General features: G+C 50.7%; 42 protein-coding genes, 3 tRNA genes and 1 other RNA gene. 36 read left to right on the plus strand and 10 right to left on the minus strand.

The window, feature by feature from the left end; translation table 11 throughout:
• The first annotated feature begins 269 nt into the window (after positions 1-269).
• Both ssrA and GPK83_RS11185 read left to right on the plus strand, forming a co-directional pair.
• Positions 270-613, plus strand: a transfer-messenger RNA (tmRNA) gene (gene ssrA / locus GPK83_RS11180).
• Between the two features lie 271 nt (positions 614-884).
• Positions 885-1,157, plus strand: a complete 273-nt coding sequence (locus GPK83_RS11185; protein WP_015554709.1) for a hypothetical protein — start codon at positions 885-887, stop codon at positions 1,155-1,157.
• Between the two features lie 146 nt (positions 1,158-1,303).
• Here the strand turns inward: GPK83_RS11185 and GPK83_RS11190 are convergent, their stop codons facing one another.
• The 3 genes from GPK83_RS11190 to GPK83_RS11200 all read right to left on the minus strand — a co-directional run bounded on the left by GPK83_RS11190 (position 1,304) and on the right by GPK83_RS11200 (position 2,092).
• Positions 1,304-1,549, minus strand: coding sequence for a hypothetical protein (locus GPK83_RS11190; protein ID WP_215704795.1), 246 nt, complete (start codon positions 1,547-1,549; stop codon positions 1,304-1,306).
• Positions 1,550-1,620: 71 nt separating this feature from the next.
• Positions 1,621-1,935 (minus strand): DUF3837 domain-containing protein, encoded by a 315-nt coding sequence (locus GPK83_RS11195; RefSeq protein WP_215704796.1) that lies wholly within the window; start codon positions 1,933-1,935, stop codon positions 1,621-1,623.
• Entirely contained in the window at positions 1,898-2,092 is a 195-nt protein-coding gene (locus GPK83_RS11200; protein WP_015554706.1) for a hypothetical protein, read from the minus strand. The genes GPK83_RS11195 and GPK83_RS11200 overlap by 38 nt, the downstream gene beginning before the upstream one ends.
• Positions 2,093-2,416: 324 nt before the next feature.
• Between GPK83_RS11200 and GPK83_RS11205 the strand changes: the two genes are divergently transcribed.
• The 8 genes from GPK83_RS11205 (at position 2,417) to rplT (ending at position 7,229) form a co-directional block, all read left to right on the plus strand.
• Positions 2,417-3,334, plus strand: a complete 918-nt coding sequence (locus tag GPK83_RS11205) for an AEC family transporter (RefSeq protein ID WP_117469802.1) — start codon at positions 2,417-2,419, stop codon at positions 3,332-3,334.
• Between the two features lie 85 nt (positions 3,335-3,419).
• Positions 3,420-3,989, plus strand: coding sequence for a hypothetical protein (locus GPK83_RS11210; RefSeq protein ID WP_117513358.1), 570 nt, complete (start codon positions 3,420-3,422; stop codon positions 3,987-3,989).
• Positions 3,990-3,999: 10 nt separating this feature from the next.
• Positions 4,000-4,614 (plus strand): YcxB family protein, encoded by a 615-nt coding sequence (locus GPK83_RS11215; RefSeq protein WP_117484113.1) that lies wholly within the window; start codon positions 4,000-4,002, stop codon positions 4,612-4,614.
• Positions 4,615-4,699: 85 nt separating this feature from the next.
• The gene (locus GPK83_RS11220) at positions 4,700-5,158 is read left to right on the plus strand and encodes a DUF6560 family protein (RefSeq protein ID WP_345941804.1); all 459 of its coding nucleotides are present in this window, start codon (positions 4,700-4,702) and stop codon (positions 5,156-5,158) included.
• A gap of 165 nt (positions 5,159-5,323) precedes the next feature.
• Positions 5,324-5,638 (plus strand): DUF1540 domain-containing protein, encoded by a 315-nt coding sequence (locus tag GPK83_RS11225; protein ID WP_144365680.1) that lies wholly within the window; start codon positions 5,324-5,326, stop codon positions 5,636-5,638.
• A 477-nt stretch (positions 5,639-6,115) separates the two neighbouring features.
• Positions 6,116-6,610 carry a translation initiation factor IF-3 gene (gene infC / locus GPK83_RS11230; protein ID WP_015554700.1) on the plus strand — a complete coding sequence of 165 codons (495 nt, stop codon included), beginning with the start codon at positions 6,116-6,118 and terminating at the stop codon, positions 6,608-6,610.
• Positions 6,611-6,637: 27 nt separating this feature from the next.
• Positions 6,638-6,835 carry a 50S ribosomal protein L35 gene (gene rpmI / locus GPK83_RS11235; RefSeq protein ID WP_015554699.1) on the plus strand — a complete coding sequence of 66 codons (198 nt, stop codon included), beginning with the start codon at positions 6,638-6,640 and terminating at the stop codon, positions 6,833-6,835.
• A gap of 37 nt (positions 6,836-6,872) precedes the next feature.
• A complete protein-coding gene (rplT, locus tag GPK83_RS11240) occupies positions 6,873-7,229 on the plus strand; it encodes a 50S ribosomal protein L20 (RefSeq protein ID WP_015554698.1) in 357 nt (118 codons plus the stop codon).
• Between the two features lie 255 nt (positions 7,230-7,484).
• Here rplT and GPK83_RS11245 read toward each other — a convergent pair.
• Positions 7,485-7,568, minus strand: a tRNA-Leu gene (locus GPK83_RS11245).
• Between the two features lie 192 nt (positions 7,569-7,760).
• Between GPK83_RS11245 and GPK83_RS11250 the strand changes: the two genes are divergently transcribed.
• The 3 genes from GPK83_RS11250 (at position 7,761) to GPK83_RS11260 (ending at position 9,647) form a co-directional block, all read left to right on the plus strand.
• A tRNA-Leu gene (locus GPK83_RS11250) sits at positions 7,761-7,844 on the plus strand.
• A gap of 232 nt (positions 7,845-8,076) precedes the next feature.
• Positions 8,077-8,232 (plus strand): hypothetical protein, encoded by a 156-nt coding sequence (locus tag GPK83_RS11255; protein ID WP_165859971.1) that lies wholly within the window; start codon positions 8,077-8,079, stop codon positions 8,230-8,232.
• A gap of 227 nt (positions 8,233-8,459) precedes the next feature.
• Entirely contained in the window at positions 8,460-9,647 is a 1,188-nt protein-coding gene (locus GPK83_RS11260) for a pyridoxal phosphate-dependent aminotransferase (protein WP_215704798.1), read from the plus strand.
• Here GPK83_RS11260 and GPK83_RS11265 read toward each other — a convergent pair.
• Positions 9,644-9,841 (minus strand): hypothetical protein, encoded by a 198-nt coding sequence (locus tag GPK83_RS11265; protein ID WP_117513362.1) that lies wholly within the window; start codon positions 9,839-9,841, stop codon positions 9,644-9,646. The two genes, GPK83_RS11260 and GPK83_RS11265, sit on opposite strands and share 4 nt — an antisense overlap.
• Before the next feature lie 216 nt (positions 9,842-10,057).
• On the opposite strand from GPK83_RS11265, the gene GPK83_RS11270 reads away from it, so the two are divergent.
• The 13 genes from GPK83_RS11270 (at position 10,058) to GPK83_RS11330 (ending at position 26,035) form a co-directional block, all read left to right on the plus strand.
• Entirely contained in the window at positions 10,058-11,116 is a 1,059-nt protein-coding gene (locus GPK83_RS11270) for a hypothetical protein (protein ID WP_117503950.1), read from the plus strand.
• A 198-nt stretch (positions 11,117-11,314) separates the two neighbouring features.
• The gene (locus GPK83_RS11275) at positions 11,315-11,692 is read left to right on the plus strand and encodes a GntR family transcriptional regulator (protein ID WP_015554694.1); all 378 of its coding nucleotides are present in this window, start codon (positions 11,315-11,317) and stop codon (positions 11,690-11,692) included.
• Positions 11,693-11,704: 12 nt separating this feature from the next.
• The gene (locus tag GPK83_RS11280) at positions 11,705-12,280 is read left to right on the plus strand and encodes a UvrB/UvrC motif-containing protein (protein ID WP_021906104.1); all 576 of its coding nucleotides are present in this window, start codon (positions 11,705-11,707) and stop codon (positions 12,278-12,280) included.
• Positions 12,273-13,319, plus strand: coding sequence for an ATP--guanido phosphotransferase (locus tag GPK83_RS11285; RefSeq protein ID WP_215704799.1), 1,047 nt, complete (start codon positions 12,273-12,275; stop codon positions 13,317-13,319). Before GPK83_RS11280 ends, GPK83_RS11285 begins: the two co-directional genes overlap by 8 nt.
• A 170-nt stretch (positions 13,320-13,489) precedes the next feature.
• Positions 13,490-15,979: an ATP-dependent Clp protease ATP-binding subunit gene (locus GPK83_RS11290; protein ID WP_117513371.1), complete on the plus strand. Its 2,490-nt coding sequence runs from the start codon at positions 13,490-13,492 to the stop codon at positions 15,977-15,979.
• A 114-nt stretch (positions 15,980-16,093) separates the two neighbouring features.
• Positions 16,094-16,507 carry a hypothetical protein gene (locus GPK83_RS11295; RefSeq protein WP_015554690.1) on the plus strand — a complete coding sequence of 138 codons (414 nt, stop codon included), beginning with the start codon at positions 16,094-16,096 and terminating at the stop codon, positions 16,505-16,507.
• Positions 16,508-16,733: 226 nt separating this feature from the next.
• A complete protein-coding gene (gene radA, locus GPK83_RS11300) occupies positions 16,734-18,107 on the plus strand; it encodes a DNA repair protein RadA (protein ID WP_215704800.1) in 1,374 nt (457 codons plus the stop codon).
• A gap of 240 nt (positions 18,108-18,347) precedes the next feature.
• A tRNA-Trp gene (locus tag GPK83_RS11305) sits at positions 18,348-18,418 on the plus strand.
• A gap of 67 nt (positions 18,419-18,485) precedes the next feature.
• Positions 18,486-20,363 (plus strand): DUF6320 domain-containing protein, encoded by a 1,878-nt coding sequence (locus GPK83_RS11310; RefSeq protein WP_252196326.1) that lies wholly within the window; start codon positions 18,486-18,488, stop codon positions 20,361-20,363.
• A gap of 61 nt (positions 20,364-20,424) precedes the next feature.
• Positions 20,425-21,456: an alpha/beta hydrolase gene (locus GPK83_RS11315; protein ID WP_215704801.1), complete on the plus strand. Its 1,032-nt coding sequence runs from the start codon at positions 20,425-20,427 to the stop codon at positions 21,454-21,456.
• Positions 21,457-21,586: 130 nt separating this feature from the next.
• Complete coding sequence (locus GPK83_RS11320; RefSeq protein ID WP_117553013.1) at positions 21,587-22,387, plus strand: hypothetical protein; 801 nt, start codon at positions 21,587-21,589, stop codon at positions 22,385-22,387.
• A gap of 187 nt (positions 22,388-22,574) precedes the next feature.
• Complete coding sequence (locus GPK83_RS11325) at positions 22,575-24,284, plus strand: S8 family peptidase (RefSeq protein WP_215704802.1); 1,710 nt, start codon at positions 22,575-22,577, stop codon at positions 24,282-24,284.
• Positions 24,285-24,496: 212 nt separating this feature from the next.
• The gene (locus GPK83_RS11330) at positions 24,497-26,035 is read left to right on the plus strand and encodes an amino acid carrier protein (protein WP_215704803.1); all 1,539 of its coding nucleotides are present in this window, start codon (positions 24,497-24,499) and stop codon (positions 26,033-26,035) included.
• 172 nt (positions 26,036-26,207) lie between these two features.
• Here the strand turns inward: GPK83_RS11330 and GPK83_RS11335 are convergent, their stop codons facing one another.
• Complete coding sequence (locus tag GPK83_RS11335; RefSeq protein WP_117484129.1) at positions 26,208-26,801, minus strand: TetR family transcriptional regulator; 594 nt, start codon at positions 26,799-26,801, stop codon at positions 26,208-26,210.
• A 153-nt stretch (positions 26,802-26,954) separates the two neighbouring features.
• Here GPK83_RS11335 and GPK83_RS11340 point away from each other — a divergent pair, with 153 nt between their 5' ends.
• The 4 genes from GPK83_RS11340 (at position 26,955) to GPK83_RS11355 (ending at position 33,270) form a co-directional block, all read left to right on the plus strand.
• A complete protein-coding gene (locus GPK83_RS11340) occupies positions 26,955-27,707 on the plus strand; it encodes a hypothetical protein (protein WP_215704804.1) in 753 nt (250 codons plus the stop codon).
• Positions 27,708-27,782: 75 nt separating this feature from the next.
• Positions 27,783-30,113 (plus strand): efflux RND transporter permease subunit, encoded by a 2,331-nt coding sequence (locus tag GPK83_RS11345; protein ID WP_015554682.1) that lies wholly within the window; start codon positions 27,783-27,785, stop codon positions 30,111-30,113.
• Complete coding sequence (locus GPK83_RS11350) at positions 30,097-32,136, plus strand: hypothetical protein (protein ID WP_215704805.1); 2,040 nt, start codon at positions 30,097-30,099, stop codon at positions 32,134-32,136. The genes GPK83_RS11345 and GPK83_RS11350 overlap by 17 nt, the downstream gene beginning before the upstream one ends.
• A gap of 135 nt (positions 32,137-32,271) precedes the next feature.
• Positions 32,272-33,270 (plus strand): hypothetical protein, encoded by a 999-nt coding sequence (locus GPK83_RS11355; RefSeq protein WP_215704806.1) that lies wholly within the window; start codon positions 32,272-32,274, stop codon positions 33,268-33,270.
• 102 nt (positions 33,271-33,372) lie between these two features.
• On the opposite strand, the gene GPK83_RS11360 is transcribed toward GPK83_RS11355, so the two are convergent.
• Positions 33,373-34,671 carry an ATP-binding protein gene (locus GPK83_RS11360; protein ID WP_181968076.1) on the minus strand — a complete coding sequence of 433 codons (1,299 nt, stop codon included), beginning with the start codon at positions 34,669-34,671 and terminating at the stop codon, positions 33,373-33,375.
• The gene (locus GPK83_RS11365; RefSeq protein ID WP_015554680.1) at positions 34,652-35,398 is read right to left on the minus strand and encodes a LytTR family DNA-binding domain-containing protein; all 747 of its coding nucleotides are present in this window, start codon (positions 35,396-35,398) and stop codon (positions 34,652-34,654) included. Before GPK83_RS11365 ends, GPK83_RS11360 begins: the two co-directional genes overlap by 20 nt.
• A 217-nt stretch (positions 35,399-35,615) precedes the next feature.
• Here GPK83_RS11365 and asnA point away from each other — a divergent pair, with 217 nt between their 5' ends.
• The 3 genes from asnA to GPK83_RS11380 all read left to right on the plus strand — a co-directional run bounded on the left by asnA (position 35,616) and on the right by GPK83_RS11380 (position 39,543).
• Complete coding sequence (asnA, locus tag GPK83_RS11370; protein WP_215704807.1) at positions 35,616-36,620, plus strand: aspartate--ammonia ligase; 1,005 nt, start codon at positions 35,616-35,618, stop codon at positions 36,618-36,620.
• Between the two features lie 143 nt (positions 36,621-36,763).
• Complete coding sequence (locus GPK83_RS11375) at positions 36,764-38,575, plus strand: aminopeptidase P family protein (protein WP_215704808.1); 1,812 nt, start codon at positions 36,764-36,766, stop codon at positions 38,573-38,575.
• Positions 38,563-39,543 (plus strand): D-2-hydroxyacid dehydrogenase, encoded by a 981-nt coding sequence (locus tag GPK83_RS11380; protein ID WP_215704809.1) that lies wholly within the window; start codon positions 38,563-38,565, stop codon positions 39,541-39,543. The genes GPK83_RS11375 and GPK83_RS11380 overlap by 13 nt, the downstream gene beginning before the upstream one ends.
• 194 nt (positions 39,544-39,737) lie before the next feature.
• On the opposite strand, the gene GPK83_RS11385 is transcribed toward GPK83_RS11380, so the two are convergent.
• Positions 39,738-40,385: a phosphatase PAP2 family protein gene (locus GPK83_RS11385; protein WP_345941803.1), complete on the minus strand. Its 648-nt coding sequence runs from the start codon at positions 40,383-40,385 to the stop codon at positions 39,738-39,740.
• Between the two features lie 261 nt (positions 40,386-40,646).
• On the opposite strand from GPK83_RS11385, the gene cdd reads away from it, so the two are divergent.
• Genes cdd through GPK83_RS11400 form a run of 3 tightly spaced genes read left to right on the plus strand, consistent with a single transcriptional unit; the run spans position 40,647 to position 42,951 of the window.
• Positions 40,647-41,063, plus strand: coding sequence for a cytidine deaminase (gene cdd / locus GPK83_RS11390; RefSeq protein WP_215704810.1), 417 nt, complete (start codon positions 40,647-40,649; stop codon positions 41,061-41,063).
• A gap of 33 nt (positions 41,064-41,096) precedes the next feature.
• Positions 41,097-41,771 carry a deoxyribose-phosphate aldolase gene (gene deoC, locus GPK83_RS11395; RefSeq protein ID WP_215704811.1) on the plus strand — a complete coding sequence of 225 codons (675 nt, stop codon included), beginning with the start codon at positions 41,097-41,099 and terminating at the stop codon, positions 41,769-41,771.
• Positions 41,758-42,951, plus strand: a complete 1,194-nt coding sequence (locus GPK83_RS11400) for a phosphopentomutase (protein WP_215704812.1) — start codon at positions 41,758-41,760, stop codon at positions 42,949-42,951. Before deoC ends, GPK83_RS11400 begins: the two co-directional genes overlap by 14 nt.
• 132 nt (positions 42,952-43,083) lie before the next feature.
• Here the strand turns inward: GPK83_RS11400 and GPK83_RS11405 are convergent, their stop codons facing one another.
• Entirely contained in the window at positions 43,084-43,305 is a 222-nt protein-coding gene (locus tag GPK83_RS11405) for a hypothetical protein (protein WP_015554672.1), read from the minus strand.
• Positions 43,306-43,623 lie beyond the last annotated feature (318 nt).

Genomic DNA, 43,623 nt, shown 5'->3' on the forward strand with positions numbered 1-43,623 from the left:
TATCTGGAAGAACTTTTAGAAGCTTAAAAATAGCTGAAAACAGAATTGGTGGTAGACAATCATTCATGCGTTTGTCGTGGGATCTATACTGCGGACCCTTGACAATTTGGGCGAGTGATGGTAAGATTTGTGTTACGCGAGAACAGTACCAGTATAGAATTCGGGGTCGCCTGGATTTTGAACACTGTCAAAAGCGAACGCATCGGAAGAATGTCTGCGACCCATTGCGGATCGGGCGATGCGAAAAACTCCGAAGAGAGTGCCAGTAAGGGCTTGTACTGGTTTCGACGGGGGCTTTGAAGCTGGTGAAGCTATCCGCATGCAATGCGTTAAATGGCAAACCTAAATATAAACGCTAACGACGAATTAGCATACGCAGCCTAATTTAGGCAGCTGTCGGCCTTAGAATACCTGCATTTTAAGTAACCGGCATCATTTAAAGCAGGAAACGACACGTGCAAAGCTTTGCGCACGCGGGCGTATGATGAAGCTACCAAACGGATCAGGATGTCTGCTTTCGGGTTCGGGCGGGAATTCTAAATAACAGACTATGATAGTAGAAGAACAGGGGATAGGTTTTCGGACAGGGGTTCGATTCCCCTCAGGTCCACTATAAGGGAAGTCTTGAAAAGTCAGGACTTCCCTTATTTTATGTCTGTTTGTATGTTTTTTGCAAAATGCTATCCTTGCGGATAAAAGTTTGAAAGTGCATATCAATGGGGAAAGTATCACACGAAATATTACATGAAAAGCTATTTATACTGGAAAGAGAACAGCACAGATTGACAAAATTATTTTCATGCTTTACACTTTAAATTACAGAACACTTCCCGGAACCAAGAACTGCCGGGAGAAATATGAAACGAAAGTAAAGGAGAACTCTAATGAAAAAACGGGGCGACTATTTAAAGAAAGCATATTATCACTTAATGAAGATCGAGCAGAAGAAAAACAAGATCCTTCAGGTGGAGAACTATGGCGAGATCAACGCGGAGTTAAACCGCAAGTTCGCGAAGGGCGAGTATTTCGATTCCAGCGAAGTTTATGTTGAGGACGGTTACCTCTGCGTGGGCGAAGGTTTCTTCCGCCTTTCCGGAAAAGAGCAGGACGCTCTGATTGAGTATCTCTGCCCGGAAGAGGACAGCACTGAAGAATAAATGAAGATAAAAAAGAATGTGTCTTCCTGTTAAACAAAAAAGATACCGGTATGAGCTGTGCGTTTCGCGGTCATACCGGTATCTTTTTATATGAGCACGGCATAGAAAAAATAGTCAGCCTCTGCACTGCGCGGACGTGCGAATTCTTATAAAATGCAAGTCAGACTTTTGATAAATGTGTCTTTCTCTGCAATCTCAGCCGCATTTGCGAGGAACTCAGCGATACCGCTGGTGGTCTCCTCGTCAGCCTCGTAAAAAACAGCCCATGTGTAGAATATGCATTTTAAATGCTCCATCTCGTCTTCGCCGGCCTTTGCCAGAGCGATCATCTTATCAATGAATTCTTTTTCAGAAACTCCAGTGGTTGGAAATTCTGCTGGTGTAAAATCCATAGCTGCAAACTCCTTTCCTGTGATCCGGACTTGGATCGTAGTGCGTGATGATTCGGGATCCTCACGATCACTTAAGTGTTTTCATATCCGAGCTTCAGGGTGACCAGAGAATCATCATCCAGAACCTCGCCCTTTTTGTAGATATAATCGCGGATCAGCACTTTCAGCTTTTCGTCAACGGCAGGACTCGAATAGATCGTGTCCGGAACCGACTTTACGAATTCCTTGAGATCTGTTCCGACAGTTCCCTCCGGACACGGAAGCGAAGCCTGACGGCACGCCATGCCGACTGCGCAGGATAATTCCATATGGTTGATCAGTCTCGCCGGTGTCTCAAAATTTTTGATCTTAATTTTCACGGACATCGGGACAAGCGTATGTACCATCGGACGGATCTCCTTTCTGTCCCTCGCGTTCACGGACCATCTTCCAGATCAGGTCGTGCATCCACTGGACGGTCTCCTGAAGCTTTGAATTTTCGTCCTTTAAACGGGCAATTTCGGCTTCCAGTTCCTGGATTTTTGCATCTTTTTCTTCGGACATGGTAAAAACCTCCCTGAAAACTGTATGAGAACAGAACAAGTATAACATCAGAATGGAAACATGTCCAGTGGAGGAGCGGGCAAAACAGGCGGAAAAAGAATGATTGATTCAAGTGTGACTTTGAGATATAATAAATTTTGGTAACTGTTCAGTACCTTCACAGTTACATGCAAAAATCCATTCCAAATCGGCTACGCCGATGGATTTTTGCCTTTTAGCCTAGGTTTTCTTACGGTCAGCGCAGCAAGTGCGCAGACCTACTGAACAGTTACAAATTTTGTTTCTATTTCTGCGAGAAAATACATAAAAAGAGGAACATGAAATATGAGTTCAGTTTTACTAAAAGCGGGCTGCTTTTTCCTGATCATCCTGATGGGATATGGTCTGAAAAAAATTGGTCTTTTAAGCCAGTCGGATCTTCCGGTCTTCTCGAAGCTCGTCACGAAGATCACACTCCCGGCAGCGATCATCCATAACTTCAGCCAGGCGACCATGGATGTCTCCATGCTGGTGATCGTGCTGATCGGTTTCCTGTGCAGCGGTGCGTATGCGGTGATCGGATACGGACTTTTTGCGAAAGGGACGAGGGACCAGAAGGCGTTTGGCCTCGTAAACGCGTCGGGATACAATATCGGCTGCTTTACGATGCCTTTCGTCCAGGGATTCTTAGGAGCGCCGGGCGTGGCCTGTACCAGCCTTTTTGATACGGGAAACGCGGTGGTCTGTACCGGTGGTTCCTATGCGGTGGCTGCGTCAGTGGCAGGAAAAGGCGGTGCCGGAGATAAGCATCAGATCCGCAGGATCGTGATCCAGCTCTTAAAATCCATCCCGTTTGACTGCTATGTAATTATGACAGCACTGACGATGGCGGGACTCCGTATTCCGGTCTTCATGGACCAGGTAGCTGAGACTGTGGGGAACGCCAACACCTTCCTCTCCATGACTATGATCGGCCTCGGACTGGAGTTACATATGACAAGAGAGCAGACGGGCAGTGTCGCGAAGATCCTGGGAACAAGATTTGCGGTTTCCGCAGTCCTGGCAGTTTTATTTTATCAGTTTCTGCCGTTTTCCCTGGAGATCCGCAGAACCCTGGCGATCCTGATGTTCGGCCCGGTATCGGCCCTTGGCGTTCCGTACACCTCCATGCTTGAGGGAGATGTGAACCTTGCCAGCGCGGTGAACTCGGCATCAATCATTCTCGGAATCGTGAGCCTGACAGCGGCGATCATCATCTTCTAAGAAATTTATAGTCGTGCATAGGGCGGTATCAGGTATACCGCGGAGGCTCTGCATAGCTGTATCGCACAAAATAAGGAGGAACACAATGGAATTACGGAACGAAAAGGACGCGCAGTTTATCATCCGGCATCATGTGACGGAAGAAAAGCTGCTTCATCTGGAAAAGGGAGTCCGGAAACTCGGTTTCCAGTCCGGCGGAAAGAGGATCATGTCGATCTTTCTTGGGCTTTTCCTGCTCTGCATGGCAGCAAAAGTCGTAATCGGCGGAACGATCGGGGACGCACTCATGATGATCGGCATTCTCTGTGCCATGGGATTCGTGTTTGGAACCTATGCCCTTTTGAAAGGCTGGCTGGACGCGAAAAAGCAGATCCATCTCCAGTTCGAGGCGGGGAGGATGGAAGACAACTATCAATGGGAATACCGCTTCTACGAGGACGGATATGAGGTCATCGGAAAGAATGAGAAATCCCGTGTGCAGTATAAGAACGTGGGACGCCTTATTGATATGTCCGGTATGTATGTGCTGGTGGAGCGCGGAAATGTGGTGCGTTACTTCATGAAAGATGACGCGGTTCAGGGAAATTCCGCGGAGCTTGCGGGATTTCTGACAGAGAAATGTCATCTTCCGATGGAACAGATCACAGTACGATAGGAGGTGCGGGATGGAACCGATATACGCAGTAAAATCTACATATGACGAAGATATGTTTTATCACCAGGTCGTGGCTTCCAAGCCGCGGATGATGCCGAAGGAGGGGGATGGGAAGAAGATCAAGTTCCAGCTTCCTGATTTCGGGCTGAAAGATACATTGATGGCGCTTCTTGTGGGCGCAGCTGTTTACATGGCGTTCGGACAGCTTGAGCAGTCCACGAGGATCCTGCAGGCGGTGCTCTGCGGACTTGTGGCGGCTGTGGTGCTGCGGCGAATGAATGAGAGACAAAACGGGGAGACTTCCGGGAAGAAGGCGAATTCCGTATCGGCTGATAAAAATCAGGCCCTGCAGCTTCTGGAGAGTTCCGGATTAAAGGGTGACCGCTGCACCATGAATTTCTACGAGGACACCTTTACGATGGAGCGGCCGGGCATCATTACGGAGTACCAGTACGAGGGAATCGCATGGATCAAGGAGACCAGCAAGTATTACATGGTCTTTTGGAACAAATCCCTTGCGATCCCTGTGGAGAAGGCGGGATTCTACCGCGGAAAGAAGGAGACATTCGGATCTTTCCTTGAAAAACGGTGCAATAAGGTGATCGAGAAGGTAAGAAACGTATAGAGGGACGAAGGACCATTTCTATATGGAAGTGCATAGCTCCGGACGGCGGAGCGGTGTAAAATAAAATGGAGAGGATCTTTTGGGAATGAAAATTAAAAAAGAAGAGAAAATGCAGATCGAAAAGCTGCCGACACTGAAGTTGAAGTATACACTGGTCGTGCCGTTCATGGGAATCGTGGATGCGCTGACTATGGGAAGCTTCTTTATGAATCCGGCGGCAGATGGAAAACTGCTCATCAAGGCGTTCTATGTGATCTGCGGGATTGCGGGGATTTTATTTGCACTGTGGGGACTTTTGTGGAAGACTACGATTGATGGCAAGACGATCAAGGTAAACCCGGTAATTGGAAAGAAAAAAGTGATCCCGTTTTCAGATCTGAAAAAAGCGGTTGTTTATAAGAAGAAAAAGACGGGGTCTATCGTGAGCTATGAACTGATCGATAAGAACAACCAGTCCATCGTTACGATCTATCCGCTTATGAAGGACAGCAGTACATTGATGGAGAGATTGAAACGCCTGAAATATCCGGTGGAGGAAGCGTAAGGCAAAAATCCCATCAGGGAAGCTGAACTGGAATGGATTTTTGCGCGTAACTATGAAGGTACTGAATAATTATGCTGGTTTTAGGAAAAATCCCGGGAGAGTGAATACTTCGGGATCTTTCTGCGCATAATGACCTCTGATGAAACAGGAAAAGGAGGCCATTTTATGACGAAACTGGATTGTACCGTGACGACATGTATCCATAACGCGGAGAAGTGCTGCTGCAAGAGCGGCATCCTCGTGGAGGGAGCACAGGCGAAGAACTGCTGTGATACCTGCTGCGGAAGCTTTGAGGAGAACAGGGGCGGACTTTTTAAGAATCTTTTTAAGACGCCGGAATCAAAGCTTGAGGTGGAATGTGATGTGGCGAACTGTCTCTATAATGATGACCATCAGTGCAGGGCAGAGCGGATCACGATCGCGGGGGACGGCGCCATGGCTGTCGGTCAGACGGAATGTGCAAGCTTTAGGGAGAAGTAGGAATAGAGAAGGGACTGGCTGCAGAGAAAGCTGATGATAGCAAACTGACCGTCGCCGGTTCCTTTTTACTTAGCAGAAAAGTCGTTGTTTTGCCTGAAAGAAAGGCATTGTGGATTTTTGATATGCGTCTGTGAGAAGACAGATCCAAGGGAGAAGTATGAAAGGGCTGTGGAAAATACCGGGCAGAATCGTGGAGGGCTTGAGCCGAAAAAGTATTGGAAATTCCGGGAAAAGTGATTGACAAAACGGAAACGATATAGTAGAATAACATAAGTTGTGAGAGCAACTGACAGGAAAGCAGGTATCCGCCTCACCCTGGCACGAGTAAGTGACCCGGGTTCATAGACATCGGTTTTTATCATGCAGCAGCATGCCAAACCAATGCAGTTACGAGCGGATAGTTACCTATCTGCTTTTTCTTTTCTATCGACATATGTAGAGTATGAGAGTTGGAGGTGTACGGCTATTAGCGAGTTAATGATTAACGAGCAGATCCGTGATAAGGAAGTTCGTTTAATTGGAGAAAATGGTGAGCAGCTTGGAATCATGTCTGCAAAAGACGCTTACAAAATGGCGAGAGATGCAGAACTGGATCTTGTAAAGATTGCTCCGGCAGCGAAGCCGCCGGTATGTAAGATCATTGATTACGGTAAATACAAGTATGAGATGATCCGTAAGGAGAAGGAAGCGAAAAAGAAGCAGAAAACGATCGAGGTGAAAGAAGTGCGTCTTTCCCCGAATATCGATACAAACGATCTTAACACAAAGATCGGATCTGCGAGAAAGTTCATCGAAAAAGGCAACAAGGTAAAAGTAACGCTTCGTTTCCGCGGTCGTGAGATGGCTCATATGAACCAGACAAAGTATATTCTGGATGATTTCGCTGAGAAACTTTCCGATATCGCTGTTGTCGATAAGCCTTCCAAGGTGGAGGGAAGAAGCCTGGTAATGTTTTTAACTGCAAAACGATAAGGGAACAATTTTAAGGAGGAAACAACAATGCCTAAAATGAAAACAAGCAGAGCAGCTGCAAAACGTTTCAAAAAGACCGGAACTGGTCAGTTAGTGAGAAATAAAGCTTATAAGTCCCATATCTTAACTAAGAAATCCACAAAGCGTAAGAGAAATCTTAGAAAAGACATTGTTACTGATGCTACAAACAGCAAGGTAATGAAGAAGATTTTACCGTATTTATAATTTGTTTCGGAATTAAGATTAAGGAGGAAATTAAGCAATGGCAAGAATTAAAGGTGGCTTAAATGCCAAGAAGAGACATAACAGAGTGCTCAAGTTAGCCAAAGGTTACAGAGGGGCTCGTTCCAAACAGTATAGAGTAGCAAAGCAGTCCGTAATGAGAGCTTTAACAAGCTCCTACGCTGGCAGAAAAGAGAGAAAGAGACAGTTCAGACAGCTCTGGATTGCTCGTATCAACGCTGCAGCTAGAATCAACGGCCTTTCTTACAGCAAGTTCATGTACGGCTTAAAGCAGGCTGGTGTTGTTATGAACCGTAAGGTATTATCCGATATGGCTATCAACGACGCAGAGGGCTTTGCAAAGCTTGCTGAGTTAGCAAAAACAAAACTGGCTTAATTAGTCGATGAGAATAGAAAAAACCTTTCCGGTGGAGTGATCTGCCGGGGAGGTTTTTTTGCGTTTTTTGGGGAGAGGTTCATAGTGGTCGGCGCTGTGTATTGGCGGGATGAGGGAAGGAAAAGGAAGGGTGTGGAGGGAGAGATGGGATTGGCGAAAGCCAGACGATGCGCGGGGCCCTTTGGGCGCCGCGGCATCGCGAGATTGTTGGTGTGAAACTAAAAAAAGGCTTAAGTCTTTCGACTTAAGCCTTCGTGCAGAAGAAGGGACTTGAACCCTCATGATATTGCTATCACACGGACCTGAACCGTGCGCGTCTGCCAATTCCGCCACTTCTGCATCTCGTCAGATGACGTATCTCATTGACAAAACATATTATAGTATAAGGCGTGGGATTTGTCAAGAGTTTTTTAAATATTGCTAAAAAAACATTTTTTTTAAAAAATTCAAAAAAGTACTTGTCAAACAGAAAGAACTATGGTATATTAATATGCGTCGGTGAGAGATACAAAATCTTGAAACACCCGATACGCGGAAGTGTCGGAACTGGCAGACGAGCAAGACTAAGGATCTTGTGGTGGTTACATCGTGTGGGTTCAAGTCCCATCTTCCGCACGAAAGACTCAAGTCGAGAGACTTGAGTCTTTTTGCGTTATAAAAGCTACTTTTTTCAGGGGTTATGACAAAAGAGTAAGGGACCAATCATTAAATAAAAGTGCGAATATGCTTTGCACAGAAAATTTCAACACGCCGCTGTCAGACAGAGAGCGGAAGAGTGCACTGGAGACATGGATCGAGCTGATACAGCCGGGGGAGACCATGAAATCGGTAGGCTGCGAATGGACCGATGATGGAAAAATATCAGCCGAGAGGGAAGGAGAGAGGCTGGTATGAGGATCAGGGAGAAGAATACCTCTTCATCAAAGCCCCGGCAGTGAGTTGCGGAGAGTCCGAGAGGAAGAGGGAGAAAAACTCTGTAAACAGGTCCGACTGTGATCATTAAGGGCGATGAGCTTATGAATTAGGCTTGTCGCTTTTGGTTTTGACAACACAAATGATCCGGGGGAAGTTTTATAGAAATGTAAAGAAAAATCAATAGGTCTGTCATGAAAGTTGTGATAAGATATTAGAACAGAGGGACGATTCGGAACGTAATACTGAGATGTGCGCGCGGAAGGATCGGAATACCGGAAAGACATCATACATGACAATAGAAGAGAGGTTTTACATATGCCGGAATTAAGCAGAAGAGTACAGACATTTACAGACTCCGTCATCCGCAGGATGACAAGGATCAACAATATGACACCGGGAAGCATTAACTTAAGTCAGGGATTCCCGGATTTTGATCCGCCGCAGGAGATCCTGGACGCGTTAAAGGAAGCGGCGGAGTATGGCCCGCACCAGTATTCCATCACCTTTGGGGCGAAGAATTTCCGGGACGCGCTGGCAGAAATGTATACAAAGAAATTTGCCCGTGAGATCGATCCGGAAAAGGAGATCGTTGTGACCTGCGGGGGAACGGAAGCGATGATGGCGGCGATGATGACCGTGTGCAATCCGGGAGATAAGGTCGCGGTGTTCAGCCCGTTCTATGAGAACTATGGGGCGGACGCGATCCTCTCCGGGGCAGATCCGGTCTATGTGCCGCTTGTGCCGCCGGATTTCCATTATGACAGCGAAGCTCTGGAACGGGCGTTTCAGGCCGGTGCGAAGGCACTGATCCTCTGTAATCCGTCGAATCCCTGTGGAAAAGTATTTACGATGGAAGAGATGGAGGAGATCGCGGAGCTCGCAAAGCGGTATGACGCCTTTGTGATCACGGATGAGGTGTACGAGTACATTATCTACGGTGAGAACCGCCATATCTCCATGGCTGCTTTGCCCGGAATGTATGAGCGGACGATCACCTGCAGCTCCCTCTCAAAGACATACTCCATGACCGGATGGAGACTCGGCTATCTGATCGGACCGGAACATGTGATCGAGGCGGCGAAGAAGGTCCATGATTTCCTGACCGTAGGCGCTGCGGCACCGCTTCAGGAAGCGGCAGTTACTGGTCTGAAATTTGGACCAGAGTACTATCAATGGTTAAAGGATCTCTACACAGAAAAGAGAGATTATCTCTGTGGAAGGTTGGAGCAGATGGGACTTTCCCACACGACACCTCAGGGCAGCTATTTTGTTCTCGTGGATATCTCGGGATTTCTTGAGAAGCCGGAGTTTACCGGCTGGACAGATTTGGAATTCTGTGAATGGATGATAAAGAATTACGGTGTGGCAGCTGTGCCGGGTTCCAGCTTCTTTAAGGAGTCGATAAACAATTACATCCGCCTGCATTTTTCCAGAGGGAAAGAGACGCTTGAGGCGGCTGCTGACCGTCTGGAAAAGATGGCGAAAGATTACGGATTTTGTTAGTTATCCCTTTTGTTTTTATTTCGGACGTACTTTAAGATCAGCGCGTAGCCGTAGAGCATCACCGGGATGACGATGACGCAGAACAGGAGCGCCAGGATGACATTCTCCGGGCCACCGGTGAAGGTCAGGACGATGAGGGCGAGGAAGACCGCGGCGATGATGAGGATCCCGGCCCAGGCGAAAAATCGTTTCATATATTTAGGTTCCTTTCATGTACATACTTTGAGTTCCTGTTTAGTATAAGGTATTTTAAAGCGGGATTCAAGATAATGAGGCATAAAGAACGTAATTCCGGTTCCGGAAGGCAAAAACCCCATCAGCAAAGCTGATCTGGAATGAATTTTTGCGCGTAACTATGAAGGTACTGAATAGTTACCAGCATTTGATAAAAACGGAAAGGAGGAGTGACCATGAAGAAAAAACGAACACTTATCCTGATCGGCGCTGTCGGCATCCTGCTTGCTGTGCAGACTATAACATCTTTCGCTGCGGATGGAAAATGGACGCTCACGGATGCCGGTTACACCTTCACATACTCGGATGGGCGCAAAGCCCGGGGTACCTGGGAGGATATCGACGGCGAGTGGTACCATTTTGACAGAAACGGGATCATGGAGACCGGATGGAAGACGGTGGGAAACATCCGTTACCATTTCAACCAGGACGGTTCCCTCTCCGAGGGCTGGCAGTACGACGGTCCGGGCGGCGGAAACTGGTACTACTATGATTCCGCGGGGAACGCGAAGATCCAGTGGTTTCAGGATAAGGGAAACTGGTACTGGTTTGACTCGGACGGAAAGATGAACAAGGAAGCTGTCCGCACAATAAAAGGAAAGACATACGCGTTCCGCCCGGATGGAAGCATGCGGGTAAATGAGTACGCGGGCTTTTCCTACACCGACTACGACGGACAGCCGGATCCGGCGGGGGATATTCTGGCGGTCAACGCGGATGGAACGGCGAAGACGGTGAGCGAGGCCGAGAAAAATGAGATCGCCGTGTATATCAACGCCTTCCCGGATGGTTGGAGAAAGAAGTTCCGGGATGACGGATGGAGGTTTGTGTACTGTCCGTCGGGCGGGGCATATAGAACCTTCAAAGATAAGAGGGGAAACGTACTCTATTCCTGCAATTATTCTCTGGATGAGGAGAAGAAAGAACTCCGGTTTTCGAAAACGGATGCCGTGAAGGGCGGATTCGGGGCGTATGTCTATGAAAATTCCGGGGATGAGATGAAGAAAGACCAGTTCCCAAAGGCGGCGAGGTACCGGTTTGCGGAGATCGCCCAGGCGACGGGCCTGCCGGAAGGCGCGAAGAGAGAGTATGACGTGATCTTTGGAGCGCTGTTTCATATATATCAGGACCCGGATGTCTGGAACGCGCTGAAAGCAAAAGCTTCAGATATTACTTGGACTATCGAGCGGATCGCGGATAACCGGTCGGCGGATGGACGTCTGGACTTAGAGTAGGAAAATATAATACTTTGAGGCGAAACTGCAAAGCAGGCAAAAATGAAAGTAGAACATACGTACGAATAAACTTTGGTTTCACTTGACGAACACCACACAATCTGTTACTATACACATATAACAAATGGAATACTATGATACCGGAAACGCATAAACGGTCCCGGCATCAAAAATATTAAGAAAAAAGATGGTGATCAAATGGTACTGAAGATCGATTTTGACAGTGAAGAAGCACTCTATACCCAGCTCTGCAACCAGATCATCTGCGGCATCGCAATGGATGTGCTTCACGATGGGGATAGTCTCCCGTCGGTGAGACAGCTTGCAGATGAGATCGGAATTAACATGCATACAGTCAACAAGGCATATGCTGTATTGAAACAGGAAGGATTTCTGCGCCTGGACCGCAGACGCGGGGCCGTGATCGCCCTGGATATGGATAAACTGCGGACGATGGAAGAGATGAAGAACGACCTCGCGCTGATCGTTGCCCGGGGAATCTGTAAAAATGTCGGCAGAGATGAGATCCACAGCCTTGTAGACCAGATCTATGATGAGTTTGGCGGACAGGCATAAAGGAGGGGCAGTATGCTTTGTGAACATTGCAAAAAGCGGGAAGCAACCGTAAAATATGTGGAAGTGATCAACGGCGTGAAGACAGAGCACAACCTCTGTACCCAGTGTGCCGCCCATGCGGACCTTGGACAGTTCTCAGCTCTCTTTGAGGGAGAATTCCCGTTAGGAAAACTTCTCTCCGGACTTCTTGGAACCCAGGAGACGGAGGAAGAAGATGAAAAGTACTCCGGCGTCGTGTGCCCGACCTGCGGAACGACTTATGAGGAATTTGTAAAGGACAGCCGGTTCGGATGCCCGGACTGCTACAGCGTGTTTGATCCTCTGATCAGCGACAATATCCGTCATCTTCAGGGCAGCGAAAAGCACGTCGGAAAGCGTCCGGCGGGATACCGGTCCGAGATGGAAGAAATGAACGGGGTGGGAACTACTGGAGAGGATCCGGTGAATATTCCGGAACTCTCAAAGGAAGAGAAGATCCGCCTGATGGAGACGAGATTAAAAGACGCGGTGCGCCGGGAAGAGTACGAGGAGGCCGCGAAGCTCCGGGATGAGATCCGGGCGTTGAAAGAGGAGAGACAGAATGGATAAATGGTATGAAGTACCGGGAAAAGCAGGCACAAATGTGATCTACAGCCGTGTCCGTCTGGTTCGAAATCTGAAAGAGTATCCGTTTCCTGGCTGCCTCACCAAGGAGCAGAGCGCGGAGCTTTCGGAGAAGCTTCTCGGCGGACTCACCGGCATCGCGTCCATGGACCGGATGCAGTATCAGTTTACACACTTAGAGCGGATGGGCGACCTGGAAAAAACAGCGCTTTTAGAGCGCCGGGCGATCAACCGCAGTGTAATGAAGAAGAAAGACCCGACGGGAATGATCCTGTCGGAGGACGAATCAACGGCGATCCTCCTAAATGGGGATGATCATGTGCGGATCCAGACGCTGCAGACGGGGCTGACTCTGGAGCAGCTTTACGAGAGAGCAGATAAGATCGATGACTATATCAGCGAGCGTTTTGATTACGCCTTCGATGAAAAATACGGCTATCTGACCTCGTTCCCCACAAACGTGGGCACAGGACTTCGGGCAGCGGTGGTCCTGCACCTGCCGATGCTGTCCAAGAATAAAAATTTCAACAGTCTCGTTGCGGATATGGGCCGGTTCGGGACCCAGGTCCGGGGCGTGTACGGTGAGGGCGCGGAGAACTTCGGCTCCCTGTACCAGATCTCAAACCAGAAAACCTTAGGACAGACGGAGCGGGAGATCATCGATATCGTCAGGAAGGCAGCCCTGGAGCTGGATGTCCAGGAACGGCGGGTACGCCGGGAATACCGTCAGAGAAAGCCGGTGCAGGCGGCCGATGAATGCTATAAATCCTACGGCGTCTTAAAGTACGCGAGACGGCTGACGAGAAAAGACGGAATGGAATTCCTGTCCCAGATCATGACAGGAATCACGGATGGGATCTTAAAAGTGAAGGAACCGTACTCTGTATACGGTCTGATGCTGGGGATCCAGCCTGCGAACCTTTTGAGTCTGGCGGACCGCCCGCTTGACAAGGATGAGCTGGATGCCGCCCGGGCAGAGTTCCTGAGAAGGCGGCTGCCGGAGATCATAGAGATAGAAAATTAGTTGACGGTTCAGCAGATCTGCGCTTTTGCTGCACCGACCGAAAGAAAACATAGGCAGGGAGGCAAAATTTTAATCGGCGCAGTTGATTTGGAATGGAGTTATGTTCGTAACTATGAATGGATTGAATGGTTACGCAGTTGACGGAAAAGTTCAGGAGGAAATTAGAACAGATGGCACAATATACAGAAAAAGCCCAGGAGGCACTGGTTCTCGCCAGTGAAGCGGCGGAGGATATGGGTTCCCCTGTGATCGGAACGGAGCACATCCTGGTCGGGCTGATCGAGGAGGGAAGCGGTACCGCTGCCATGGTCCTCGAGGCCAACGAGGTGAAGCTTGACAGACTGCTGGCTCTTGTGGAGCAGCTTGTCTCTTCCTATCAGAATACAGCCACCAAAGAGCGGGACGGCTACACTCCAAGCGCGAGACATGTGCTGGAAAACGGCTATAAAGAGGCTGTCCGGTTCCATGCGCCGTTAATCGGTACCGAGCATATTCTGATGGCATTATTAAAGGAATCGGACTGTGTGGCAGTCCGCCTGTTAAACACCTTAAATATCAACATTCAGAAGGTCTACATCGACCTTTTATCCGCCATGGGTGAGGACGGAAACGCAGGAAAAGAGGACCTGGCCCAGGGACGCCAGCAGCGGGGCGGACAGAGCGCCACACCGACACTTGATGCCTACAGCCGCGACCTTACAGTCCTCGCAAAAGAAGGAAAACTGGATCCGGTCATCGGCAGGGAGAAGGAGATCCGCCGCGTGATCCAGATCTTAAGCAGAAGAACAAAAAACAACCCGTGCCTTATCGGAGAACCAGGTGTCGGAAAGACGGCTGTGATCGAAGGTCTCGCGCAGCTCATCGCTTCCGGCGACGTCCCGGATACGATCCGCGGAAAACGCGTGGTGATCCTTGACCTCTCCGGCATGGTAGCGGGATCCAAGTACCGCGGTGAGTTCGAGGAGCGCATTAAAAATGTGATCAACGAGGTGACAGAGGCGGAGAACGTCCTCTTATTTATCGACGAGATCCACACGATCATTGGCGCAGGCGGAGCGGAGGGCGCGTTAGACGCGTCTAACATCTTGAAACCATCCCTGGCCCGCGGTGAGATCCAGCTCATCGGTGCTACGACGATTGAAGAGTACCGGAAATATATTGAAAAGGACGCGGCATTAGAGCGCCGGTTCCAGCCGGTGACCGTGGAGGAGCCGACGGAGGACGAGGCGTTCCAGATCTTAAAGGGACTCCGCCCGAAATATGAGGAACATCACCATGTGACGATCACCGACGCGGCCTTAAAGGCGGCAGTGCGCCTCTCCGCCCGCTATATCAACGACCGGTTCCTGCCGGACAAGGCCATCGATGTGGTGGACGAGGCGGCCTCCAAGACGAGACTGACCGTCTATGTGGAGCCGAAGGGAATCAAGACTCTCGAGGAGGAGATCAAGAAGCTCGAGAAAGAGAAAGAGGACGCGATCCGTGACGAGGCATATGAGCTCGCCGGTGAGATCAAGAAGAAACAGGCCTCAAAGCGGGAGAAGATCCACAAGCTGAAGGAGAAATGGGAGAGTGAGAAGGAGAGCCGGGAGCTGACCGTCGACGAGAATGACATTGCAGACGTGATCTCCGGCTGGACAAAGATCCCGGTGAGCAAGCTGGCGGAAGGCGAGACGGAGCGTCTCTTAAGGCTGGAATCCATTCTCCATGAACGCGTGGTCGGGCAGGACGAGGCGGTGGTTGCCGTCGCGAAGGCGATCCGCCGCGGAAGAGTCGGCTTAAAAGACCCGAAGCGCCCGATCGGTTCCTTCTTATTTTTAGGACCCACAGGTGTCGGAAAGACGGAGCTCTGCAAAGCCCTTGCGGAGGCCATGTTCGGAACGGAAAACGCCCTGATCCGCGTTGATATGTCAGAGTACATGGAGAAGCACAGCGTCTCCAAGATGATCGGATCCCCGCCAGGATATGTGGGATACGAGGGCGGCGGACAGCTGAGTGAAAAAGTCCGCAGAAACCCGTATTCTGTGATCCTCTTTGATGAGGTGGAGAAAGCCCATCCGGATGTTTTCAATATTCTTTTACAGGTGCTGGACGACGGTCACATCACGGACTCCCAGGGCCATAAGATCGACTTTAAGAATACCGTTATCATCATGACCTCCAATGCGGGCGCCGAGAACATCATCGCGCCGAAGCAGCTTGGATTCATGTCCCAGGACGATGAGAAGGTCCGCTACCAGAGAATGAAGACCGGCGTCATGGACGAAGTGAAACGGATGTTCAAGCCAGAGTTCTTAAACCGTATCGATGACACCATCGTGTTCCATCCGCTGACGAAGGATCACATGAAGGAAATCGTGACGATCCTCTTGAATGTCCTCGCAAAGCGGACAAAGAATCAGATGTCCATCCGCTTAAATGCCGGGGATGACGTGAAGGAATACCTTGTGGAAAAGGGATACGACGAGAAATACGGCGCGCGACCGCTTAAGCGCACGATCCAGAACCTCATCGAGGATAAGCTCGCGGAGCTGGTCCTGGAAGGAAAAGTGCGGGAAGGCGATTCCGTGAAGATCACCTGCAAGGACGGAGAACTGAAATTTTCAGCAAGACATCCACAAACTGCTGGAAAAACTTCCGCCAGTGTGGTAAAATCATAGGCACGACGTAACGGTTAGAAGGGACGGATGCCTGTGACCGTTACCTATTACAATAGCAATAGCAATAGGGAAAATTTAGTCCTTGTTGAAACACACAAAAGGAGAGTAAGCATTATGTCAGTAATCAACGAACTGATCCGCACAGAGGCAAATGGAACCTTAAGCTTCGGAAACTACAGCCTCGCGGCAAAATCCAAGGTAGAAGACTTCGAGCACGAAGGTGATCTTTATAAAGTTAAGACATTTAAGGAAATCACAAAGTTAGAAAGAAACGGAATGTTCGTTTACGAGTCCGTTCCAGGAACTGCAGTAACAGAATTTGCAGTGACCGATACAACCGTTACCTTCAAGGTTGAGGGCTTTGAGGATGCCCAGATCACCGTACAGTTAGAGGACGACTGCGAGTACGAGATTTACGAGGACGGCGTTGGCGTCGGCGGAATGAAGACAAATATGAGCGGCAAGCTGAGTCTTTCTGTTGAGCTCAATGAGGGCAAGGAAGTAGAAGTTAAGATTGTTCGCAAGTAATCAGGAAATTGAAGATTGCTGCTGGCCGGGGTATGGACGGTAGTATTTTATGGCGCTCCGAGGGATGAACTTCGGAGCGTTTCCTGTTTTATGAAATATTTCTGTTCACCAAGAAAGCATTGCAGAAAGGTCGTGCGAATTCACGCAGGAATATCGATTGGTGCAGGCAGTCAGGTAAGGCAGCTAAACGTATCATGGCATTTTGGCTATAAAAAGGGAGAATATTGTGGCAAAAGCAAAAAACACAGCTTTTTTCTGTAAAGAGTGCGGCTATGAGTCCGCAAAGTGGCTCGGACAGTGTCCGGTGTGCAAGGAATGGAATACATTTGTTGAGGAGCCGGTGGCCCAGGCGAAAAAGGCACCGTCGGGGCAGATCGCCGCGGTGGGAGCCGGAAAGACGGCGGTCCCGGTCCATATCTCGGAGATCTCTCTCGATGAGCAGGACAGGACGCCCACAGGATTCGGGGAGCTTGACAGAGTCCTCGGAAGCGGGATCGTGAAGGGAAGTCTCGTGCTTGTCGGCGGTGATCCGGGAATCGGGAAGTCGACGCTGCTTTTACAGGTCTGTAGAAACCTCGCCGGGGCGGGAAAACGTGTCCTCTATATCTCCGGTGAGGAATCCTTAAAGCAGATCAAGATGCGCGCAAACCGCATCGGGATGATCACAGGAGACCTTTTATTCCTCTGCGAGACGAACCTTGATACGATCCATGGCGCCATCGAGAGGTCGAAGCCGGACATTGTGATCATCGACTCGATCCAGACCATGTTCCGGGAAGATATTTCTTCTGCACCGGGCAGCGTGAGCCAGGTCCGGGAGTCCACGAACCTTCTGATGCAGATCGCGAAGGGATACGGGGTGACGATCTTTATTGTCGGACATGTGACGAAAGAGGGCGTGGTGGCAGGTCCCCGGGTGCTGGAACATATGGTGGACACGGTGCTCTACTTTGAGGGGGACAGAAACGACGCCTACCGGGTCCTCCGGGCGGTGAAGAACCGTTTTGGTTCCACGAACGAGATCGGCGTGTTTGAGATGGAGGAGAAGGGGCTTTCGGAGGTGCTGAATCCGTCGGAGATGCTGATCTCCGGGCGGCCGAAGGAGGCGTCGGGGGCGGTTGTTGCCTGCTCCTTAGAGGGAACGAGGCCGATCCTTCTGGAGGTCCAGGCGCTCGTGACCGCAACAAATTTTGGTATGGCGAGACGGACGGCGAACGGAGTGGATTACAACCGGATCAATATTCTGCTTGCAATCCTGGAGAAACGCTGCGGCTTCGCCATGAGCCGGTATGATGCCTACGTGAATATTGCGGGTGGAATGAAGATGAATGAACCGGCCCTGGACCTGGCGGTGGTGATGGCACTCGTGTCGAGCTTCAAAAACCGGGAAGTGGATCCTGGAATGCTGATCTTCGGAGAGGTAGGTCTCTCCGGCGAAGTAAGAGGCGTCTCCCAGGCAGCCCAGAGAGTGTCCGAGGCTATCAAGATGGGCTTTACAAGCTGCCTGCTGCCAAAATCGAATCTGGAGAAGCTGAAGGATGAGAAACGGATCAGGCTGATCGGGGTGGAGAATGTGAGAGAGGCGATACAGTTGATCTGATGTTGGCTGGGTGGTGCGATCTTCTTGTTTTCATTTGCAATGAAAACAAGAAGCATATGGCGTTCGCCATATGTCATTTAGAATGGAGAAACAGCCGCTTGCAAGCAAGCTTGCAGCATCTGTTTTTCCATCCCAAATGCCGCATGCTCAAACTGGTGAAAGAAATTTTCAAATTAGTGTTGACAATTAAAACATTTCATGCTATTATAATGAAGCATTAAGTGATGAGCAACAAAATATAGGGGAATAGTTCAATGGTAGAGCAGCGGTCTCCAAAACCGTAGATGGGGGTTCGAGCCCCTCTTCCCCTGCTTCTGATGTACCGGAAAATTTCGATTTTCCGGTTATTTTTTTATACCGGAAAAGAGGCAGATCAGTTTGGAGAAATTATCTAATGGATTGATAAAAAAGCGTCCGCGGATCCAGGGTGCCGCATGGCGGCGGCTGGACAACACGGCGAAGCTCTTCGCGGCGGTATCCGGGGAGGACTTGAGCAGTGTGTTCCGGATCGCGGCGGTCTTAAAGGAGCCGGTGGAGCCGGAGCTTCTGCATAAGGCGCTTCTTCTGACGCTTCCGGAATTTGAAAACTTTCGAGTAAAGCTTCGAAAGGGCTTTTTCTGGTACTATTTTGAGACAAATAACCGGGATCCGGTGGTGGAGGAGGAGCAGAGTGCGCCCTGCCGCTTTATCGATCCCCACCGGGGCGGGAGGTTTCCATTCCGCGTGAGTTACTATGGCTGCCGGATCAACTTTGAGGTGTTCCATGGCCTTACAGACGGTCTTGGGGCGGTGGGGTTTGTCTCGCGGCTCACGGAACATTATCTGGAATTAAAGAATGGTCTTCCAACGGAGATAAGGAAACGTGAGTTTTCTCCGATGAGGGCGGATGATTATCTCCGTTATTATAAAAAACTGCCCCACAAGCGCTACGAGAGCCGGCCTGCGATCCAGGTGAGCGGGGAGTTTCTTCCCTTTGACCAGATGGCGGTGCTCCATGGGACGTTCCATGTGGATGACCTTAAGAAACGCAGCAAAGAGGTGGGAGTCAGTATCACGAAATACCTGGCGGCAGCCCTTTTGTGGTCCATCATCCAGACCGAGACAGACGGAAAAGAGATGAAGCATCCGGCAGCGTTAAATCTTCCGGTGAATCTGAGAAGTTTTTTCGAGTCGGAGACGTTAGCAAATTTCTTTGCGGTCATCAATATCTCCTGGTCGGAGCGGCGGGCACCGGAAAGCTTTTCGGAGGTCCTGGAGGCGGTGAGCCGCCAGATGGACGAACAGATCGTGAAGGAGCGCCTGGAGAAGACGATCTCCTACAATGTGGGGAACGAGAAAAAATGGTATGTGCGGGCGATCCCGCTGTTTGTGAAACACCTGGCGATGCAGATGATCTTTCTGCATAGCACCCGCGCCCATACAATGACATTTTCAAATATCGGGCGGATGGATGTCCGGGAGGAGCTGCGGGATCAAGTGGAATCTTTCCAGCTCCTCGTGGGCGCGTCCCCGAAGCAGAGGATGAAGTGCGGGGCGGTTGCCTATGATGGAAAACTCTGCCTCTCCTTTGCCAGCGCTATGGCGGAGAACCGGCTGCCGGAGTATTTCTTCCGGTTTCTGGAAAAGCAGGGGATCCCTGTGGAACTCGAGAGCAACGGGATTTCCGACCGGGAACATGACAAAGGGCGGTATCCGGTGGTCGGCGGCGATAAGAATAAGATAAAGAGGGCTGTCAGGCTCTTCTATATTTCCCTGGCTGTCGTCTCGGTCCTTGCGGGGGCCATAAATCTCGCCACTTACCGGCAGATCCCGTTCAAATGGGCATTTCTCACCTGGGGAGCGGCGGCCTATGTGGCGATGACGCTGCGGTTTTCCGTCATGCGTCACGCCAGTATGTCCGGGATCCTGGTGCGGCAATGCCTGGGAATCCAGGCGATCCTGCTGCTGGTCGACACGATGACGGGGCTGCACGGCTGGTCCGTGGACTACGCGATCCCTTGTGTGGTGCTGTTTGAGGTGGCGGCGATCCTGCTCATGCTGCTTGTAAACCGCATGAACTGGCAATGCTATTTCATGTACCAGATCGCGGTCACGTTTTTGAGCTTTGTGCCGCTCGTGTTCTTAAGGATCGGATGGACGAAGCATCCGATGCTCACGGTGATATCGGTGGTAATCTCGGTGAGTGCGCTGGTGCTTACGATTCTATTGGGAGATAGAAGTGTGAAGAGAGAACTGCGCCGGCGGTTTCATGTTTGAGAAAGAACAGAGCGAAAAAGAACAGTTCCAGAAACACGCAGAATAAAGAAGGAGATGAACTATGAGCCGGAAAGAAGTCAGCATGATCGGGAATCTGACCCGGGACATGATGAGGGATGTGATGGAGACATCCTTAAAGAAGCCGATCCAGACGGGAGAGTTCCGGAAAAATCCGGTGGAACCGGCCTGGAGATGTCCGGGTGACTATATTTATGAACTGGTTCCCACAGAGAAATTTGTGATGGAATATTTAAAGCCGAAGCAGGCGGTCACAGGCCGTGTGGTCTTACAACTCCACGGCGGCGGCTATATTGGTCCGATGAAAAACATTTATCGCCGGTTTGCGGTAAAATACTCGGAACTGGGTCTCGGTGCGGATGTCCTGACACCGGACTACCGCGTCGCGCCGGAACATCCGTTCCCTGCGGCGCTTGAGGACGCTGTTTACGCCTACAAATGGCTTTTAAACGAGAAGAAATACGACCCGGAACAGATCGTCATCGCGGGAGACTCCGCGGGCGGCGGACTTGCCCTGGCGCTCTGCCTCTACGCGAAGGACCACGCCCTGCCGCTCCCTGCGGGTATCATCACCATGTCCCCGTGGACGGATGTGACCCTCAGCGGAGCGTCCTATGAGGAGAATTACACGATCGATCCCCTGTTCGGAAATTCGAAGGAAAACATGCTCTACCAGTGCAGCTATATCGGGAACGCGGACAAGAAGGACCCTTATCTTTCCCCACTTTTCGGAAACTTCGAGGGATTCCCGCCGATGCTGATGCAGGTCGGCGCCTACGAGGTCCTCTTAGATGACACGAGGGCCGCCGCAAAGAAGGCGAGGGAAGAGGGCGTAAAGGTCCGCTGCTCCGTCTATGACGGCATGTTCCACGTCTTCCAGATGGGCCTCGACCTGATCCCGGAGAGCCGCGAAGCCTGGGAAGAAGTCGGAGAATACCTGCGCATCGTCTACCACATCCGCCGCGACCAGGAGGGAAAGGTCGTAAAAAAGGTGAAGACGAGGCGAAGAGACACCGAAGAGCGGGCGAAACTGAATCTTCTGGCATTTTTAAAACGGGAGCTGAAAAGCAAATGATTATTAAAAAGCCTTCTTTCTTAAGTTTTCATGAAGCCGTGCTTTTTCCAGCCCTTAGCGCTTGCGTTATCCTGAAAACCCCTGTATAATGACTTTAGCTGATAAAAACCCATAAAGGAGTGGATTTCAAATGAAATTAAAGAAAGTTATGCTCATGGCAGCTCTCGCTGCAGCAATTGGCAGTGTAAATATGGTGACTGCTCTTGCGGATGAGAACGAGACAGAGACAAAGTACGGTTGGGAAGGCAGCGGAAATACCTGGCGCTACTATGATTCCAACGGAAACTTAAAGAGCGGCTGGATCAAGGCTGAAGATGGTGATGGACGCGGAAATGATGTGTGGTATTATATCGATCCGTCCACAAACCTTATGATCTATAATACAACAAGAACCATCGACGGCGTATCCTACACATTCAGCGATGACGGAAGCTGGGTTGCTCCGGTTCAGACAGCGCCGAAGGGACACGTTACAGGCGGAAGATACTATAATACATGGTCTAACCTCTGCATCCCGCAGATCATCGGAACAACAGAGTCTGATTTCGAGGCAGCTGACCAGTACACAGGCGGCGAGTATGCGGCAATCGGAAGACCGTCCCTGACACATGATCTTTATATGAGCACAGACTTCGGTGATGTGGAAGTCTACTATCTTAATATGAAGGACAAGCAGGATATGGATGCCCAGACATTCGCAAATACTCTTGCAGGAATCGAGAAAGGGCAGAAAGGTCAGGCTACAACAGCTGAGACTGTGACGATCGCAAACCAGCAGTACTCCAAGGTAACAGTAAGCGGAAAGAAGACATCAAGAACGTACTACTGCCGCAAGCAGGACGGCTATATGGTAGTTGTCCAGACAACTGGAAGAACCAAAGATGTAGCTTCTCTCAACAGCATCGTTATGAGTATGACAACAGCACAGTAATTAAATAAGACGTGACATTTGCCCCCGGTCCCGATGGCTCTGGGGGCTTTTTAATATTGTTTTTGAGAAAACGAAAGTCTTAAATAAAGCATGCCGCATAAAATATTCAGAATGGGATCTGTCTTTCAGAACCGGCATGGAAAAATGCGGGACAGACAGAATATAGAATGGATGTGGCGCGGCAGAGATGGAAGATCAGAAGGCGGAAAATTTATTGAATCTGGCGCTTTCCGTCCCGGAGGAGATGAGGGAGCGGACAGAAGAGCTGAACGTGGGATATGACAGGGTGGAGCGGACATGGGAGATCATCGTGAAATACCATGGGAACCTGGAGAGCACTTTGAATGAGCAGTTTCCGGGTGTCTCCGGAACATACCTTTTAAGCAGCTTTGCGATCCTGCGGGTCCCGGAGCGGGATGTCCCGGGGGTGATCGCACTCCCCGAAATTGAATATGCGGAAAAACCAAAGAGGCTGTTTTTTGCCCTGAACCGGGCGAGGGCGGCCTCCTGTTTTCTTCCGGTGCAGACAGGGACCGATGGGCTTACGGGAAAAGGTGTCCTGGTGGCGGTGATCGACTCGGGAATCGACATCTTTCATGAAGACTTCCGGAATGAGGACGGAACCACGAGAATCCTGTATTTGGATGACCAGATCAGTGGGAAAACATATGAAAGGCGGGAGATCAATGAGATCCTGCGGGGAGAGAATAAATCCGGCGGAACAGGCGGTCTTTCCCTGGATACCAGCGGCCATGGCACGGCGGTGGCGGGGATCGCGGCTGGAAACGGGAGAACAAGCGGCGGACTGTACCGCGGGGCGGCCTATGAGAGTGAACTTATCATTGTCCGTCTCGGAATCCCGGATTCAGTTGGATTTCCGAGAACCACGGAACTCATGCGGGGGATGGATCTCGCGGTGCGGAAAGCTCTGGAACTGGGACGCCCCATGGCAGTGAATCTGAGCTTTGGAAATACATATGGATCCCACGACGGCGGCGGACTTTTAGAGCGGTACCTCGATTCTCTTGCACAGATGGGGCAGTTTGTCTTCGTCACCGGATCGGGAAATGAGGGGGACTCCGGGGGACATGCGAGACCTGTGATCGAACCCGGGAAGATCACGGAGATCCGGCTCTCTGTTGGGACATACGAGACGGGATTCGGCATGCAGATTTGGAAAAACTATGAGGACGGGATGCGGATCTTTCTGAGGGATCCCTTTGGCGGTGCGGAGATCGAGCTTGTCCCGGTGAGGGGAACGGACCGGATCCGGGTCGGAGAGACGGAACTTTTGATCTATTACGGGGAACCGTCCCCTTTTAATGCGGCCCAGGAGATCTATATTGAGTTTGTGCCGGAAAGAACTTATGTGGAGAGCGGGATCTGGACATTCCGATTCCTCGGGACAGGGGATGAGGAGACGGCAGCAGATCTCTGGCTTCCCTCCGCGGCGGCAGTCGGGCGGGACACGGAATTTTTGGAATCGTCGCCGGATACGACCCTGACGATTCCCTCCACGGCGTTCCGACCGGTGACGGTGGGCGCCTATGACAGCGGGACCGGAATCTATGCCCCGTTTTCTGGCCGCGGGGACACCAGGGTCTATCGCGCCCAGAAGCCGGACCTCGCCGCCCCAGGGGTGGGAATCATGGCCCCGGACCGGGACGGCGGCTATTCCCCTGTCACCGGAACATCCTTCGCGGCGCCCCTTGTCACCGGGGCCGCGGCGCTTCTCATGGAGTGGGGGATCGTCAGGGAGAATGATCCGTATCTTTATGGGGAGAAGGTGAAGGCGTACTTAAGAAAAGGAGCGAGAAGACTTCCTTCTGAGCTGGCCTATCCGAATCCGAGGCTGGGATATGGAGCGCTCTGCGTGGCGGACAGTCTGCCGAAATAATTTGTAAATTTTCTTGAAAATTTCTAATAAGAGATATATTATAGAAACATATACAAAATAGAACTTGGATTTTTAAGAGATGAGGCATAAATACTTTTAAATCTTAATGGAAATCTGAATTCAAATGAGAGATGCCGGGGATCATTGCGGAGAATCATCCCAGAAAAATTTCCGACAGTACAGAAAAATTGAATTATGAGGAGGAAAAAGCTATGGAAGCGTTGTTTCAGGCCGTAAATGTCATATGCGGAAAGATCCAGATCGTCTCGAACCTGTTCTGGGATTTCCCGACGAACTTTGACTGGTACGCGAATATCCCGATCCTCGGAAACTTCAGTCTGGCGATCATCCTTTTAGTGGGAACAGGAATCTATTTTACATTCAGACTCCGGTTTATCCAGGTGCGGAAATTCCGCCACGGACTCCACGTCCTGATGAGACAGAAGAGCAGCGGCACAGGAATCTCATCCCTGGCGTCATTCCTCCTGTCGACGGCCATGCGTGTCGGCCCCGGAAATATCTTAGGCGTCACCGGCGCGATCTCCACCGGCGGTCCGGGCGCCCTGTTCTGGATGTGGATCTCCGCCTTCTTTGGTATGTCCACAGCTTTCGTTGAGGCGACACTCTCCCAGATCTTTAAGGAGAGAAAAGATGATGAGTATGTGGGCGGCCTGCCGTATTACGGAAGAAGACTCTTAAAGAATGCGGCATGGGCAGGAGCGGCGCTCAGTGTCCTCTACATTATCTATGCGTTCCTCTGCTTCCCGGCCCAGGGCTTCAACACGATCTCCGCGGTGGGAGCGATCGCGGGCGTATTTACGGGAACCGTCATCGAGACAAACTCCGTCCTGTACTGGATCTCCTTCGCGGTCCTCATCGCGGTGACGGCGGTCATCAGCTTTGGTGGAATCAAGAAGGTGACAAAGGTTACAGACCTCTTAGTTCCTGTGATGGCAGTGATCTATATCCTGACAGTCATTCTTCTCATCGTATTTAATATCCCGAGAATCCCGTGGTTCTTCGGAGCAGTATTCTCCGAGGCTTTCCGGCCGGAAGCAGTCTTCGGCGGTGCCTTCGGTATCGCGCTGAGCCAGGGAATCAAGAGAGGCCTTATGTCAAATGAGGCTGGACAGGGAACGATCACCATGCCGGCAGCGGCGGCGGACGCAAAGCATCCCTGTGACCAGGGCTGTGTCCAGGCGCTTGGCGTTTTCTTAGATACCATCGTGATCTGCACCCTGACAGGATTCGTCGTTGTCATGGGAAGAGTGTGGCTCACGGAGGACAGCGCAGCATGGTTTGAACTCGGAAAACTTGACAGGTTCTTAGCATCCTGCGGAGCGCTCACCGGGAACGGAACGATCTATCACCTCGTGACGATGCTCGTCAGCGTCTGCTTCGGTCTGTTCGCGTTTACCTGCCTTGTGGGATTTATGTCCTTCGCGGAAATGTGCGCGAACCGGATCTCCACGAGACCTGCCTTTATTAACACGATCCGCGTGCTCTGCCTGGTAGTCATCTCCTTCGGCGTTATCACGAACATTGCGGGCATGGACTTAAGTGCCCTGTGGGATCTCAGCGATTTCGCGAATATCCTCATGGTATACTGCAACCTGCCATTACAGTACATAGGCTTTAAGTATGTGCTCCGGGCATGGGAACACTTCGAAAAGAACGATGGAACCGCATTCACATCAAAGATCGCCGGAATCGATGTTACGGTGTGGGATGAGCGGGCAAAGATGAAATAAGAGAAAAAAGATGCCGCCCGGTGGATTCGGAAAGAAACGCAGAGCGGCATTACTATGCGGATAATAACAGAACCAAAGTACAGGAAGCAGGGCAGTTAAAAGACCTGCGGGAAGCTTCCATATTATATTAAGTAGAAACGGATTCCGGACAGTGGAAAAAGAGGCTGCCGGATCAGCCGTCAGCCTTCTCCCAGAAATCCCTGAGCGCAAAGCGGCAGACGCTTTCCACGAAGGTCTTCGCGTCATATTCATCCGCCAGCTCTAAATAAGATCTTAGCGTCGTCAGATAAAAGCTTGACATAAACGAAACATAGAGTGGGAGCGGGATCTTTAACCGAACGCCCTGGTTCTCGCCCTGCCAGCCGCTCTCCGTGAGGATCTTCGCCAGGTCTCCCTGGATCGTGAACATCAGGGAGCCGTTTTTGTTCGTCTGGTAGATCCGGCGGTAGAGAGTGATATTCTCATCCACCTGAGCGATCAGATATTCTAAAAACTGACGCAGGGAATCGGTGCTTTTAAAGTAGATCAGATCCTCCACCGGGCGGAGTCCCTCAATGTACATGTTCACGCAGTAGTGCAGAAGATCATATTTGTCCTCAAAATACCGGTAGAACGTGGACCGGGAGATCATGGAGACCCGGCAGAGATCAGTGAGGGAGATCTTCTCAAAAGGCATTTCCGCCAGAAGGTCCAGGAGCGCCTTCATCAAAAGCAGGTAGGTCCTGCGGACAGAAACATGTTCTTCCTGGATCGGTAATTTTATCATAAACTACAAAACTCCTCTATCCATTCCAAATTGGACAAAAAGTGATAATTTGTCTCATTTGGTACACTTTTCAAAAACTGGTTCTTGAGTATTTTAGCATAAACATAGATAATATTGCAAGTGAAAAGAAAAGAAAAAAGCGGAGGCGATCATATGATCCGAGGAAGAGAAGTACGAAGAATGGCAGCGATCCTCTGCATGATCACGGGAATGACAGCAGTTCCCGCATATGCGGCAGCTCCGGAGACATTCGGAGCGGTACCGGGATGGAATCAGATCTCGGGAAAGTGGTACTACCTTATGGAAAACGGTGCCTGGAGCACAGATTTTATAGAAGATGAAAATACATGCTACACGTTTACAAAGGACGGGACGCTGTCCTATGCGCGGAAAACCCCGAATACGCATGGCGGCGCGTATCCTGTATACGTGCTGGATCAGAAGGAACAGGAACTCTTTGATGATATGAATGATGAGAAGAGCGACCTGTTTTTTGACACTTATCCGGAGGCGGAGGATGATTACGACAACGGGGATGTGGAGTTTTACGATGGACGCGCCACATTTGTCCTCGACATGGATCTCTGCGATATCGCAAAGGCAAGACTTTCTTCCGCTATGGAAAAGGGATATTCCAAGAGCAAAAATACGATCCCGGGAGAGGGAACCATAAGCGATTACGTAAAGACAGCATTTCCGGAGCGAAAGAGTGCCACATTTTTTGAGATGTACCTCTGGGGCCCTGAGGAGACATACGATCCGTATGATTCTGTTATGATCCGGATGCAGGAAAAATTCGACCGGAAGGACGATAAAAAATATTCCCTGGAATACTACCGTAGAATGGGAATTGCCCATGAAAACCAGAATGGAAAGGACTATTACATGGTGGTTCTGGAACGGTAGGAATGTGGACGGTGACGGAAAATGACCTGTGTGGGGACTGAACAGTTACGGACAGGGAATATAAGGAGAGAAGACATGGGAGAGAAAATAAAAAACATGTTCCGCGGGCATAAAGAAAAGAAAAAGAACCAGAACGGCGGCTTTTCCTACATGCTCGCGTCATTTATCATCCATAAACGCGGCTGGATCGAGTCGGTCTTCGTGATCGGCTGCCTGCTCTCGCTTTTGACGATGAACTTTGTAAATGTAAACTATGACCTGACGAAATATCTTCCGGAAACGGCGGAATCCGCTATCGGACTTGACGTTATGCGTGATAAGTTCGGTTATCCCGGAACGGCGCGGGTCATGGTGAAGGACGTCTCGCTGTACGAGGCGAAGCAATATAAAGATGAGATTGCCGATATCGATGGCGTGGACCAGGTCTTATGGTGCGACAGCACGGTAAATATCTATGCCGGTGAAGACTTCATTGATGAGAGTGAGATCAAGGATTATTACAAAGACCGGAATGCGGTCTACGATATCACATTTGTGGAGGAGAGTGATTCCACCCGAACCTCCACTGCCATCGACGAGATCAAGGATCTCTTAGGGGACAAAGGATGCTACGTCGGCATGGCGGTCCAGAACAAATCCATGACAGAGTCCATGGCAAGCGAGATGAGCAAGATCCTCGTTGTGGCGGTGATCATGATCTTCGCTGTGCTTTCCGTGACGACAACGGCATGGACGGAACCGATATTATTCCTGTTGGTTATGGGCGTCGCTGTCCTGCTTAATAAGGGAACGAACATCTTTATCGGAACCGTCTCGTTCCTGACGGAAAACGTGTCGATCATCCTGCAGCTGGCAACATCCATGGACTACTCGATCTTCCTGCTTGACGCGTTCATGAACTACAGAAAGCAGGGAATGAACGAGGAGGACGCGATCATCAACGCCGTTCAGGAGGCGATCAATTCCATCTTCGCCAGCAGCCTGACGACAGTCGTCGGCTTCTTGGCCCTTGTGACGATGAAGTTCTCTATCGGATTTGACTTGGGTCTTGTCCTGGCGAAAGGTATCGTATTCAGCTTGCTGACAGTCGTCTTCTTCATGCCGGCGATGATCCTGAAGTTCGCGAAGCTCAATGAGAAGACAAAGCACCGTTCCTTTATGCCGGATTTCCACGGACTTGGAAAAGCGATCTACCGGATCCGTCCCATCGTGTTCGCGGTGATCGTCCTCGTGACACCGCTTGCATACACGGCCCAGGGCCTGAACGATTTCCTTTACGGAAATGACTCCATGGGTGCCTCGGAGGGAACACAGGTTTATGAAGATGACCAGCAGATCACGAAGATCTTCGGCCGAAGCAACATGCTGCTCGCCCTCTATCCGAACACATCGGAGGTCAATGAGCGGGCCATGGCGAAGGAGATCAAGGATCTATCCTATGTAAAGAACGTTACAGCTTTAGCGGATACGTTGCCGGAGGGGATCCCGGAAGAGTTTCTCCCGAAGTCCACGGTGGAGCTCTTACATAAAGACGGCTATTGCCGGATGCTGATCTACACGAGAACGAAGACCGAGAGTGCCGAGGCATTCAAGGACTCCGACGCGATCCAGGAGATCGTAAAGAAGTATTACCCGGAAGGAAGCTATCTCGTCGGTGAGACTCCGTCCACCCAGGATATCAAGTCCTTCATCGTAAAGGACTATGAGAATGTAAATGTTCTGTCCCTGGCGGGCGTATTCCTCGTCGTCATGATGAGCTTCAAGTCGGCTGTCATGCCGATCCTCGTCATCATTCCCATCGAGGTGGCGATCTTCATCAACATGGCGATGCCGTATTTCCAGGGTGTCGAGATGGTGTACATGGGTTATATCATCGTCAGCAGTATCCAGCTGGGTGCCACGGTCGATTACTCGATCCTGCTTGCAAACAACTACCTGGCGAAGAGAAAGACGCTGCCGAAGAAAAAGGCATGTGTGGAGGCCATCGCAGCGTCCTGTTCCTCGATTTTTACTTCCGGATCCATCATCACGCTGGCCGGATATATCGTGTATATGATCTCGTCCACAACGGCCATCGCGGACCTGGGACACCTGATCGGACGAGGCGGACTGTTCAGCCTTGTGCTGGTACTGACGGTGCTTCCGCTGCTGTTAACATTATTTGACAATTTTATCGTCGGCGAGAAACCGGCGGCAGCTCTTGCGAGACGCCTGCACCGCCGTGTGAAGAACCAGAGAGAGAAGAGACGTTCCGGAAAGAACGGGGACGAGACAGAAGAGAGTACAGATGAAGGCGGAGATCCCTACGAGGACGATGAGAACGAGGCGGCGGCCAGCAGGGAATCGGAGCCGGAATTGACAGATAGAGAAGAAATGGAGGAGAACGGTGATGAGACAGAAAAATAGAAGGATCATGGCAGCGGGCATGGCGGCTGTCACACTCTGCACCAGCCTTGTTTCTGCGCCGGTCTATGCGGCAGAGGCGTCTGTGAGCGTCGATGAAGCGATGTACGTGAACCTGGATTACTATGGTTCCGTTGATAAGGTGAATGTCGTGAAGGGTGTGAGCTTAAATGGTCTCACAAGCTTTACGGATTATGGAAATTATCTTGATGTGACAAATATGACCAACAACACAGCTCCGGAGATCAGTGACGGAAAGGTCACATGGAATCTCCCGGCGGACACCAAGGGATATTTCTACTATAAGGGAGCGATCGATAAGGACGCGGTGACACTTCCGTGGACCATGGATGTGTCCTACAAATTAAACGGCGTCCCGACGGACGCTGAGAAGCTTGCGGGTGCTTCCGGTCTGGTGGAGGTACATGTGACAGCGACACCGAATGAGGCGGCGAGAGATTACTATAAGAACAATATGATGTTAGTGGTAGCGATGCTTGTTGATATGAGCAAGTGCTACAGTGTGGAAGCGGAAGATTCCCAGACCCAGAGCCTCGGTTCCCAGACCGCGATCATGTACACGGCGCTTCCGGGCGAGGAGGGCGATTACACGATCCGCATCGGCAGCGACAAGTTTGAGACCTCCGGTGTCATCATGGCGATGGTTCCGGGAACGGTGAAAGACTTAGAGCACATCGTTGACCTGAAGGACGCCAAGGACACCTGGAAGGATGCCGGTGACCAGTTATACGACAGCATGGACCAGATGGCGGCTTCCGTCGAGGCCATGAGAAGCGGCGTCAACGAGCTGCGCCAGGGCTTAAATGAGGCGGAGAGCGCGAGAGGCGTCATCAGCGGTTCCAAGGACGAGATCCTGGACAGCAATGACCAGACACTGGCTTCCCTGACGGCGCTCTCCGAGCAGCTTGGAACCATCGTTCCGTATATCCAGACTGCAAAGGATGCCTCCGAGGTTGCCCACAACAGCATGACAGACGTTGTCAACACACTCGGAAACATGCAGGAGCCGATCCGCAGACTGGACACGAGCTTACGGGGCTTAAGGGATAGCTCTGAGGGCGCGTCCGGCAGTATTGGAAACGTAGTCGCTTCCGTTCAGCTGATCAAAAAGCTTGACATACAGCTTCAGCAGAGCGTTCTGGAGTTTATCAAAAACCTGGCTTCTGCCCAGGAGTCCATGCAGGACGCGATCGCAGATTACTGCAACGGTGAGGCAGGGGATGAAGATACCCAGGCACTGGCAGCGGCAGCAGCGGGAGCAGACACCTCCGCCGGACATGCGGGAATGCTGAATGCCCAGGAACTTATCGGAATCTTAAAGCAGAAGGAGAAAGCGCTCCGCCAGGTGGCTTCCTCCAGCAATGCCCTTGTGGCAGATACAGCAGATATGCTCGACGATGTATCCAATACATCAAAATACCTGGCACAGACCACAGACCAGATGGACTATCTGATCGAGGATGTGAAGGCGTTAAAGGACTCCCTGGATGTGTATTACCCGGATCTCCAGTCAGCCCTGGATGATTCCGGGGAGCTCGTAAACCGAACCACGGATGCCCTTAATAAGAGCACGGATTCCCTGACTCTGGTACAGAATACCGTCCGTGCCAGCGCGGACAGCCTTGACGCGGCGGCGAAGGACTCCATCAAGGGAAGTTTGAATGTCCTCGACAAGAGTTTAAGCGTCCTCGACAGCACCAGCTCCATGAGAAAGGCCGGCCGGACTATGAAGGACACCATGGACAATGAGTGGAACGACATGGAGGACGACAACAATTTCTTAAATATGGATCCAAACGCGGAGAAGGTTTCCTTCACTTCCGATGAGAACGCGGAGCCGAACACCCTGCAGATCATCATGAGAACCGAGGAGATCAGCGTGGACGATGACGCGGAGCTTCTCGATGCGGAGACAGCGAAGGCGGATGTGAACCCGCTTGAGAGAATGTGGAACATGCTGGTCCAGATGGTCAGGGCGATCATTGAGATCTTTAAGAACAGATAATGAAAGAATATCTGACGGATTTGTGCAGGAGGATGTACGGCAGAATTGTTCTGCATGGACGTTTTTCTGCACAAACTGGTATATGAGGGGATAAAGAGAAGCGAGTGGAGGAACTTCTTACGGGAAGGAGAAGACATGAAAAAATTTGGAAAGAAGATTGCGGGATTTCTGCTGGCGGCGGTTCTGGCAGTGACTGCGGCGTTTCCGGCTTTTGCAGCCAGCAAGACAGCGGTCGGAAAGATATACCTGACCATCGACAGCACTGTGGGACTTAAAAATGACTCTGAGGACGTCACAGTGACGCCCTACGGGGATAATACAGATCTTTACTATGTAGATAACATTTATATCGAAAATAACGACGGAAACGGCTATACGGAGTCCAATCCACCGAAGATCACGGTGACGCTGGAGGTAGCGGACGAGGATAATTATTATTTCTCCGGGACAGCCTCAAAGGACTTCCGCCTGACACTGTCCGATTCCGCAAAAAACGGATACGGAAAAGCGGAGTACGTGAAGGCGGTAAAGAAAAATGACAGAAGTACCGTCGAGCTGACGTTCCGCCTGACATTCGATAAGAAAACCACCGCATCCACCACAAGTACCGTCAAGGCGCCCACAGGTGTGGCCTGGTCTCCGAATGCCTACGGAACGGGAATATGGTCAGCGGTCAGCGGGGCGAAATATTACCAGCTCCGCCTCTTAAAGGACGGCAGTCTCACGGGGGACGAGTTTACGATCTACGGAACGAAGTACGATTTTTCGAGACTGATGGGAACTTCTGGATCCTACAGCTTTGAGGTCCGCGCCGTGAAGTCCACAAACAACACGAAGAGCGCCTGGGTCCGCTCAGGGGAGATCGGATCCTACGCCGCAGGCTCCTGGAAGCAGAGCGCTGACGGCAGATGGTGGTGGGACTACGGTGATGGCACATGGGCGGCGGCAGAGTGGCTCTACATCAGCGGAAAGTGGTACTATTTCCGGGAGGACGGATATATGGCCACAGGATGGATCACCCTGTACAACAAGTCCTACTATCTGGATCCGGTGAGCGGGGCCATGTATAAGAGCGGGAGGACGCCGGACGGGCTCTATGTGAATGAGAGCGGCGTGTATGTGCCGGGGATGTAAGACCAAAATCGGGATGATCCGTTCAGGGCATATAAAAGCTGAAGGTACTGATATGAAATTGTCATCAGGAGATAACAGAGGTCGAAAATCCGGTCTCAGCGGTCAAACCTGCGGATTTAACATCACAGACGCGTAGAATATTCCGTCTTTCCACCTAAATCTCGCGTCCCCGCTGTACCGCTCTGCGATCATGCGGATAGACTCCGTTCCAATGCCGTAGCCGGAGTGCTTTGTGGAAAGCAGCTTATCTCCGGACCAGTTCGGACTTCCGGAGCTGGTGTTGTCGGCGGTGATGGAGAGCATGGAGGAGCCGGTCTGGACTACATGGAGTCGGATGAAAGACTGGATCTCCGCATCGGTATCCGCGCAGGCGTCCACTGCGTTTTCCAGTAAATTTCCGACTAGAACACAGAATTCCGTTTCCGGGATCACCGGCGGGTCAGCCATCTGGATGGTGACCTGCATGGAGATCCCGTTTTTTTCTGCCTTTTCCGCGTAGAAGGAGAGGATCGCGTTGACTGCGTAGTTTTTGCAGTAGGTGCGGACCTCCTGGATCGGGAACATGTTTTCGTAATCGTTCAGATAATTTTTCAGGGAGGCGAGATCCCCGCGGTCGGCGCAGTCCCTGATGACGGCCAGATGCTGGCGGAAATCGTGCCTTGCCCGGCGGTTGTCCTGGATCCTGGCGGTGAGAAGGCTGTATTGGTCTGACTGGATCTCCAGGAGCTTTTCCATGGTCTCCGATTTTGCTGCGGCTTCTGCCTGGTCCTTAAAGAAGCGCAGGAGCATGATCAGCGTGTGGCTGATGAGGAACATGCAGACGAGCAGCAGGACTCTGGCGAAAAGGTCTGCCTGATCAAAATTCCCATCCCGGATATTGCCGGTGAGAAGGAAGATGATCATCGTGGCGGAAAATGGAAGAAGCCATGCGGTTTTCCAGATTGCAGGCGCCTGGATCGCGGAGAGACTGTCGATGATCTCTGTGAGCCGCTTTATCATAAACCGGGTGGTGAGGAGCACCAGGAGTAACGTAGTGACGCCGGACTGCCAGGTGTAGAATCCGCAGTGCAGAAACTGTCTGCAGATAAAAAAGGAGGAGGCGCGGATCACCATGAGGTAGTCAAGGACAAAGGTGTACTGGAATGTGACGATTCCGATGTTTGCCTGAACCAGATGGTAGAGAAAAAATCCCAGAATGGGAATCGCAAGATACTGTACAGATACGGCTGGAAACCCCGCATGGACCAGTATCGCGAAGACTGCCAGATATATGATCTCCGCAAGGGCAGAGAGCAGGATCGTTATTTTTCCCGGATAACGCAGATTCGTGTGAAACGGAAGATACGCGAACATGTGGAACGGATAAGTGCTGAAAAATTCATTAATAAGCAGTTCCGCCATACTGACCTCCCCGGACTTTCGAATAGGAATACTCAAGAAATTGCTCCCGCACATTCCGGTATTTCAGACGGCTGATAGGGATCTGGATCCCGCTTTTTAAGAGAAAACGGTCTTCTAAAAGCTTATCCACGTCCTCAAAGTTTACGAGGATCCCCTTGATGCAGTCGCAGAACCACGGATACTGGAGCAGAAGGGCGGAGAAATCCTTCTGGCTCATGGAGACTTCCATATCCTGCCCGTTCTTAAGGTGTATGAGAACCTGCCGTCTGACATACTCGGTGTAGGAGATATCGTGGACCGGGAGAACTGTCTTTCCAAAATGTGTTGCAACCTCCACCGCCCTGGTGCGTTCAGCATCCTGGAGCCCGCACCGGTCGAGGGCAGCGAACACACCGTTCTTTTCAATAGGTTTCAGGAGATAGAAGGATGCGCTCACGTCGTAGCTCTCCACGGCAAATTCAGGGGAGGTGGTGATAAAGATGATCCTGCAGCCATGATCCGCCCGCCGGATCCGCTTCGCCGTCTCCATCCCGGTGATGCCATCCATGTAGATATCAAGGAAGATGAGATCATACTTTCCGGCCGTAAACGCGCCCAAAAACTCTTCCCCGCTGGAAAAACGGTCCATTGCCCCCCACTGAAGCCTGTGCTGTTCCGCATATGTATCAATAAATCCGACAAGCCGGTCAGAATCCGTCTTTCGGTCATCGACGATCGCTATGTTCATGTTCGGTCGCTCCTTTGATGTTAAACTGTTAAAGCTATTTTAACATGTTTTTGGGGAAATGTGTGGAAGAATGAAACTTTTCTTCCATTTTCCGCCAAATAATGATATGATGGATACCGGCAGCATAAAGCGCAAAGGAAAAATGCCGCTGTTTTGGCATTTTATGGCGGCGGAAAAGACAGAAAATTGGATGCTGCATAGAAAGGTGAGCACGACAATGAATTTTATTGTACCAGCCGGTTATACTCCGGATATTGACTTAAAAGAGACCCAGATCGCCATCAAGGTCGTGAAGGATTTCTTCCAGAAGGAACTTACAAAACAGTTAAATCTGACCCGGGTTTCCGCTCCGTTATTTGTAACGCCGGAATCCGGATTAAATGATAACTTGAACGGTGTGGAGCGCCCGGTTGCCTTTGATATTAAGGAAGGCGGAAGAAAGGCAGAGATTGTCCACTCCCTGGCAAAATGGAAACGTTACGCGTTGAAACAGTACGGCTTCCAGCCGGGTGAAGGTTTATACACCGATATGAACGCGATCCGCCGCGATGAGGACACCGACAACATCCACTCCATCTATGTGGACCAGTGGGACTGGGAAAAGGTGATCACGAAGGAAGAGAGAACACGCGGGACACTGGAAGAGACTGTCCGTGCCGTATATAAGGCATTAAAGATCACAGAGGACTATATGGCATACGAGTACGACTATATCGGCCATGTTCTCCCGGAGCACATCGAGTTTATCACATCCCAGGAGCTTGAGGACCTCTACCCGGATCTCACCCCGAAGCAGAGAGAGTATGAGATCGTGAAGCTTCACGGCGCTGTATTTATCGAGCAGATCGGCGGAAAGTTAAAATCCGGAGAGCCCCACGATGGACGTGCACCGGACTATGATGACTGGAAATTAAACGGCGATATTATCGTCTACTATCCGGTTCTCGACATTGCCCTTGAGTTAAGCTCCATGGGTATCCGCGTGGACGAGATCTCCCTGCACGAGCAGTTAAAGGCGGCAGGCTGTGAGGAGCGCGAGAAGCTTGCATTCCAGAAGGCATTGTTACACGGAGAGCTTCCATACACCATCGGTGGAGGTATCGGACAGTCCCGTATCTGTATGTTCTTCTTAAGGAAAGCCCATATCGGTGAGATCCAGTCTTCCTTGTGGCCGGATGAGGTCCGCGAGGAGGCGAAGAAGGCGGGAATTCCGCTGCTGTAAACAGCAGGCGGATGCGGATCTGCACAGACTTATTATGAGAACGACCCGGCGGCGCAAGCCTGACCGGTATTAAATATTCAGGAAAACAGTTACGGTCCACAAAGATGTGTGCGGTAACTTTTCCTGCTTATGGAGGTAAAAAAATGGCAAATGAACGTTTGAGGGAACTCAGGACCCTGATGAAAGTGAGAAATGTGGACGCGTACTATGTTCCGTCTTCTGATTTCCACGATTCTGAGTATGTGGAGGACTATTTCAAATGCCGCGCATTCCTGTCCGGCTTCACAGGTTCCGCGGGGACCATGGTGATCACCCAGGCTTTTTCCGGCATGTGGACAGACGGAAGATATTTTGTCCAGGCGAAGAAAGAGCTGGAAGGCCAGGACACACGTCTGATGGCGATGGGCGAGGAGGGCGTCCCGACCATTGAGGAATACCTGATGGACCATATGCCGGAAGGCGGCGTTTTAGGCTTTGACGGCCGCGTGGTAAATGCTGCCCAGGGAAGAAAATTTGAGACCATGATGGCAGAGAAACATGCCACACTTTCCGTCGGCGATGACCTTGCGGGTGAGGTCTGGGAAGAGCGCCCGATCCTTCCGGCACCGGAGGTGTGGGTCCTCGACGTGAAGTACGCAGGCGAGACCGTTGCGGAGAAGCTTGCCCGCCTCAGAGCCGCGATGAAGAAGGAACACGCGACCGTGCACATTCTGTCAAGCCTTGACGATGTGGCATGGCTCTTTAATATCCGCAAAAATTCCGACGACGGAAATGTACTGGCACCGGCATTCACCCTGATCACAGAGGATGAGGCGAGACTTTTTATTAACAGCCGCAAATTCTCCCCGGAGCTTTGCGCTTATTTTGAGGAGAATCATGTCGCCATCGAAAAATACGACGCGATCTACGACGCGGTGGCAGGGATCAGAAACGAGACGGTCCTCTTAGAGCCGGGTAAGGTAAACTTTGCCCTCTATAAGAAAATCGATGCCTCCAACCGCATTGTGGAGGCTATGAACCCGACTTCCCGGATGAAGGCAGTGAAGAACCCGGTGGAGATGGAAAACCTTCGCAAAGCTCATTTAAAGGACGGCGTGGCGTTGACGAAATTCCTGTGCTGGATGAAGAAGAACGCGGGAAAAGTGGAACTCACAGAGACAGAGGCCGCAGAGCGCCTGGAGGATTACCGTAAGGCCCAGGAAGGTTACCTCGGACCGAGCTTCACGACGATCTCCGCATTCGGCTCCAACGCGGCGATGTGCCACTACCATGCGACAAAGGAGCAGGAGAGCCCGGTGGGAACAGATGGTTTCTATCTGGTAGACTCTGGCGGACAGTACTATGAGGGAACCACGGACGTCACAAGAACCATCGCGGTCGGTCATGTGACGGACGAGATGAAGGAACACTTTACACTTGTCATGATGGGAATGCTCCGTCTGATGAACGCGAAATTCTTATACGGCTGCCGGGGTCTCAATGTGGATTACCTTGCGAGAGGACCGCTCTGGGAGAGAGGTCTCGACTTCAACCATGGTACCGGACATGGCGTTGGCTTCTTATCCGCTGTCCATGAGCGACCGAACGGCATCCGCTGGCGCATCGTTCCGGAGCGTCAGGATTCCTGCGTTCTGGAGGAGGGCATGCTCACATCCGACGAGCCGGGTCTTTACATCGAGGGCAGCCACGGAATCCGTACTGAGAACCTGTCCCTCTGCAGAAAGGCAGAGAAGAATGAGTACGGTCAGTTCATGTGCTTCGAGGATATGACATTTGCGCCCATCGATCTCGATGCGGTGGATATTTCCGTTATGGAGCCGTCTGATGTGAGAATGCTGAACACGTACCATAAAGAAGTCTGCGAGAAGCTTTCCCCGTATATGACTGCGGAAGAGAACGAGTGGTTAAAAGAAGCGACAAGACCGATTGGAGAGGATTACACATGGCGGATTTAGAGAAAAACATTCTGGTGGTGATCCCGGTAAACGAGGACCACAAGAAGTTCCTTGAAGAAAAAGCCGCCTCAGGTGACAAGAACTGCTGCATCCGATATGTGAACGGCGAGGAAGTCACAAAGGAGGACGTGGAACAGGCAGATGTTATCGTCGGAAACGTGGATCCATCCCTGATCTCCGGCGCGAAGAACCTGGAGCTGCTCCAGTTAAACTCTGCTGGGGCAGATCTCTATATCAAGGCCGGTGTGATGCCGGAGGGAGCAGTGCTCGCAAACGCCACAGGCGCTTACGGACTCGCGGTCTCCGAGCATATGCTGGGTCTTACGTTCGACCTGATCAGACGTTTAAACCAGTACCACGCGAACCAGGCAGAGCATGTATGGAAAGCCATGGGAAACATCATTTCCGTGGAAGGTTCCACGATCCTTGTCCTGGGTCTGGGCGATATCGGCGGGGATTACGCGAGAAAGGTCCACGCGTTGGGTGCCCATGTGATCGGTGTCCGCCGCACGAACCGGAATAAGCCGGATTACCTGGATGAGCAGCACACGATGGATGATCTGGATATGCTCTTAGGCCGGGCAGATATTGTTGCCATGGTCCTTCCGGGCGGAAGCGCTACGAACCACATCATGGACGAGAGAAGACTCCGCCTGATGAAAAAGGGCGCGTACCTCATCAATGTGGGCCGCGGAAATGCCATCGATCCGGATGGACTCTATAAAGCCTTAAAAGATGGTCATCTAGGCGGCTGTGGCCTCGATGTGACGGAGCCTGAACCGCTTCCGGCGGACAGCCCGTTGTGGGATCTTGAGAACCTTGTGATCACGCCTCATGTGGCAGGAAATTTTTTCCTTCCGGAGACCTTTGAACGGATCGTCCGGATCGCGGGAGAAAACCTTGCGGCCTGGGCGAACGGGACGCCGTACCGGAATGTAGTGGATTTTACGACAGGATATAGAAAGTGACAGTAAGATAAAAAAGTAAAGACAGCTGTTCTTTTGCATGCTTATATGTTAGGTAAAGAGGACGGCTGTTTTTGCTGTCGCACATTCAAAAAAGGCAGGCGGTGAAGGGCTCCTGTGAATATAAAAATTAGAGAAAACAGCAAAAAACAGGACGGTCGTAAAAACCGTCCTGCATAGGTTTGAAGTTATTATATTTAGAAGCTCGTCTCGTACTTTTTCTTCTTTTCCGCCTCCGGCGCATAAGCGATCGGGTAAATAACGGATGCCATGAGAAGCGCGCCGACCACATCGATCACGGAGTGCTGCTTTAAGAACATTGTTGCCAGGCAGATCAGAACCATCAGAATGCCGGATGCCCGGACGATCATCGGATGTTTCTTTAACTCCTCACTGCGGCAGACCGCGATGTGGACACCGACGGAGTTGTATACATGGATGCTCGGGAAGACGTTGATGCACGGATCAATGCTCCAGAGTCTCGATACCAGGTAACAGAAAATATTTTTATCCGGATCGATTGCCGGACGGAAGTCCGTTCCATTCGGGAACAGGGAGCAGACGAGAAGACTGATCGTCATTCCTGTGAAAAGGAAGGTGCAGAGCCTGTAATAATCATCACGGTTCCGAAAGAAGAAAAATGCGATGGTGGCTGCTACATATAAAAACCACATCAGATAAGGTACGATAAAGATCTCTTCGAAAGGAATCATATCATCGAGTGCCGTGTGCATGACGTGGTAAGGTTTGTTTATGTTCTCCTGAAGTCTTGTAAACCAGGGGATATAGATGAATGCATAGGATAGCATCCATACGTGCCCATATTTTCTTATCAGCTTTTTCAAAAGGATGACCTCCTTTCCTTTCTGAACAGGCATCATCATTAAAGTCCTGCTTTGTAATACTTTTGTCACATTTCCCTTGCGTTGCCAAATTATATCACTTTAAAAGTGGGGTTTCAACCCCCAGTGGTAAATTTTTATCGAAAAGTAAGGAAGACGTTAGAAATGTAAGAAGGCGGTAAGACTTTTGACATTGTTTCGGCTTTATGGTATGTTAAAGGAAGAAAATATATTCGGATTTTCAAACCGGGAGGGAGGAAATTCATGAGAAATAAGGAACTGGTAAGGGAAGCTTTGGAAGCAAGAAAACAGTCCTACTGCCCATATTCCGGCTTTGCGGTGGGAGCAGCGCTTCTATGCGGGGACGGAACAGTTTTTCGCGGCTGCAATATTGAAAACGCGGCGTATCCGGCGACAAACTGTGCGGAGCGGACGGCGATGTTTAAGGCTGTCAGCGAGGGAAATACGGACTTTCGGGAGATCGCCATCGTGGGCGGTCCGAAGGGAAAAGAACCGAAGGATTTCTGCGCGCCCTGCGGCGTCTGCCGCCAGGTGATGGCAGAGTTTTGTGACCCGGAGACCTTTCGAATCGTCCTTATGAATGGGGACGGGGAGATCCGGGATTACCTCCTGAAAGAGCTCCTGCCGTTAGGCTTTACGGGGAAAGCACTGGAAAAATAGAAGGCACACTGGAAAGGATATATCAGAGAAAATATGACATACAGAGATATATTGAAGAAAGTTGATCATACACTGTTAAAACAGCCGTCCACCTGGGAACAGATCAGGGAGATCTGCGATGACGCGGTAAAATATGGAACCGCATCCGTCTGCATCCCGCCGTCCTTCGTAAAGCAGGCGGCAGAATACCTGGATGGGAAGATGCCCGTCTGTACCGTCATCGGATTCCCGAACGGGTACAACACGACGGCTGTGAAAGTCTTTGAGACGAAAGAGGCATTAAAAGACGGAGCGGAAGAGATTGACATGGTGATCAACATCGGCTGGGTCAGGATGGGACAGTACGATAAGGTCCTGGCGGAGATCAATGCCTTAAAAGAGGCCTGCGGAGATCACATTTTAAAGGTCATCATCGAGACCTGCCTTCTCACGGATGAGGAGAAGATAAAGATGTGTGAGACTGTAGCTGCTTCTGGAGCGGACTTTATCAAGACGTCCACTGGATTTTCTGCCGCAGGGGCTACAAAGCCGGATGTGGCGCTTATGAAGGCCCATATGACTGCCGGAAAGAAGATCAAGGCAGCAGGAGGAATCGCCGATTTCAACGACGCGAGGGAGTTTGTCCTCCTCGGCGCTGACCGTCTCGGAACGAGCCGCCTTGTGGAACAGGCGAAAAAGAAAGGGGGAGATTTAGATGCCGAAATATAATCGGATTTTTACGATCGTCATAGATTCCTTGGGAACCGGCGCTATGCCGGATTCCGAAAAGTTTGGTGACGTGGGCGTGGATACCTTGGGACATATCGCGGAACACATGAAGGGGTTTCATATCCCGAATCTCCAGAAGCTTGGAATCGCAAACTTAAGACCATTAAAGGGGGTTGCCCCGGTGGAAAAGCCGACGGGCCGCTTCACAAAGTTCTCCGAGGCCAGCAACGGCAAGGACACCATGACCGGACACTGGGAGATGATGGGGATCTACACGACGAAACCGTTCAAGACCTTCACAGATCACGGTTTCCCGAAGGAACTGATCGAAGAGCTGGAAAAACGCACCGGACACAAAGTAATAGGAAATAAGAGCGCCAGCGGAACTGCGATCCTTGACGAACTCGGCGAGGAGGAGATCGCCACAGGCCACATGATCGTCTACACCTCCGCGGATTCAGTTCTCCAGATCTGCGGAAATGAGGAAACATTTGGTCTCGACGAGCTGTATCGATGCTGCGAGATTGCAAGAGAGATTACGATGAAGGAAGAGTGGCGCGTGGGCCGCGTCATCGCGAGGCCGTATGTTGGAAAGAAAAAGGGAGAGTTTGTCCGCACCAGCAACCGCCATGACTACGCGTTAAAGCCGACAGGAACGACGGCGCTCGATATCTTAAAGGACAACGGGTACGATGTGATTTCCGTCGGAAAGATCCGTGATATCTTCGACGGACAGGGCATCACGGAGGCATTCCGCTCCAAGAGCTCCGTCCACGGAATGGAACAGACCATCGAGATCTGCAAGGATAAGGATTTTAAGGGACTCTGCTTTGTGAATCTCGTGGATTTCGATGCCCTGTGGGGACACAGGAGAAATCCGGTGGGATATGGGGAAGAGCTGGAGCGCTTTGATGCGAAGCTTGGCGAACTCCTTGAAAACCTCCGGGAAGATGATCTTTTGATGATCACGGCGGATCATGGAAATGATCCGACTTACACGGGAACAGACCATACGAGAGAAAAGGTTCCGTTTATTGCCTACTCCCCGTCTATGAAAGAGAAGGGAATGTTTGAGGAACAGAAGACCTTCGGTGTCATCGGCGCGACGGTGCTCGATAACTTCAGGCTTAAAAAAACGGAGAATATGATCGGGGAGTCGATCTTAAAAGAATTAGAATGATAGGGATCTGCCTGAGATCTGCGTGGATCCGATAGTTTCGTGGAACAGGTAAAATAGAAAAAAGGAAGATCCGCATCCCCGGTATCCGGGAAATGTGGATCTTCCTTTTATGTTCAGACAGAAGTGCGAGACTTATTCTGCGCCGAGTTTCGTTTTTACATCCTCGATGGACATGTTCTTCTCTTTTACGATCGCGTATAATTCAGCCATTTCTTTGGCCTCGATCTGTTTTTCAATGTCCTTTTTCTGAGTTCTTAATGCTTTTAATTTCTGCTCTGTCTCTTCGATAGAAGCAAGGACCTCATTTAAAAGATCCTGCGGAGCAACGTCAGTCTTCTTTCTTCCTCTTGGCATAATTGCAATCCCTCCTGTGCAGGTTCATATTATTGGAATCCGCGAATCGGATTCTTATACACTATACTATAAACAAGATGTATTGGGAATGCAAGAGAAAAATAGGAGATGTCAGTCTTTTTTTTAAATCGTGTAGATAGAACAGGAAAAATCCATTACAAAAAAAATCAAAAAACTGTTGACAATTTCGAAAAAATAGGTTAAACTGTCAAAGCAATCGCGCTTGACGGAAACGTCAGACGGAAGCAATGGGGTCTTAGCTCAGCTGGGAGAGCATCTGCCTTACAAGCAGAGGGTCATAGGTTCGAGCCCTATAGG

This window comes from Clostridium sp. MCC328 (genome assembly GCF_018785465.1).
Classification (GTDB): Bacteria; Bacillota; Clostridia; order Lachnospirales; family Lachnospiraceae; genus Pilosibacter; species Pilosibacter fragilis.

Excerpts from the sequence above, each read along its gene's own strand:
- GPK83_RS11185 (WP_015554709.1), top strand. The coding sequence starts at position 885 with ATGAAAAAACGGGGCGACTATTTAAAGAAAGCATATTATCACTTAATG.
- GPK83_RS11190 (WP_215704795.1), bottom strand. The coding sequence starts at position 1,549 with ATGGATTTTACACCAGCAGAATTTCCAACCACTGGAGTTTCTGAAAAA.
- GPK83_RS11195 (WP_215704796.1), bottom strand. The coding sequence starts at position 1,935 with ATGGTACATACGCTTGTCCCGATGTCCGTGAAAATTAAGATCAAAAAT.
- GPK83_RS11200 (WP_015554706.1), bottom strand. The coding sequence starts at position 2,092 with ATGTCCGAAGAAAAAGATGCAAAAATCCAGGAACTGGAAGCCGAAATT.
- GPK83_RS11205 (WP_117469802.1), top strand. The coding sequence starts at position 2,417 with ATGAGTTCAGTTTTACTAAAAGCGGGCTGCTTTTTCCTGATCATCCTG.
- GPK83_RS11210 (WP_117513358.1), top strand. The coding sequence starts at position 3,420 with ATGGAATTACGGAACGAAAAGGACGCGCAGTTTATCATCCGGCATCAT.
- GPK83_RS11215 (WP_117484113.1), top strand. The coding sequence starts at position 4,000 with ATGGAACCGATATACGCAGTAAAATCTACATATGACGAAGATATGTTT.
- GPK83_RS11220 (WP_345941804.1), top strand. The coding sequence starts at position 4,700 with ATGAAAATTAAAAAAGAAGAGAAAATGCAGATCGAAAAGCTGCCGACA.
- GPK83_RS11225 (WP_144365680.1), top strand. The coding sequence starts at position 5,324 with ATGACGAAACTGGATTGTACCGTGACGACATGTATCCATAACGCGGAG.
- infC (WP_015554700.1), top strand. The coding sequence starts at position 6,116 with ATGATTAACGAGCAGATCCGTGATAAGGAAGTTCGTTTAATTGGAGAA.
- rpmI (WP_015554699.1), top strand. The coding sequence starts at position 6,638 with ATGCCTAAAATGAAAACAAGCAGAGCAGCTGCAAAACGTTTCAAAAAG.
- rplT (WP_015554698.1), top strand. The coding sequence starts at position 6,873 with ATGGCAAGAATTAAAGGTGGCTTAAATGCCAAGAAGAGACATAACAGA.
- GPK83_RS11255 (WP_165859971.1), top strand. The coding sequence starts at position 8,077 with ATGATGGAAAAATATCAGCCGAGAGGGAAGGAGAGAGGCTGGTATGAG.
- GPK83_RS11260 (WP_215704798.1), top strand. The coding sequence starts at position 8,460 with ATGCCGGAATTAAGCAGAAGAGTACAGACATTTACAGACTCCGTCATC.
- GPK83_RS11265 (WP_117513362.1), bottom strand. The coding sequence starts at position 9,841 with ATGAAACGATTTTTCGCCTGGGCCGGGATCCTCATCATCGCCGCGGTC.
- GPK83_RS11270 (WP_117503950.1), top strand. The coding sequence starts at position 10,058 with ATGAAGAAAAAACGAACACTTATCCTGATCGGCGCTGTCGGCATCCTG.
- GPK83_RS11275 (WP_015554694.1), top strand. The coding sequence starts at position 11,315 with ATGGTACTGAAGATCGATTTTGACAGTGAAGAAGCACTCTATACCCAG.
- GPK83_RS11280 (WP_021906104.1), top strand. The coding sequence starts at position 11,705 with ATGCTTTGTGAACATTGCAAAAAGCGGGAAGCAACCGTAAAATATGTG.
- GPK83_RS11285 (WP_215704799.1), top strand. The coding sequence starts at position 12,273 with ATGGATAAATGGTATGAAGTACCGGGAAAAGCAGGCACAAATGTGATC.
- GPK83_RS11290 (WP_117513371.1), top strand. The coding sequence starts at position 13,490 with ATGGCACAATATACAGAAAAAGCCCAGGAGGCACTGGTTCTCGCCAGT.
- GPK83_RS11295 (WP_015554690.1), top strand. The coding sequence starts at position 16,094 with ATGTCAGTAATCAACGAACTGATCCGCACAGAGGCAAATGGAACCTTA.
- GPK83_RS11315 (WP_215704801.1), top strand. The coding sequence starts at position 20,425 with ATGAGCCGGAAAGAAGTCAGCATGATCGGGAATCTGACCCGGGACATG.
- GPK83_RS11320 (WP_117553013.1), top strand. The coding sequence starts at position 21,587 with ATGAAATTAAAGAAAGTTATGCTCATGGCAGCTCTCGCTGCAGCAATT.
- GPK83_RS11325 (WP_215704802.1), top strand. The coding sequence starts at position 22,575 with ATGGAAGATCAGAAGGCGGAAAATTTATTGAATCTGGCGCTTTCCGTC.
- GPK83_RS11330 (WP_215704803.1), top strand. The coding sequence starts at position 24,497 with ATGGAAGCGTTGTTTCAGGCCGTAAATGTCATATGCGGAAAGATCCAG.
- GPK83_RS11335 (WP_117484129.1), bottom strand. The coding sequence starts at position 26,801 with ATGATAAAATTACCGATCCAGGAAGAACATGTTTCTGTCCGCAGGACC.
- GPK83_RS11340 (WP_215704804.1), top strand. The coding sequence starts at position 26,955 with ATGATCCGAGGAAGAGAAGTACGAAGAATGGCAGCGATCCTCTGCATG.
- GPK83_RS11345 (WP_015554682.1), top strand. The coding sequence starts at position 27,783 with ATGGGAGAGAAAATAAAAAACATGTTCCGCGGGCATAAAGAAAAGAAA.
- GPK83_RS11350 (WP_215704805.1), top strand. The coding sequence starts at position 30,097 with ATGAGACAGAAAAATAGAAGGATCATGGCAGCGGGCATGGCGGCTGTC.
- GPK83_RS11355 (WP_215704806.1), top strand. The coding sequence starts at position 32,272 with ATGAAAAAATTTGGAAAGAAGATTGCGGGATTTCTGCTGGCGGCGGTT.
- GPK83_RS11360 (WP_181968076.1), bottom strand. The coding sequence starts at position 34,671 with ATGGCGGAACTGCTTATTAATGAATTTTTCAGCACTTATCCGTTCCAC.
- GPK83_RS11365 (WP_015554680.1), bottom strand. The coding sequence starts at position 35,398 with ATGAACATAGCGATCGTCGATGACCGAAAGACGGATTCTGACCGGCTT.
- asnA (WP_215704807.1), top strand. The coding sequence starts at position 35,616 with ATGAATTTTATTGTACCAGCCGGTTATACTCCGGATATTGACTTAAAA.
- GPK83_RS11375 (WP_215704808.1), top strand. The coding sequence starts at position 36,764 with ATGGCAAATGAACGTTTGAGGGAACTCAGGACCCTGATGAAAGTGAGA.
- GPK83_RS11380 (WP_215704809.1), top strand. The coding sequence starts at position 38,563 with ATGGCGGATTTAGAGAAAAACATTCTGGTGGTGATCCCGGTAAACGAG.
- cdd (WP_215704810.1), top strand. The coding sequence starts at position 40,647 with ATGAGAAATAAGGAACTGGTAAGGGAAGCTTTGGAAGCAAGAAAACAG.
- deoC (WP_215704811.1), top strand. The coding sequence starts at position 41,097 with ATGACATACAGAGATATATTGAAGAAAGTTGATCATACACTGTTAAAA.
- GPK83_RS11400 (WP_215704812.1), top strand. The coding sequence starts at position 41,758 with ATGCCGAAATATAATCGGATTTTTACGATCGTCATAGATTCCTTGGGA.
- GPK83_RS11405 (WP_015554672.1), bottom strand. The coding sequence starts at position 43,305 with ATGCCAAGAGGAAGAAAGAAGACTGACGTTGCTCCGCAGGATCTTTTA.